Here is a 57,135-nt window from a genome sequence, read left to right as displayed (position 1 = left end):
CTCGTCGACGTGAGCGGCTCGATGGCGCCCTACGCCGACGCGCTGCTGCGGTTCGCCCATGCGGCGGTGCTCGCGGGCCGCACCGAGGTGTTCACCATCGGCACCCGGCTGACCCGGGCCACCCGCGAGCTCTCGCACCGGGACCCGGACCTGGCGATGGCGGCCCTGGCTGCGGCCGTGCCGGACTGGCGCGGCGGCACCCGGCTCGGCGAGCTGCTGCGCGAGTTCCTCAACCGCTGGGGGCAGCGCGGCATGGCGCGCGGCGCGGTCGTCGTCCTGCTCTCGGACGGCTGGGAGCGCGACGATCCGGAGCTGCTCGGCGCGCAGATGCGCCGCCTGCACGGGCTGGCGCACCAGGTGATCTGGGCCAACCCCCGCAAGGCCCGCCCCGGCTATGCGCCGCTGGCCGCCGGGATGGCGGCGGCCCTGCCGAGCGTGGACGTCTTCGTCGAGGGCCACAGCCTGGCGGCACTGGAGCGGCTGGCTGCGGTGGTGCGCGGGGCGGAGGCCGCCGAGGTCTCTGCGGCCCCGGGGAAAGGAGCGGAGCGTGCGTGAGATTCTGCCGGCGCTGGAGCGCTGGTATGCCGACCGGACGCCGTTCGGTCTGGCCACTGTCGTCTCGGTCAGCCGCAGCGCGCCGCGCGGACCCGGCGCCGCCATGGCCGTGGGGTCCGGCGACGAGGTCGTGGGCAGCGTCTCCGGGGGCTGTGTGGAAGGCGCGGTGTACGAACTGGCGCAGGAGGTGGTGGCGAGCGGCGAGGCGCGGCTCGCCACCTTCGGTTACAGCGACGAGGACGCGTTCGCGGTCGGCCTCACCTGCGGTGGCGAGATCACCGTGCTGGTGCGGCCCGTGACGCCCGGGACCGACCCGGCCTTCGGCGCGGTCGCCGCGTCCGTCGCCGCGGGCGAGCCGGTGACCGCGGCCACGGTGGTCGACGGGCCCGCCCCGCGCGGGGCCACGCTGGCCGTCTGGCCGGACACCGTGGCCGGGACACTCGGCGCGAGCGGCCTCGATGCCGCGGTCACGGCCGACGCGCGCGGCGAACTCGCCCTCGGCGCCTCGGTGCTCCGGCACTACGGGCCGCACGGGGAGCGCCGCGAGGACGCCGTCACGGTGTTCCTGCAGTCGTTCGCGCCACCGCCGCGCATGCTGGTCTTCGGCGCGATCGACTACGCGGCCGCGGTGGCCCGAGTCGGCGACTTCCTCGGCTACCGGGTCACCGTGTGCGACGCCCGCCCGGTCTTCGCCACGCCCAAGCGCTTCCCGGCCGGTGTCGAGGTCGTCGTCGAATGGCCGCACCGCTATCTCGGGAGCACCGAGACCGATGAGCGCACGGTGATCTGCGTCCTCACCCACGACCCGAAGTTCGACGTGCCGCTGCTCAAGGAGGCGCTGCGCCGGCCCGCCGCCTACATCGGGGCGATGGGCAGCCGCCGCACCCACGACGAGCGGCGCGAGCGGCTGATCGAGGCGGGTGTGACGGAGGCCGAACTGGCCCGGCTGCGCTCGCCGCTCGGGCTGGACCTCGGGGCGCGCACGCCCGAGGAGGTCGCCGTGTCCGTCGCCGCCGAGATCGTCGCCCTGCGCTGGGGCGGCAGCGGCGCGCCCCTGACCACGACCGCGGGGGCCATCCACCACCCCGCCGCTTTGTGAGTGCGAGGAGGAACCCATGGAGCTGCAGCACGAGTTCACGGTCCCCGTCCCGGTCGACGACGCCTGGCGCGCGCTCCTCGACATCGAGCGTGTCGCGCCCTGTCTGCCGGGCGCGGTGGTCGAGGAGTACGACGGCACCACTGTCACCGGTTCGGTGAAGGTGAAGGTCGGGCCGGTCACGGTGACCTACCGGGGCACCGCGGTGTTCGAGGAGAAGGACGACGCGGCCCACCGGATGGTGCTCGTGGCGAGCGGCCGGGAGACCCGCGGGCAGGGTACGGCCCGGGCGACGGTCACCGGCTCGCTGAGCGAGCGTGACGGGGGCACGGCCGTGTCGGTGCGGACCGATCTGGCGGTGACCGGGCGTCCCGCGCAGTTCGGCCGTGGGGTACTGGCGGAGGTGGGCGACCGGCTGGTGGGCCAGTTCGCGGCCTGCCTCGCGGAGCGGCTCGGCGAGCGGCCGCCACCGGCGGCCGACGAACAACCGGAGCTGCCCCCCGCGGACGACGACGCGGTGGAGCCGCTCGACCTCCTGCGCGCGGCCGGGGTGCCGGTCGCGAAGCGGGCGGCGGCCGCGGCTGCGGTGGGCGCCGCACTGGCGGTGGTGGCCACCTGTGTACGACACCGGAGACGTCCCCGGCCCGGCCACCGTCACCGGCCCCGGCACCGGTAGACACCCCACCCGACCCGCACGCCCCGGCCCCGACTCGGCCGGACCGGCTCAGTCGGCTTGTTCTGCCCCGGCCACCAGCGCGTGCAAGTGCTCGTCGTGCCAGCCGTCGGCGTGCAGCAGCGAGGAGCGCATGGTGCCCTCGAAGGCGTATCCGGCCTTCTCGGCGACCCGGCAGGAGGCCGTGTTGGCAACGGCGTGGCACAGCCGCAGCCGGTGCAGGCCCAGGTCGTCCAGGGCCCACCGGCCGAGCCGCCGGGACGCCTCCACGACGATGCCTCCGCCGCGCGCGGCCGGCAGCACCCAGTACATGACGTCGGCGCTGCCACCGGCCAGGTCGACGGCGTGGAGCCCGGTGAGCCCGAGCGGCGCGCCGCCGGGCCGGGCGATCGCCCACACGGCGCCGGTCTCGGCCCGCCACCGCTCGTGCATGCGCCCGATCCGGGCGCGGGCCTCGTCCCGGCTGCCGACGGAGAACAGGTTCCACTGCCGGATCGCCGGATCCTGCCCGCCTTCGAGCAGCGCGTCGGCGTCGGCGTCGTCGGTCCGCCAGGGCCGCAGCTCCAGGCCGCCCGGCAGGTCGAGGACCGGCTGCTCCTGCTCGGCCATGCGGCCCGCGGGGACGACGGCGGGTATGTCGAAGTCGTTGATCATCGGTGCATCGTCCCACGGGCCCGCTACCGCTGGGGCAGACGCCACAGGGTGACGTCGGTGAGCGCGCCGTCGGTGAGGGTCGCCGTGAGGTAGGTGCAGTGCGGCTGGCGGCGGCGGTCGGTCGGGGAGCCGGGGTTGAGCAGCCGCAGCCCGCCGGGGGCGACGGTGTCCCAGGGGATGTGGCTGTGGCCGAAGACCAGGACGTCGAGGTCGGGGAAGCGTGCGGCACAGCGGGCCTCGCGGCCCTGGGCGGGACCCGTCTCGTGCACCACGCCGAAGCGCAGGCCGTCCAGTTCGGCGTAGGCCACTTCGGGGAGGCGGGCCCGCAGGTCGGGGCCGTCGTTGTTGCCGTGGACGCCGATGAGCCGACGGCTGCGGCTCTCGAGCAGGTCGAGGGTGGCGGTATCGACCCAGTCACCTGCGTGGAACACGACGTCCGCGTGCGGGAGTTCGGCGAGCAGTTGGCCGGGGAGCCGTTTCGCGCGCTTGGGGAGGTGGGTGTCGGACATCAGGAGCAGACGCACGCCCTCAGCCTAGGGGCCCCGGACCGCCGCACACCTCGGGGACATCGCCCAGCTCCTTCACTCAGGCAAGACTGAACAGTTCAAGCTGGACAGTTTCATCTGTCCGTCCTACCCTGGCGGCATGGAGCACACCCCGGACTCCGCCGTCCGCGCCGCGCTGGACCTGCGCGTGGTCTTCAGCCGGCTGCGGCGTCGCATCCGCGAGGTCGCGCAGGACGCCGACCTCACGCCGTCCCAGGAGTCGGCGCTGTCCCTGGTCGGCAAGCACGGCGCGGCCACGGCCAGCGCCCTGGCCGCCGCAGAGGGAGTGCGGCCGCAGTCGATGGCGACCACGCTGGCCGCCCTGGACCGGCACGGCCTCATCCGGCGTGCCCCCGACCCCGACGACGGCCGCCGTCAACTGGTCACCCTCACCGAGTCCGGCCGGACCCGGGTCGAGGGCAACAGGCAGCTGCGCGAGGAGTGGCTGGCCCGCGCCTTCCAGGACCGCTACACCGAGGAGGAGCGGCAGACGGTCCTGACGGCGCTGGAGCTGCTGGAACGGCTCTCACGTCCGTGACGTCCGGACCCACCCGCCGGCCCGGGGCGTCCGCCGCCGCGGCGTTCCCGTACCGCGCCGATACGGCCGGGCCGCGCGGCCCGGCCCTCTTCATACCCGCCGGCCCGGCCCTGGCGCCGGCAACGATCCCGCCCGGCCGTCCCCTCGGCCGGCTCACCCCTCGAAAGGCCTGACCGCCTCATGTCGCTCACTACCCTCGACGCCCGTACCGCCCTCGTCGCGATCGACCTCCAGGCCGGCATCACGGGCATGCCCACCCAGCCGTACCCCGCCGCCGACGTCGTGTCCCGTACGGCGGAACTGGCCGACGCGTTCCGCTCCCGCGGCCTGCCCGTGGTCCTCGTCCGGGTCTCCTTCGCCCCCGACTGGGCGGACGCCGTCTCCGGCCGGACCGAGCAGCAGGCCCGCGGCCTGGCCTTCCCCGAGGGTTGGGACGTCATCGTCGACGAACTGTCCGGCCATCCGGGAGACATCCGCGTCACCAAGCACAACTGGAGCGCTTTCCACGGCACCGACCTGGACGTCCAGCTGCGCCGCCGCGGCATCACCCAGATCGTCCTCACCGGCATCTCCACCAGCATCGGCGTCGAGTCCACCGCCCGTGACGCCTACGCCCACGGCTACCACGTCACCCTCGCCACCGACGCGATGGCCGACAGCGACCCCGAGGCGCACGCGGGCAGCGTCGAGCGGATCTTCCCGCGGCTCGGCGAGAGCGGGACGACGGCGGACGTCCTGGAACTGCTGTCCAAGACCCACGCCTGACCGCCCGGCCCGGCCCCGGAGCGGCAGCGGGCGTTCACCCGGACATCCGCTCGCACCGGGGCCGGGTTGGCATGCGACCACGCGTGAACCGTGCCGTCACGCCAACGAGTGACGAATGGACGGGGCTTGGAGGGCAGCTACCGGTGATGGTCAGCGCCATCGCCCCGCGCGCAACCCCGGCCCGTACACCGAGGACCGCCCCACCTCACTGCCGCGGCAGCCGCTGCCCCGGACGCCTACGAGGTGATTTTCGACGAGGCCCCGGAGCTCTGTGGTCTGCGCCCCAACGGCAACTCTCCGGATCGGCCCGTCCCCTGCCCCCGTTCGTCACGGTGATGTCGCGCCGGTGCCGTGGGCGGTTCACGCGGTGGTGAGTGCAGGGCGTGGCGCGGGCCGGGGGCTCGGGCACGGGGAGTAGCGTCACCGGAGATGACCGAACTACCCGAATTGCCGGACACGCGAGAGATCGTCGCGCGGTACACGGCTCCCGCCCCGCGGCCGGGCCGGGCTCTGCTGCGCTGGGTGTCCACGACCGATCACAAGGTGATCGGGCGGCTCTACATGGTGACGGCGTTCTGCTTCTTCCTGCTGGCCGGGCTGCTGGCCCTCGCCATGCGCGCCGAACTGGCCCGGCCCGGCCTGCAGTTCCTGAGCGAGCAGGGCTACGACCAGTTCTTCACCATCCACGGCACCATCATGATGCTGCTGTTCGCGACGCCGATGTTCGCCGGCTTCACCAACGCCGTGATGCCGCTGCAGATCGGCGCGCCGGACGTGGCCTTCCCGCGGCTGAACGCGCTGTCGTACTGGATGTACCTGTTCGGCGGGCTGATGGTGGTGTCCGGGTTCCTGGTGCCGGGCGGGGCGGCCGCCTTCGGCTGGTTCGCGTACGCGCCGCTGAACAGTGCCTACTTCTCCCCCGGCGCGGGCGGTGACCTGTGGGTGATGGGCCTGGTGGTGGCCGGTGTGTCCACGACGCTCGGCGCGGTCAACTTCATCGCGACGATCATGTGCCTGCGCGCGCCGGGCATGACGATGTTCCGGATGCCGATCTTCACCTGGAACGTGCTGTTCACCTCGATCCTCGTGCTGCCCGCGTTCCCGGTGCTGACGGCGGCGCTGCTGGTGCTGGAGGCCGACCGGAAGTTCGGGGCACACGTCTTCGACGCGGCGAACGGGGGCGCGCTGCTGTGGCAGCACCTGTTCTGGTTCTTCGGGCATCCCGAGGTGTACATCGTCGCGCTTCCGTTCTTCGGGATCATCTCGGAGATCCTGCCGGTCTTCTCGCGCAAGCCGCTGTTCGGCTATCTGCCGATGGTCGGGGCGACGATCGCGATCACCATGCTGTCGGCGGTGGTGTGGGCGCACCACATGTTCGCGACGGGCGCGGTGCTGCTGCCGTTCTTCTCCGCGATGTCGTTCGTGATCGCCGTGCCCACGGGCATCAAGTTCTTCGCGTGGATCGGGACGATGGTGCACGGGTCCGTCTCGTTCGAGACACCGATGCTGTGGTCGCTGGGGTTCCTGGTGTCCTTCCTGCTGGGCGGACTGAGCGGGGTGCTGATCGCCTCGCCGCCGCTGGACTTCCACCTGACCGACTCGTACTTCATCGTGGCGCATCTGCACTATGTGCTGTTCGGCACGGTGGTGTTCGCGATGTTCGCCGGGTTCTACTTCTGGTGGCCGAAGCTCACCGGGAAGATGCTGGACGAGCGGCTCGGCAAGCTGCACTTCTGGCTGCTGTTCCCGGCCTTCCAGCTGACCTTCCTGGTGCAGCACTGGCTGGGCGAGGAAGGCATGCCGCGCCGGTACGCGGACTATCTGCCCGCGGACGGCTTCACGCTGCTCAACAGCATCTCGTCGCTGGGGGCGTTCCTGCTCGGCATCTCCACCCTGCCGTTCCTCTACAACGTCTGGCGCACCGCCGCCAAGGGGGAGAAGGTCACGCAGGACGATCCGTGGGGGTGGGGACGGGCCCTGGAGTGGGCGACGTCCTGTCCGCCGCCGCGCCACAACTTCCTGGCGCTGCCCCGGGTGCGCTCGGAGTCTCCGGCCTTCGACCTGCACCATCCGGAGGTCGAAGGCGTCGCCGAGCGGGAGGGACCGCGGTGAGGACGGAGGCGATCCTGTTCGGCGGGGTGGCGGTGTTCTTCGGCGGGTCCGCGGCCCTGTACGGGGTGTGGTCGGGGGACGAGACGGGCACGACCGCGCTGGTCGTGGCGTCCGGGATGGCGGCGCTGGTCGCGTTCTTCTGCCTGATCCAGTACCGGCGCCGGGGAGTGCGGGCCCAGGACCGTACGGACGCGGAGGTGGTGGACGGGGCCGGGCCGGTGGCGTTCTTCCCGGACGAGAGCGTGTGGCCCGTGGTGACCGCGCTCGGGTTCGCCGTGACGGCGACCGGTGTCGTCTTCGGGCTGTGGCTGTTCCTCATCGGTCTGGGTGTTCTGACCCGCGGCGTGTTCGGTCTGGTGTTCCAGTACGCGCGCCGGTGAGCGGTCTGCGCGGCGCGCCGGGCCGGAACCGCTCGACGGGTTCGTGGTCGTCGTCGTAGCCGCCGGTGACGCTCTGGCGGATCTCGCCGGTGGGCACACCCTCGGCGAGACGCTCGCACTCGGCCGCGGTCAGCGCCCGGCACAACCAGCGGGTCAGCACGAAGGCGAGGACGGGGGCAGCGACGAGGGCGACGCGCAGGATCCAGGTCAGGGCATTGACGGAGATGCGGAAGGTCTGGGCGATGATGTCGTTGCCGCCGGCCACCAGCAGCACGGCGTAGAAGACCGTGCCGGCCACGCCGAGGCCGGTGCGCACCGGGCGTTCGCGCGGCCGGTCGCACAGGTGCTGCTCCCGCTGCCACTCCCCCGTCAGGCGCTGTTCCACGAACGGATAGGCGTACAGCACGGTGAACAGCAGGCCGGGCAGGACGACGGCCGGGAGCAGCACGTTCCACATGAGCGTGTGTCCGGCGACGTCGGTCTCCCACGGCGGCACCATGCGCAGGGCCCCTTCCAGGAAGCCGACGTACCAGTCGGGCTGGGAGCCGGTGGAGACCACGTCGGGGCGGTAGGGGCCGTAGTTCCAGATCGGGTTGACCTGGGCGACGCCGGACAGCAGCACGAGCACGCCGGCGACGGTCAGGGAGAGGCCCGCGGACAGGGCGGTGAAGTGCGGGAAGAGCGGTTTGCCCAGGGCGTTGCCCTGGGTGCGGCCGGGGCCGCGCCACTGGGTGTGCTTGAGAGTGAAGACCAGCATCAGATGCACCGTCACCAGCGCGATGAGAGCGCCGGGGAGCAGCAGGATGTGCACCGGGTAGAGGCGGGTGACGATGTCGTGCCCGGGATACTGGCCGCCGAAGGCGAAGAAGGCCACGTACGTCCCCACCACCGGCAGGGAGAGCATGATGCCCTGGGCGATGCGCAGGCCCGTGCCGGAGAGCAGGTCGTCGGGGAGCGAGTAGCCGGCGAAACCCTCGGCGAGCGCGAGGACGAAGAGGGTCAGCCCGATGGTCCAGTTCAGCTCGCGGGGCCGGCGGAAGGCGCCGGTGAAGAAGATCCGCAGCATGTGCAGGCCGATCGCGGCGACGAACACCAGGGCGGCCCAGTGGTGGGCCTGCCGCATCAGCAGGCCCCCGCGCACGTCGAAGCTGATGCGCAGCGTGGAGTCGAAGGCCGCCGACATGAGGACGCCGCGCAGCGGGACGTAGGAGCCGTCGTAGACGACCTCGCGCATCTCCGGCTGGAAGAAGAACGTCAGCCACACCCCGGTCAGGATGAGCACGAGGAGGCTGTAGAGGGCGAGTTCGCCGAGCAGGAAGGACCAGTGCTCGGGGAACGCCTTGCGCAGCAGCGCCCCGCCCTCCATGACGGGCAGCCGGGCGTCCGCCGCGTCGGCGAGCCGCTCGGCGCGTCGGCCCGCCCGGCTCATGTGTCCTCCGTCGCCGCCGCCCGCTCCACGTCGGCCTCCACCTCGACGCGCGGCCGGCCCGTCTCCCGCGCGTAGTCGTTCACCGCGGTCTGCACGTCCCGCGCGAGGTCCCGCCAGGCGCGCAGGGCGGTCTCGTAGGTGCCCGACTGGGCGCCCGTCATGCCCTGCTCGGCGGGCGGCCCGTAGGTGTCGCGCAGTTCCTCGACCATGCGCTGGGCCGCGCCCGCCGCGCGCTGCTTCTCCACGAGTTCTTCGAAGGTGTGTGCCACGCCGACCGACCCTAGGCACCGGTGGCGTCCGCGCCGCTCCGACCTGCCGGGAGCGGCTGCGACCGGTACCCGAGTGGCGGTCAGCTTTCGAGGACGATGTCCGCCCACACCTGCTTGCCGCCGCTGACCGGCACGGTTCCCCAGGCCTGGGACACCGCCTCCACCAACAGGATGCCGCGGCCGCCGGTGGCCTCCCAGCCGATGTTGGTGGGCTTGACGGGGGTGCGCGGTGAGCCGTCGGCGACGGCGAGCCGCAGCCGGTGGTTGATCAGGGTGAGGTCGAGGCGGACCTGGCCGTCGGTGTGCACGAGGGCGTTGGTGACCAGTTCGGAGACGATCAGCAGGGCCGTGTCCATGGTGGCGGGCGACACGCCCCAGGTGCGCAGGGTGCGCCGGGTGAAGCGGCGGGCGTGCCGGGCGGCCTCCGGGACCCGCCACACGGTCCAGGTCTCGCGCAGCGGGCGCACGGCCATGCCGTCGTAGCGCACCAGCAGCAGGGCGACGTCGTCGCCGCGGTGCGCGTCGGAGAGCAACGCGTCGGCGACGAGGCCCAGATGGGCGGGGTCGGAGCCGGCCAGCTCGCGGCTGAGCCGCTCGAGGCCGATGTCGATGTCCGAGTCGGCGGACTCCACCAGCCCGTCGGTGGTCAGCGCGAGGACCGTGCCGGGCTGGAACCTGAGCAGGGTGATCGGGAACTCGGCCTGGCTGAGCACGCCGAGCGGCGGGCCGCCCTCGGCCAGGACGACCTCGGTCGAGCCGTCGGGGTGGCGGAGCACGGGCGGCAGATGGCCGGCGCGGACGCACCAGGCGGTGCCCTGCTCCATGTCGGCGTCGACGTAGCAGCAGGTGGCGAAGAGGTCGGTCTCCATCTCCAGCAGCAGCCGGTTGGCGAGGGCGACGACCACGTCCGGTGTGTGGCCCTCGGTCGCGTAGGCGCGCAGGGCGGTGCGCATCTGGCCCATGAGGGTGGCGGCGCCCGCGTTGTGGCCCTGGACGTCGCCGATGACGAAGGCCACGTGGTTGTCGGCGAGCGGGATCACGTCGTACCAGTCGCCGCCGACCTCCAGCCCCTCGGTGGTGGGCAGATAGCGGGCGACGGCGACCGCGCCGGGCAGCCGGGGCAGGCGGCGCGGCAGCAGGGTGCGCTGGAGCATGCCGACCAGTTCGTGCTCGGCGTCGAAGGCGTGGGCGCGCAGCAGGGCCTGGCCCGTCAGGCCCGCGCAGGCGGTGAGCAAGGCGCGTTCGTCGGGGCCGAAGTCGTGCGGCCGGTCCCAGCCGATCAGGCAGGCGCCGGCCATGCGGCCGCCGGCGGGCAGCGGCAGGACGGCGAGGCCGCCGGGCCCGACATCGGCGAGCGCGGGCTCCAGCGGGGTGCCGGCGGGCCAGATGCGGGCGCGGCCCTCGCGCAGGGCGGCGGCGAGGGTGGGCATGGCGCGCACGGGTGCGTCGGGCCATTCGGTGCGCCACTCGGAGCGCCACAGCTCGGGCCAGGCCTCGGGCTGGGGCGGGTCGAGGACGGTGACGACGAGCCGCTCGCTCTCCAGTTCGGCCAGGGCGATCCGGTCGGCCCGCAGGGGTTCGCGCAGGGCGGCGACCACGGCCCGCCCGACGTCCTTCACGGTGCCGGCCATGGCGAGGGAGGCGGCCAGGCGCTGCACCCGGGCCACGTCGGTGACGTCGGAGCGCAGGGTGGAGGCGTCCGCGACGGTGCCGTCGAGCCGGGCCGGGCGGCCCTCGCCGCCGGGCAGCAGCCGGCCACGCAGCCTGAGCCACTTCGGCGGTCCGGAGGGCTGCAGGATGCGGAAGTCCAGTTCGCGGTCGCCGATCGACATGTGGTCGGCCTCGACCACCGACATCAGGGCGGGCAGGTCCTCGGGCTCGGTCAGTGCGAGCAGTGTCTCCACCCGGCCGTCGAACTCGTCCCGGGCGATCCCGAACAGCCCGAGGATCGCGTCGCCGACCTCGACCCGGCCGGAGTCCATGGCCAGGCTGAAGGCGTCGGGCGGCAATTCTCCGCTGTCCGGTGCCGCACCGGCCGGTGCGGGTGCGGCGACCGCGTGGGCGACGAGCTCCAGACAGGCCCGGTCGTCGGTGCCGAAGCCGCCCGGGTGCTCGGTCGCGGCGACCAGTGCGCCAGTGCCGGCCGGGCCGAGGGGCAGGACGGCCACGGAGAAGTCCGCCGCCGGTGTCCGGCGCCCGTCGGGGCAGTCGGCCAGCTCGTCCGGGCCGAGCCAGGCCGTCCGGCCGGTGCGCCAGGCCTCGGCGACCGGGGAGCCGCCGGCCGCCGGATAGCCGTCCCGGAGGCCGTACAGGGTGCGCGGCAGTCCGGCCGATTCGGCCAGGAGGAGCGTCGAGGGATCGTCGCCGGGCACGTAGATGCCCACGAACGCCGCCCCGGCGAACACGAGGGCCTGCTCGAGAACCCGGCGCAGCCGGTCGGGAGAGACGGGTACGGCGAGCAGTGTTTCAAGGGCAAGTTCGGCACGCTCGGCTCTCGTTCTGCGCACCGCAGCGCCCTCAGTGGCCACTTCGCCATTACAGCGCGTATGAGCCGCCTGCGCAGCCCCTGTGAACGCCGTGGGCGCCGCGCACGCCCAGGAAGCTCGAACGCGGCCGAACACATCTTTACCTGTGCGTTCCGCACGGTGATCTCGTGACAGTCGTTACTGTCCGCGACCGGCTACTTCCTGCGAGTGTCTACCGCGTCACCGGAGGAGGGGGCACAAGGGGCATGGACAAGCGGTACGAGGTGTACGCACTCGCCGACCGGCACTTCTACGACACGCCCGACCGGCTCTCGGCGGACGGAAGCGAGCCGGCTCCGCTGTTCGCGACGGCGCGCCGCACGGTGCCGGACGGCTGGCACGCGGCGCGCACCGGAGACTGGCTGATGCTCACCCCGCTCGGCGAGGACGGCGCGCCGCAGCCGTCGCCGGCCCAGGGCTGGAAGATCCACTCCTCGGCGACCGCGGCGAACGCGGAGCGGATCGCCGCCACCGTCTGGGACTACTGCGTGCCGCGCCGTATCCCGTTCAAGTTCGTGCCGTCCCCGCATCTGCTGCACCTGCGCAACGCCAAGTACGCGGGCCGTGACACCAGCGGCAAGTTCGTCACCGTCTACCCGGACGGCGAGGAAGAGCTGCACCGGGTGCTGCGCGAGCTGGGCGCGCTGCTGGAGGGCTGCGAGGGGCCGTACATCCTGACCGACCTGCGCTGGGGCGAGGGTCCGCTCTACGTCCGCTACGGCGCCTTCGCGCGCCGGTACGTCGTCGACGAGCGCGGCTCGCTGGTCCCGGCGGTGACCGACGGCGAGGGACGCCTGGTCCCGGACCGCAGAGCGCCGTCCTTCCAGGTGCCGGACTGGACCACCCTGCCCGGCTTCCTGCTGCCGCATCTGGAGGCCCGCAACACCACGACGGTGGGCGACCTGCCGTACCGGATCGACAAGGCGCTGCACTTCTCCAACGGCGGCGGGGTGTACATCGGCACGGACACCCGGGACGGGCGCCGGGTGGTGCTGAAGGAGGGGCGTCCGCACGCGGGCCTGGCCGCCGACGGGGCGGACGCGGTGGCCCGGCTGGAGCGGGAGAAGGCAGCGCTGGAGCGGGTGGCCGGCACGGGCGTGGTGCCCGAGGTGCGGGACTGGTTCACGCTCGGCGACCACCGGTTCCTGGTGATGGACCATGTGGCGGGCCGCCCTCTCAATTCCTTCTTCGCCGAGCGGCATCCGCTGCTCACACCCGACCCGGATCCGGCGAAGGTGGACTCGTACACGGCGTGGGCGCTGCGCATCCACCGGGCCGTGGAGCGGGCGGTGGAGGCGGTGCACAGACGTGGGCTGGTCTTCAACGACCTGCACGTCTTCAACATCATGGTCGCCCCGGACGAGGAGACGGTGTGTCTCATCGACTTCGAGGCGGCGGCCCCCGCCGCGGAGAACGGCCGGCAGACGGTGGCCCACCCCGGCTTCTTCGCCCCGCCGGACCGCCGTGGCAAGGACGTCGACCGGTATGCGCTGGCCTGTCTGCGCCTCGCCCTGTTCCTGCCCGTGACCACGCTGTTCGTCGTGGACCGGGGCAAGGCGGCGCATCTGGCGGACGTGATCGCCGGGCAGTTCCCCCAGGTGCCGCGCGGCTTCCTGGACGAGGCCGTCGCCGAGATCACCCGGGACACGGTGACCGGGAAGGCCCGTCCCGCGTCCGCTCCCCTGGTGCTGCCGGGCGACTGGCCCTACAGCCGGGACTCGATGGTCAAGGCGATCCTCGCCTCCGCGACCCCGGAACGCGAGGACCGGCTCTTTCCCGGCGACATAGCCCAGTTCTCCGACGGCGGCGGCCTCGGGCTCGCGCACGGCGCGGCCGGGGTGCTGTACGCACTGGAGGCCTGCGGCGCCGGCCGCTACGACGAGGGCGAACGCTGGCTGCTGGACCACACCGCGCCGCCCCCGCCCGGCACCCCGCTCGGCCTGTACGACGGTCTCGCGGGCGTGGCTCTGGTCCTGGACCGGCTCGGCCACCGGCAGCGGGCGCTGGACCTGGTCGAGGGCATCCTGCGGGAGAACTGGCACAACCTCTCCTCCGACCTGCACGGCGGCCTCGCGGGACTCGGTCTGGTCCTCGGCCACTTGGCGGACTCCACCGGCGAGCCGGAGCTGCGCACGCATGCCGCCGAGGCCGCCGAGATCCTCGTACGGCGCCTGACCGAACCGGTTCCGGACCCGCCCCGGGGGCGGGCGGGACTGCTGCGGGGCGCGAGCGGACCCGCGCTGTTCCTGCTCCGGCGCTATGCACAGACCGGTGAGCCGCGGCTCGCGGCGGCGGCGGCCGAGGCGCTCCGGCGCGACCTGGCCCGCTGTGTCGTCCAGGAGGCGGGCGGCGGCCTGGAGGTGGACGAGGGATGGCGGACGCTGCCCTACCTCGGCGACGGCAGCGCGGGGATCGGGCTGGTCCTCGACGACTACCTGGCCCTGGCGGGCGAGGACGGCCGGAGGTTCGAGTCGCTCGCCCGGGCGGCGGACGACGGCCGGGAGTCGGCCCGCTTCGCCCACGCGGCGGGCGCCGCCACGGAGTTCGGGCAGGCCCGGGCGGGCATCGTCACCGCGGCCACCTCCCGCTTCTACGCACAGCCCGGCCTCTTCCAGGGCCGCGCCGGAATGATCCTGCACCTCGCCCGCAGCACCGCGCCCGGCGCCACCCGCGAGCGGCTGGAGCGGCAGATCGCGGGGCTCGGCTGGTTCGCGATGGCCTACCAGGGCCAACTCGCCTTCCCCGGGCACCAGATGATGCGGCTCTCCATGGACCTCTCCACCGGAACGGCAGGCTGCCTGCTCGCGCTCGCCTCGGCCCTCGGCGACGAGCACAGCGCGCACCTGCCCTTCCTCCCGCCGCCACCGGCGGCCCACACCCGCGGCTCCGCAATCTGACGGAGTCGTGACACAACCCCCGTCCCCAACAAAGGGAAAGGACATCACCATGGCACTTCTCGACCTGCAGATCCTCGACTCCGACGAGCACAACGGCGGCGGCGGCGCGAGCACGCTGAGCCTGCTCTCCTGCGTCTCGGCGGCGAGCATTCTGCTCTGCCTCTGACCCGGCCGGCGAGGCCACGGCTCCGGGCGTCCCTCTCCCCGTGCGGGAGGGGCGTCCGGAGCCTTCCCGTTCCCACCGACGCGAGGCACAGCCGATGACGCCCAGTCCCGACGCTCCCGACCAACTGCCGCGCGCCCTCCTGCGGCACGCCGGCGCCCACGCTGCCGCCCTGTGTGCCGTCAGTACGGCCGCCACGGCCGTCGCACTGCTGCTGCCCGCCGCACTCGGCCGGACCCTCGACCTCCTGCTCGCCCATGCGCCGGCCGCCCGCTGGGTGGCCTGCTGTGCGGGTCTGGTGCTGCTGCTCGCGGTGCTCGACGGGTGCGCGGGCGTGGTCACCGGCACGCTCGGCGCCCGGTCCACCGCCTGGCTGCGCGGCCGGGTCACCGGGCATGTGCTGGCCGTGGGCCCGCGCGCCGGCGCCCGGTTCGGAGCCGGCGACCTCGTGGCGCGGCTGGTCGGCAGCGCCGCGCAGGCCGGGACGGCGCCGGGCGCACTCGCCGCGCTGCTCGCCGCGCTCGCCGGGCCGGTCGGGGGTGTGGTGGCGCTCGGCCTCATCGACCCGTGGCTGGCCATCGTGTTCCTCGCCGGGGCGCCCGTTCTGGCACTGCTGCTGCGTGCCTTCGCCCGGGACGCCTCGGCGTGCGTGGCCGACTACCAGCATGTACAGGGGCGGATCGCCGACGCGCTCGCGGAGGCGGTGGGCGGCTCCCGCACCATCCGGGCCGCGGGCGTGGCGGACCGGGAGGCGGGCCGGATCCTTGCGCCGCTGCCCGAGCTGTCCCGCGCCGGGCACCGCATGTGGCAGGTCCAGGGACGGGCCGCGGCACAGGCGGTCACCGTGGCACCCCTGCTCAACCTGGGCGTGGTCGCGGTGGCCGGGCTGCTGCTGGTGCGGCACCGGATCACGGTGGGCGAGCTGCTGGCCGCCTCCCGGTACGCGGTCCTCGCGACGGGGGTCGGCGTGCTGGTCGGCCACCTGGCCGCGCTCGCCCGGGCCCGCGCGGCGACCGGACGGCTCGCCGAGGTGCTCTGCGAACCGGCGCCCGGGTTCGGCACCCGGCACCTGCCGCCCGGCCCGGGGCGGCTGGAGCTGCGGGGCGTGACCTCCCGCCGGGGCCGGCACACCGTCCTGGACGGCGTCGACCTGGTCGTACCCGGCGGTACGACCCTCGCCGTGGTCGGCCGCTCCGGCAGCGGCAAGTCCCTGCTCGCCCAGCTCGCCGGCCGGCTGGCCGACCCGGACGCGGGCGAGGTGCTCCTCGACGGGGTTCCGCTGCACGCGCTGGCCCATGCGGACCTGCGCCGCGCGGTCTCCTACGCGTTCGAACGCCCCGCCCTGCTGGGCACGACCGTCGAGGACACCATCGCGTTCGGGCTCACCCCGTCCACGCCCGACCGGGTCCGGTCGGCCGCGACCGCGGCCCGCGCCGACACCTTCGTGCGCCGGCTGCCCCACGGTTACGCCACACCGTGCTCGGCAGCGCCCTGCTCCGGCGGTGAGTCGCAACGCCTGGGTCTCGCCCGCGCCTTCGCCCACGGCGGCCGCCTCATGATCCTGGACGACGCCCTCTCCAGCCTCGACACGGTCACCGAGCACGAGATCACGGAGTCCCTGCTGGCCCCCGGCGCGGGCCCCACCCGTCTGCTGATCGCCCACCGCACGGCCACGGCGGCCCGCGCCGACGCGGTCGTCTGGCTGGACGGGGGCCGGGTACGGGCGACGGGCCCGCATGCCGAGCTGTGGCGGGACGCGGAGTACCGCGCGGTGTTCGGTGAGGGGGTCCACGCGTGAGGGCGGATCGCAGTCCCGGCCGGGAGAGGCCGTCGCCGACGTCCTGGCCGGGCCGCGGGAGGCCGTCGCCGACGTCCGTACGGAGCGGGGCGTGGCGGTTCCTGCGGGCGCGACGGCGGGTTCTGGTCCGGCTCGCAGTCTGGTCGGTCCTGGAGGCCGGGCAGACCTTCCTCGCGGGGTACGCGCTGGCGCGGGCACTCGACGCCGGGTTCCTCGCCGGCCACACCCGGGGCGGTCTGCTGTGGCTGGCGGCGGCCGGGCTCGCGGTGGCGGCCGGGGCGTACGGGACCGGGCGGGTGTACGGCGTGGTCGCCGCGCTGGTCGAGCCGGTCCGGGACCGCCTGGTGACGGCGGTGGTCGGGCGCGGGGTGCGGGAGGCGGACGCCGGGGCGCTGTCCGGGCTCACCCAGCAGGTGGAGATCGCCCGGGACACTCTCGCGGGCCTGGTGCTGGTCTCCCGCTCGTTCCTGTTCACGGCCGCGGGCGCACTGATCGGCCTGTTCTCGCTGGCCCCGCTGCTGCTGGCGGTCGTCGTGCCTCCGCTGCTGGCCGGGGTGTGCCTGTTCGCGGCCACCCTCAGGCCGCTGGCCCGCCGGCAGGAGACCTTCCTCGCCGCCGACGAGGCGCTCGCCGAGGACCTGGGCGCGGTGTGCCGGGGCCTGCGCGATGTCACCGCCGCCGGCGCCGAGGCGCAGGTGGCGGCCGGCACCGGGGAGCGGATCGAGGCGGAGCGGCGAGCCGCCCGGTCCCTCGCGCACTGGAGCGTGACCCGCGTGGCGGCCCTGGCGGTGGGCGGCGAGCTGCCCGTGGTCCTGCTCCTCGTCACCGCGCCCTGGCTGCTGGGCCACGGGGTGACCCCCGGTGCGCTGGTCGGCGCCCTCGCCTACGTCACCCAGTCACTGCTCCCCGCCCTCCAGAACCTCGTCCACGGCCTGGGCACCAGCGGCTCCCGCCTCACCGTGGTCCTGCGCCGCCTGACTGCGCCGGCGGCCCCGGGGACACCGGGCCCCGCCGGCCGCTCCGATCCGCCCCGCAGGACAGGGTCGCCACCCTCGCAGGACGGGCCGGACGACAAGCGGTGCGGCGGACCGCAGGACAAGCGATACGCCGGACCGCAGGACGGGCGGCACGACGGGCCGCACGAAGGCCGGTACGGGCCGCACGAACACCGGCACGCCGGACCGCACGACACGCCGGGCGGACACGACTCGCCCGGCGTGCCCGCCCGGCCGACGGCGTACGCCACGCCCGGACTTCACGCCCGGCGGACACCGCACGCCACGCCCGAACCGCACGGACAGCCGACGCCCCAGGCCGCACCAGAACTCCACGAGCGGCCGACGACCCACACCGCACCCGGCCTGCACACACACCCGACGCCGCACGCCACGCCCACGCCGCCCGGAGCCCCCGCCCCCGCGCTCAGCTTCGCCTCCGTCACCTTCGCCTACGGCCCCGCCAGCGAACCCGTCCTCGACGGGCTCGACCTCGCCGTGCCCGTGGGGGGCTCTCTCGCCGTCGTGGGCCCGAGCGGGATCGGGAAGTCGACCCTCACGGGGCTGGCCGCCGGGCTGCTGGAGCCCCGGGAGGGGACGATCCGGGTGTGCGGGCATGCCGTGCCCGGGCCGGAGGCGGCCGCGTCCCGGGTGCTGATCCCGCAGGAGGCGTACGTCCACAGCGGCACCCTCGCGGAGAACCTGGGCCTCTTCCGCCCCGGCCCGGTGCCGGAGGCCGAGCTGCTGGCCGCTGCCGAGGCGGTCGGGCTGACCCCGTTGCTGGAGGCGCTCGGCGGGCCTGCGGGCCGGGTCGACCCGGCCGTCCTGTCGGCGGGCGAGCGGCAGCTCATCGCACTGGGGCGGGCCTTTCTGTCCCCCGCGCCGCTCGCCCTGCTCGACGAGGCGACCTGTCACCTCGACCCGGCGGCCGAGGCCCGTGCCGAGCGGGCGTTCGCGGCCCGCCCCAACAGCACCCTGGTGGTCGTCGCGCACCGCATCAGCTCCGCCCGCCGCGCCGACCGCATCCTGGTCATGGACGGACCGCGCACCGCCTGCGGCACCCACGACGAGCTGCTGCGGACCTCGTCCCTGTACCGGGACCTGGTCGGAGGCTGGACGGTACGGCCGCCCGCACGGGTGCGGTGATCACACCCACCCCTCGCCCCGCGATATCCGTATGGCGTCGATGCGGTTGCGTGCCCCGGTCTTCCGGGTGATCGCCGCCATGTAGTTGCGGACGGTGCCGTGGGACAGGTGCAGGCTCCCGGCGATCTCCGAGACGGACGCCCCGGCGGCGGCCAGCGACAGCACGCTCAGCTCGCGTCTGGTCAACGGCATCTGCGCCGCCTTGAGGAAGCCGAAACCCAGCGATGCATCGACGAAACGTTCCCTCTCGGCGACGCAGCGGATGGCGCGCACCAGCCCGTCCGGCGAACCCGCCTTGTCGACGAAGCCGAGCGCGCCCGCCTCGGCCGCCCGCTTGAGCAGTCCGGGCCGACCGGCACTGGCCAGCACCACGAGTGCCGGAGGCCGGCCTGCGGTCCCGGGCGGGCACAGATCACCGAGCGGCGGCACGCCGTGGCCGTCGCCGTACTCCAGGTCCGCCGCGCACACGTCCGGTCGCGAGGAGCGCATCTTCGAGGACGCGCCCCGCCACGGTGTGTCCTCCACCTGCAGACCGGGCGACCGGCGCAGCCATTCGGCCAGAACCGATCGCACCAGACACGCGTCGTGGACCAGAAGTACCCGGATCACTGCCCGCCCCTCCAGTTGGCCGTACATCGACCTGCATCGCCGTGCTCTCGTCCTCAGGTGCTCAGCGCGTGCCCCATTCTTGGGCAATGTCACCGCCCGCGGGCGCGGAGAACCGGCCATCAAGATGCGCGGGGGCGCACGCAGGGCGCCCGTACGCCGCCCTGCGCTTCGGCCCGGGGTGCATGGGCAGGGCCCGGCGGGGTATCCGCAGGAGCGCCGGGTCCACCGCGCTCCCTTGCAGGTCAGTCACCCCCGAGCACACACGGGAGGCGTTCGCCGTGCGTGGCGCGCCCCCGCGAGGGAGCCTTGATCCGGGGATGCGACGCGCGGCCGTACGAGGAGGTGGTCGGCGTGTCCGACGCGCCAGGGCCTGTGCAGGCACCGGCGGCCTCCAGGGCGCCGGTCGGCAGGCCGGTGCTGTCGCTCGCGCTGGCCGCGATGGTCGAGGACGTGGGCGCGCACTCCGGGGCGGTGTACCTGCTCCGGCCCGACGAACCGGTCCTGGAGATGGCGGTGACGGCGGGCCTGCCACGCGCGTTCGCGGCGCCGTGGGAGCGGGTCGGGCTCAGTGCACCGATCCCGGTGGCGGACGCGGTGCGGGGGCGGCAGGTGGTGTGGGTGGGGAGCGAGGAGGAGATGGCGCGCCGCTACCCGCGGATCGCGGTGGTGCTGCCGTTCCCGTTCGCGCTGGCCGCGCTGCCGGTGGCGACGGCGGACCGCGTCTACGGCGCCATATTCGTGACCTGGCCCGGAGCGCATCCGCCGGAACTGTCCGACTGGGAGCACGATGTTCTGACGTCCGGCTGTGAGCGGCTGGCCATGCGGATGGCGCGGGCCGACGAGGAGAACCGTCCGCTGGGCCCCGAGCCCGATGTCCTGGGGGCGCCGGGCGTCGCGGGCACGCTGGGGTCGGTGGAGGCGGTACGGCTGGTGGCCCGGCTGCCGTACGGGCTGGTGTCGCTGGATCTGCACGGCCGGATGTCCTTCGTCAACCCGGCGGCGGCCGAGCTGCTCGGCAGGCCCGTCGGGGAGTTGCTGGGCACGCTGCCGTGGGTGTCGGTGCCGTGGCTGAACGATCCGATGTACGAGGACCGCTACCGGGCCTCGCTGATCAGCCAGCAGGTCGTGTCGTTCGTGGCGCTGCGGCCGCCGGGCGAGTGGCTGTCGTTCCGGCTGTATCCGAGCACGTCCGGGCTGAGCGTGCGGATCAGCCGGGCCCGGGCGGTGGCGGAGATGACCGCGGGCAGGCGGTACCCGGGCCCCGGGCCCTCCCGGCTGGTGTCCATCTCGCAGGTGCTGAGCCTGGCCGGCGCGCTGACCGAGGCGGTGGGGGTGCAGGACGTGGTGCAGCTGGTCGCGGACGAGGTCGCGCCGTCGGTCGGCAGTCAGGCGCTGGTGGTCCTCGGTTCCCAGGGCGGCCGGCTGCATGTGCTGGGGCATCGCGGATACCGGGATCCGCGCGCCGTGTCGGCGCTCGACGGGCTGCCGCTGAGCGAGCGCACCCCGGGCACCCACGTCCTCACCAGCGGGGTGCCGGCGTTCTTCGACTCGCGCGAGCAGCTGGAGCGGCTGTACCCGGACCGGCAGGAGACCCCGGACGGCTTCGCCGCCTGGGCGTATCTGCCGCTGATCGCGTCGGGACGGCCGGTGGGGACGTGTGTGCTGGCCTACGCCGATCGGCATGTCTTCCCCGCCGACGAACGGGCGGTGCTCAACAGCCTCGGCGGCCTGATCGCGCAGGCGCTGGAGCGCGCCCTGCTCTACGACGCCGAACACCGTCTGGCGCAGGGGCTGCAGGAGTCGCTGCTGCCGCACTCGCTGGCGCGGTTGCCCGGCATCGAGGCGGCCGCCCGCTATCTGCCGGCCACCCAGGGCATGGAGATCGGCGGCGACTTTTACGACCTGGTGCCGGCCCGGCCGCTGGCCGCGGCGGTGATCGGGGACGTCCAGGGGCACAACGTGACGGCGGCGGCGCTGATGGGACAGATCCGCACCGGGGTGCGGGCGTACACCACGGTGGGGCAGGCGCCCGAGGAGGTGATGGGCAGCACCAACCGGCTGCTCATCGACCTCGGCGCCGAGCTGTTCGCCAGCTGCCTGTACCTGCGGCTGGACCCGGCGCGCGGACGGGCGGTGATGGCACGGGCCGGGCATCCCCCGCCGCTGCTCAGACGCCCGGACGGTCGGGTACGGGTACTGGACCTGGCCGGCGGCCCGCTGCTGGGGATCGACGCGGCGGCGGTCTACCCGACGACCGAGGTGTCCCTGGCCCCCGGCTCGGTCCTCGCCCTGTACACGGACGGTCTTGTGGAGTCGCCGGGCATGGACATCGAGGACTCCCTGGTCGACCTGGGGGCGCTGTTCGCCGAGATCGGCCACCAGCCCCTGGAGCAGCTGGCCGACGAACTGGTACGGCACAGCGTGGCGGCGCGGGAGCGGGTGGACGACATGGCGGTGCTGCTGCTGCGGGCGTCGGACGCCGTCTGAGCCGTGCGGCAGCACGCGGACGGTCCGGCCCTCCCGCCGGAGAGCCGGACCGTCTTTGCCGACCGGAACCGCCGTGGGCCGGTCAGGATGTCACGAGGCGGACCGGCGAGCGCCCGGGTCCCGCCAGGGGCGGATCAGTTGCTCCCGGTGAGGGAGGACGACCCGTCACCGGTGCCCGCACCGGACTGGTCGCCGGAACCGGTACCCGCGCCGGACTGGTCCCCGGTACCCGCGCCGGACTGGTCCCCGGCACCCGCGCCGGACTGGTCCCCGGCACCCGCGCCGGACTGGTCCCCGGCACCCGCGCCGGACTGGTCGCCGGCACCCGCGCCGCTCTGGTCCCCGGCCGAGGCGGACGGGTCGGCGGAGCCGCCGATCTGGTTGCCGCCCGCCTGGTCACCGGCACCGGACTGGTCGCCGGCCGAGGCCGAGGGGTCGGCGGAGCCGCTCTGGTCGCCGGCGCCCGCCTGGCCGCCCGCGCCGTTGCCGCCGTCGCCGAGGGTGGCGCCGGTGGCCTGCAGGGCGGCGGTGACCGGCTGGAAGAAGGTCTCGCCGCCGTTCTTGCAGTCGCCGCTGCCGCCGGAGGTGAGCCCGACCGCGCCGCCCTCCTGGGTGAACAGGGAGCCGCCGCTGTCGCCGGCCTCGGCGCAGACGTTGGTCTGGATCAGGCCGTTGACGGTGTCGACGCCGCCCGGGTTCGTCTCGCTCTGGAAGTTGACGGTGGCGTCGAGGCCGGTGACCTGGCCGTTGTGCAGACCGGTGGTCGAGCCCATGCGGAACACGGTCTCGCCGACGGTCGCGTCCGCGGCCTGGGTGATGTTCACGGTCTGGCCGTTGCCGACGTTGACCTCGCTCGGCGCCTGCGTGGTGGCGTCGTTGTACTTCACGAGGGAGAAGTCGTTGCCCGGGAACTTGGCCTGGTCGACGGTGGCGACGGGCTGCCCGTTCTGGGAGTCGGACCAGTCCTTGGCGGCCACGCCGCAGTGACCGGCCGTCAGGAACGCGGGGCTGCCGTCGGAGGCCTTGACGTTGAAGCCCAGGGAGCAGCGCACGTTGCCGCCCTGCACCTGGGAGAAGATGGCGTCGCCGCCCGAGACGAAGGTCTTGAAGGAACCGGAGGACTTCTTCAGGGTCGCCATGCCCGGGCCGAGGCTCCGCACGGTCGACTGGAGCTTGTCCCACTTGGCGCCGGTGACGCTGGAGTCGGCGGTGACCACGACCTTGTCGGTGCGCGGGTCGACGGCCCAGGCGGTGCCCGGGATGGTCGCCCGGGTCTTCAGGGTGTGGGCGGCGTCCTTGAGTTCGGCGGTGCTGTTCTCGACCTGGCGGACCACCGCGCCGGCCTTCTTCGCCTGGACGAGCACGTTGCTGTCGCCGTTGACGACGTTGACGACCAACTGCTTCTTGCCGCTGTCGTAATAGGAGCCGGCGACGGCGTCGCCGAGCGCCTTCTGGAGCTGCGCGGCGAGATCCGAGGCGTCCGAGGCCTTCAGGGTCTTTGCGGTGCCGGTGGCGCCCGAGGCGTCGTTCTTGCCCTGGGACGCGTTGGCGTTGGGCAGCAGGAGAGCCGCCGCTCCGAGCGCCGCGACACCGCCCACCGCTATCGCGGCCTTGCGCTTGGGCATTCGCTTGTGACTCAACTTCTCGACCTCCTGGGGACGGGGGGTCTGCCTCTGTCGGGCAGTTGTTGGGGGGCGCCTGGATGGCTGTAGGTACGGGCGGGTCACACGGTGCGTTCAATTCCGCTTGCCAACTTCCCTCCCGTGGCCGGGAATCGGCCACGCACCGTGTGTCGTGTCGCCCGGCCGGGAAGAATCGCCCATATGACGATGACCACCGCTGAAGCCGACAAGATCCTCTCCGACCGCTTCGCCCCCTGGGTCCTCGACCTCGGGCTGTCCGTCGAGGCCGTGGCCGAGGACCGCGCGGTCCTGCGCCTTCCCTGGTCGGACCGCCTGGCCCGGGAGGGCGGAGGGCTGTCGGGGCAGGCGCTGATGGCGGCTGCCGACACGGCGACGGTGATCGCGGTCTCGGCCGCGCGGGGGTGCTTCGTGCCGATGACGACCGTGCAGCAGTCGACGTCGTTCCAGCGGGCGGTGACCGGTTCGGATGTCTTGATCGAAGTGGTCCTGACCAAGCTGGGCCGACGGATGGCCTTCGCGGACATCACGCTGAGCGACGCCGGTTCGGGCGCGGTCGCCGCGCGCGCGAGCACGGTCTATGCACTCATGAGCTGACACGCTCAGCTACTGATCGGTAGCGGTCCGTTCCGAACACGTACCGGAATCCCTGCTTCAGGGAATCTGCACATTGAATACTCAACCAAGTCACCGACGCCTCCGGTTCTGCACATCCGCGCGCCCCCCGGCACGCCTTTGGCGCGGAGTGCCGGATTCGCCGCCCGACGGACAAGAGCACGGTTGCGCCGATGCCGTGCACCATGTGAAGGAGTCGCCGACATGCCGTGCGCGCACCTGCACGGATGGCTCCCCGCGGAAGCGAAGTTCCCTGGTGAGAGGCCTGGTTGATTGGAAGCGCGCCCCTCGTGCGTGCTTTGATCCATCGCATCGCAGGGCTCCCCCCGGGCCTCCGGAGACGGAGACCCGGCGCCCGCGGTGCGCGGCCGTCCGTCTGTCCCCAGAGGGGGCCGCTTTCCCCCTTGTGAAATATCCATACGAAGGGAAGTTCCACCATGAACTCCACCCCCCAGGTTGAGACCGTCGAGATCTCGGACGCCGAGCTGGACAACGTCTCCGGTGGTCTGTCCGTCAACGCCCTGAACACCGTGACCGGTGCCGTGAACGGCCTCGCCCCGGTTTCCGGCCTGGTGGACACCGCCGTCGGCACCGTCGAGGGTGTCACCGGCCTGAACGTGGCCCCGGTTTCCGGCCTGGTCGCCGGTCTCTGACCGCACCTCGGTGCAACCGAAGTCCCGGAGCCGCCCCCCGGCTCCGGGACTCTCGGGTGCCTTCGGGCACCCGAACCCTGTCGTAGCGAAGTCTCTCCACGGGTGAGGGAAGTTCCGTGCAGTTCCGCCAACAGGCCCTCGCCAAGCTCCAGTCGCCGGAGGAGCTGGACCTTCCGGTGCGCCTCGCCCGCCCCCAGGGCTGGCTCGCGCTCGGCGTCACCGTCGTCGTCATGGCGGCGGCCTCCGTGTGGGCGGTGACCGGTTCGGTCGCCTCCACGGTCGGCGCGCAGGCCATCCTCACCCACGGGCAGGGCAGCTATCTGCTGCAGAGCCCCGTGGCCGGCCAGGTCACCGCCGTACTCGCCAAGCAGGGCGAGCGGCTTCCCGCGAACGCGCCCGTCCTCAAGGTGCACACGCCTCAGGGCGATTCGGTGGTCCGCACCGTCGCCGCGGGCCGCGTCACCGCGCTCGCCGCCACCATCGGGCAGATCATCCAGACCGGCGCCGATGTGGCCGCCGTCGAGAAGGTCGCGCACGCCTCCGACCCGCTGTACGCCACCGTGTACGTCCCCGCCGAGAATGCGGCGGCCGTCCCGGCGCACGCCGCGGTGGACCTGACCGTGTCGTCGGTGCCCACCCAGCAGTACGGCGTGCTGCACGGGCACGTGAAGTCGGTGGACCGCACCGCGCAGTCGGCCCAGTCCATCGCCGCGTTCCTCGGCGACAGCCAGCTCGGCGAGCAGTTCACCAGGAAGGGCCGCCCGGTGGCCGTACTGGTCGCACTGGACAGGTCCGCGTCCACGAAGAGCGGCTACCGGTGGTCGTCCGCGGACGGGCCGCCGTACCGGCTCGACTCCATGACCCTCGCCTCCGGTTCGATCCGGCTGGCCGACCAGCGCCCCGTCGATTGGCTTCTGCCGTGAGCACCACCGAGGAAACCCGCGGCCGCAGACGTGCCGCCCCGGCCCGGCGCCCGGTCCCCAAGCCCAGTGGCGGCACGGTCCGGACCCCGACCGTCCTCCAGATGGAGGCCGTCGAGTGCGGCGCCGCCTCCCTCGCGATGGTGCTGGGCCACTACGGCCGGCACGTCCCGCTGGAGGAGCTGCGCATCGCCTGCGGTGTCTCCCGCGACGGGTCGCGCGCCAGCAACCTGCTGAAGGCGGCCCGCAGCTACGGCCTGACCGCCAAGGGCATGCAGATGGACCTGGCGGCCCTCGCCGAGGTCGCGGCACCGGCCATCCTGTTCTGGGAGTTCAACCACTACGTCGTCTACGACGGCATGGGCCGCCGCTTCGGCCGGCGCGGGGTGTACATCAACGACCCCGCCAAGGGCCGCCGGTTCGTGCCCATGGAGGAGTTCGACGGCAGCTTCACCGGTGTCGTGCTGGTGCTGGAGCCGGGCGACGGCTTCACCAAGGGCGGCCGCAGGCCCGGTGTGCTCGGCGCGATGCCGGCCCGGCTGCGCGGCACCGCGGGCACCCTGCCCGCCGCGGTCCTGGCCAGCCTGCTGCTGGTGGCGGTGGGCGCGGCGGTGCCCGCACTCAGCCGCACCTACATCGACATGTTCCTCATCGGCGGGCAGACCTCGCTGCTGGGCGTGCTGTTCGCGTCGATGGCCACCTGCGTGCTGCTCACCCTGGTGCTGACCTGGCTGCAGCAGGCCAATCTGCTGCACGGCCGGATCATCTCCTCCACCCTCTCCAGCGCCCGCTTCCTGCGCCATCTGCTGCGCCTGCCGGTCACGTTCTTCTCCCAGCGCAGCCCGGCCGACCTCGTGCAGCGGCTGCAGTCCAACGACCAGGTCGCCGAGACACTGGCCCGCGACCTCGCGGCGGCCGGCGTGGACGCGATCGTGGTCGTGCTGTACGCCCTGCTCCTGTACACCTACGACCCGCAGCTGACCTTCGTCGGCATCGGCGTGGCCCTGCTGAACGTGGTGGCCATGCGGCTGGTCGTACGGCTGCGCGCGACCCGTACGGCGAAGCTGCGGGCGGACACGGCACGGCTCACCAACACCTCCTACACCGGCCTTCAGCTGATCGAGACGATGAAGGCGACCGGCGGCGAGGACGGCTACTTCCGCAAGTGGGCCGGGCAGCACGCCACCACGCTGGAGGAGCAGCAGCGGCTCGGCGTGCCGAGCGCCTGGCTCGGCGTGGTCGCACCGACGCTCGCCACGCTCAACAGCGCGCTGATCCTGTGGATCGGCGGAATGCGGGCGGTCGAGGGGCACATCTCGGTGGGTCTGCTGGTCGCCTTCCAGGCGCTGGTCACCCGCTTCACCGCCCCGCTGACCCGGCTCAACGGCGTGGCGGGCCGGATCCAGGACTTCGCGGCGGACGTGGCACGGCTCAAGGACGTGGAGAACTTCCAGGCCGACCCGCTCTACGCGCGCGCCGGTGGGGGCGATTCCACGCGCCGGCTGCAGGGCCACGTCGAGCTGGAGAACGTCACGTTCGGCTACAGCCCGCTGGACCAGCCGCTGCTGACCGGATTCGACCTGACCGTGGGGCCGGGCCGGCAGGTGGCGCTGGTCGGTGGCTCGGGCAGCGGCAAGTCCACCGTCTCCCGGCTGATCTCGGGACTGTACTCGCCCTGGGACGGGGTGATCCGCATCGACGGGCGCCGGCTGGAGGACATCGCGCGCGGTGCGCTCGCCTCCTCCGTCTCCTTCGTCGACCAGGACGTGTTCCTCTTCGAGGGCTCGGTCCGCGACAACGTGGCGCTGTGGGATCCCTCGATCCCGGACGAGGCCGTGGTGGAGGCGCTGCGGGACGCGGCCCTGTACGACGTGGTCATGCGCCGGCCGGGCGGCATCCACAGCAAGGTGGAACAGGACGGCCGGAACTTCTCCGGCGGGCAGCGCCAGCGCCTGGAGATCGCCCGGGCGCTGGTGCGGCGGCCCAGCATCCTCGTCCTGGACGAGGTGACCAGCGCGCTGGACGCGGAGACGGAGCTGGTCGTGATGGACAACCTGCGCCGGCGCGGCTGCGCCTGCGTGGTGATCGCCCACCGGCTCAGCACGGTCCGGGACAGCGACGAGATCGTGGTGCTCCAGCACGGCACGGTCGTCGAGCGCGGCCGGCACGAGGAGCTGGTGGCGCACGGCGGCGCGTACGCCGCGCTGGTCAGGGAGCGGTGAGATGACGACTGTTCAGGAGGGGTTCGAAGGCGACCTCGTCCTCGGTGCGCTCGGCTCGCTGGGCACGCGGGTCGACTGCGCGGGGTCCAACCGCCTGGACCTGGAGGGTCCGCAGGTGCTGTGGCTGGTCGCGGCAGGCGCCCTGGACCTGTTCGCGGTGGACGCCGCCCAGCAGGGCCACTGGCACCATCTGGGCCGGCTGGAGGCGGGTTCGCTGCTGCTCGGCCCCGTCGCGGGACCCCAGCACACCCTGGTGGCCCGCCCGGTCCGCGACTGTGTGGTCCACCGGGTCAACCTGCGCGAGCTGTACCAGCCCGCCCACACGCAGACCTGGTCGTACGACGAGTACGGCAACCCCCAGTACGTGCCGCCCGCTTCGAGCCCGCTGGAGTACGCCCTCGCGCTGGGCGTCGGCCGCGGTCTGTCGGTCCTCTTCCAGGCGCCGTTGGCCGAGGACCGGGCCGCGGCGCCGGCGGACGACGACGTGTTCTGGATGCAGGTGCCGCCGGGCAGCGTGCAGTACGGCTCCCTGTACGGCGCGGAGGCGGCCGCCGACCTGCTGATGGATCCGGCGCTGTGGCAGAGCCTGGTCGACCAGCAGTACCGGCTGCTGACCGCGCTGGACCGGTGGATCGAGCAGCTGGAGCGCAGCCACGAGACCCGTACGGCCGCCGGGATCAAGGCCGGTGAGGCGGTCCGCGCCCAGGCCGACCGGACGCTGCTCGCCTCCATCGGCAAGCGCTCGGCCCGCCGGACGACGGCCGCCGACGCCGACGCCTCCTACGCGGCCTGCAAGCTGGTCGCCGAGGCCGCCGGGATCACGCTGGCCGAGCCCGCCCAGAACGGCACCGAGAGCGAGCGCCTCGATCCGGTCGAGCGGGTGGCGCTGGCCTCCCGGGTGCGCACCCGTGCCGTGCGGCTCGACGGCCGGTGGTGGCGGGAGAACGTCGGCCCGCTGGTCGGGCAGCGGGCGCTGTCCGGCGCGCCGGTCGCCCTGCTGTGGCGACGCGGCGGCTATGTGGCCGTGCAGCCGACGACCGGACGCGAGACCCCGGTCGAGAAGGCGAACGCCGAGGAGTTCGAGCCGCGCGCGGTGATGTTCTACCGGCCGCTGCCCGAACGGCGGCTCGGGCCGCTCGGGCTGCTGCGGTTCAGCCTCGGCGGCACGCGTGGCGACCTGCTGAACCTGATGATCGCCGGGCTGGTCACCGTGGCGATCGGCGCGCTGGTGCCGGTCGCCACGGGCAAGGTGCTCGGCGAGTACGTGCCCAGGGCCCAGACGGGCCTGATCGTCCAGGTCTGTCTGGCGGTGATGATCAGCGCCGTCGTGTCGGCCGCGTTCACGCTGCTGGAGAACCTGACCATCCTGCGTCTGGAGGGCCGTATCGAGTCGGCGCTCCAGCCCGCCGTGTGGGACCGGCTGCTCAGGCTCCCGACCCGGTTCTTCACCCAGCGCTCGACCGGTGAACTCGCCAGTGCCGCCATGGGCATCAGCGCGATCCGGCGGCTGCTTGCGGGTGTCGGCCCGGTGGTCGCGCAGTCGGTGACCGTCGGCGCGATGAACCTCGGCCTGCTCCTGTGGTACAGCGTGCCGATGGCGCTCGCGGCGATCGGCATGCTCGTCGTCATCGCGGCGGTGTTCCTCGGGCTCGGGCTGTGGCAGGTGCGCTGGCAGCGCCGCCTCGTGGTGCTCGGCAACAAGCTGAACAACCAGGCGTTCCAGACCCTGCGGGGCCTTCCCAAGCTGCGGGTGGCGGCCGCGGAGAACTACGCGTACGCCGCGTGGGCCCGGGAGTTCGCGCGCAGCCGTGAGCTGCAGCAGAAGGTCGGCCGGATCAAGAACCTCAGCTCGGTGCTGGGCGCGGTCTATCTGCCGGTGTGCACGCTGGTGATGTTCATGCTGCTGGCCGGTCCGGCGAAGGGCGCGATGTCGGCGGCGGCCTTCCTCACCTTCAACACGTCGGTGACGATGGTGCTGACCTCGGTCACCCAGCTCACCGGATCGTTCGTGTCGGCGGTGGCGGCGCTGCCGCTGTTCGAGGAGATCAGGCCGGTCCTGGACGCCACGCCCGAGGTACGCACGGCGAGCACCCGTCCGGGCCCGCTGTCCGGTGCGGTGGAGGCCCGGCGGCTCTCCTTCCGCTACGCCGACGACGGGCCGCTCGTCCTGGACGACGTGTCTTTCAGTGTGCGTCCGGGCGAGTTCGTGGCGGTCGTCGGGCCCAGCGGCTGCGGCAAGTCCACCCTGCTGCGCCTGCTCATCGGCTTCGACAAGCCGGTCTCGGGCAGCGTCCTGTACGACGGGCAGGATCTGGCGGCCCTCGACCAGTCGGCCGTGCGCCGCCAGTGCGGGGTCGTCCTCCAGCACGCGCAGCCCTTCACCGGCTCGATCCTGGACGTCATCTGCGGCACCGAGCCGTACACGCCCGAGGAGGCGATGGCGGCGGCCGAGATGGCGGGCCTGGCGGAGGACATCCAGCGCATGCCGATGGGCCTGCACACGATCGTCGCGGGCAACGGCGCGATCTCCGGCGGCCAGCGACAGCGCCTGATGATCGCCCAGGCGCTGATCCGGCGCCCTCGCATCCTGTTCTTCGACGAGGCGACCAGTGCGCTCGACAACGACACGCAGCGCATCGTCATCGAGAGCACCCGCAAGCTGAACGCCACGCGGATCGTCATCGCCCACCGGCTGTCGACGGTGCTGGACGCGGACCGGGTCGTCGTGATGGAGGACGGCCGGATCATCCAGCAGGGCTCGCCCGCACAGCTGCTGGCCGACACCGGCGGCCGCCTGCACGAGCTGGTGCGGCGGCAGCTGGCGTAGGTGCGGGTCAGTCCAGGCCGGGCACGGGGGCGCCCGAGGGCACTCCGGCCTCGACGTACCCGTCGTAGAACTCCTTCCAGGGCGTGCTCGGGCCGGCGTGCGGGCCCTGGAAGCGCTCGCCGCGGGCCTTGGCGTCGAGGGCGGACAGGCACACCTCCCAGCCGGCGCCATTGCGGGCTGCGGTGTTCTCGGCGTCGAGGACGTCGGTGAGCGTGAAGCGGGTCCGCCCCTCGCCCGCCTCCTCCAGGTCGAAGTGGAGTTCGTCGCCGCCCCACGCGAAGGACAGGTGCCGGGGCGGGTCGACGGCGAGGACCCGGCCGGTGAACTCCGGGGTGCCCGGCTCGCCGAAGAAGCGGATGGGGGCGTCCGCGCGCAGTTCCATCTCGACCTGGAAGGGGAACCACCCCGCCAGCTCGGCCGGGTCGGTCACGAAGTGCCAGACCCGGTCGATGGGGTGGGCGTAGGTGCGGCTGAAGCGGACGGCGGGGCGGCCGTCGTCGAGGGTCAGATAGGTGCCGGTGAGGTCGACGGACATGGCGCTCGGTCCTTCGTGGTGGGGGCTCAGGTGTCGTCCGGCGTCTCGCCCGTCCCGTCGAGGCGGCGGCCCAGGGCGTCGAGGCTGCGGTTCCACCGTGCGCGGTACGGCGCCAGCCAAGCGTCGAGGGCGGCGATCGGGGCCGGGTCGAGGGCGTAGACGCGGCGCTGCGCGTCCTGCCGGACCCGCACCAGACCCGCCTCGCGCAGCACCCTCAGGTGCTTGGAGGTGCTCGGCTGGCTCAGCCCGCATGCCTCCACGATCTCCCCGACGGGCCGGGGCCGCTCCAGGAGCAGCGCGACGATGGCCCGCCGGTGGGGATCGGCGAGGGCGCCCCAGAGCGCGGCGTCGGACATGGAGGCAATATGCCTCTTCAGTTATATGCCTGTCAAGGAATAGAAGAGCCCCGAGAAACGAAACGTTGCCGTTTCGCTCCGACTGGTCTAGCCTCGAAGCGTACGAAACAGTTTCGTTTACGAGCTGCCCGTGCGCACCGCCTCCCTGCTTCGAACGACTTCCCTGGAGTAGTTCCCGATGGCCCAGAAGACCCTGACCGACGGCGTCCCCGAGGTCGCCGTCGAGGCGCCGCCCGCCGCCTCCCCCAAGCGCTGGTGGATCCTCGCGATCATCGCCGTCGCCCAGCTGATGGTGGTGCTGGACGCCACGATCGTGAACATCGCCCTGCCCTCCGCCCAGGCCGACCTCGGCTTCTCCGACGGCAGCCGGCAGTGGATCGTGACCGCCTATGCGCTGGCCTTCGCGTCCCTGCTGCTGCTCGGCGGCCGCATCGCCGACCTGTTCGGCCGCAAGCCCGCCTTCCTCGTCGGCGTCGTCGGCTTCGCCGCGGCCTCCGCGCTCGGCGGCGCGGCGAACGGCTTCACCATGCTGGTCGTCGCGCGCGCCCTGCAGGGCGCCTTCGGCGCACTGCTCGCCCCCGCCGCACTGTCGCTGCTCAACACCACGTTCACCGACGCCCGCGAGCGGGCCCGCGCGTTCAGCGTGTACGGCGCGATCGCCGGCGCCGGCGGTGCGGTGGGTCTGCTGCTCGGCGGTGTGCTGACGGACGCGCTCGACTGGCGCTGGACCCTGTACGTCAACGTGGCCATCGCGGTCGTCGCCTTCGCCGGCGGCTGGGTGCTCCTGAGCAGCCACCGTGACGCGGCGGACGCCAAGCTCGACGTGCCGGGCACGGTCCTGGTCGCCACCGGTCTGTTCTCGCTGGTCTACGGCTTCTCCAACGCCGAGACGCACGACTGGGGTTCGCCGCTGACCTGGGGCTTCCTGGTCGCGGGCGGCCTGCTGCTGGCGGCGTTCGCGTGGTGGCAGACCCGGGCCGCCCACCCGCTGCTGCCGCTGCGCATCCTGCTCGACCGAGACCGCGGCGCCTCGTTCCTCGCCGTGCTGATCACCGGCGCGGGAATGTTCGGCGTCTTCCTCTTCCTGACCTACTACCTCCAGCTCAACCTCGGCTTCAGCCCCACGAAGACGGGTGTGGCCTTCCTCCCGATGGTCGGCGCGCTGATGGTGACCGCCCAGCTCGGCACCACCGTCCTGCTCCCCCGGATCGGCCCCAAGGCGGTCATCCCGCTCGGCTTCGCGATCGCCACGGCCGGCATGGCCTGGCTGACCGGCATCGGCCTCGGCTCCCACTACCTGAGCGCGGTGCTGCCGCAGCTGATCGTGATCGGCGTGGGTCTCGGCATGGTGATGCCGCCGGCGATGCAGCTGGCCACCGGCGGGGTCGCGGCCGAGGACGCGGGTGTCGCCTCGGCGACCGTCAACGCCATGCAGCAGGTGGGCGGTTCGATCGGCACGGCCCTGCTGAACACCCTCGCCGCGAGCGCCGCCACCGACTACCTGGCGGACCACGACCCCACGAGCAAGGTGGCACAGGCCCAGGCGACGATCGAGAGCTACACCACCGCCTTCTGGTGGTCGGCGAGCTTCTTCGCCGCGGGCACGGTCATCGCGTTCCTGCTCTACCGGCGCGGGGTGCCGCGCCAGGACGCCTCGACCGCACCGGTCGTCCACATGTAGCCGCCGCGTGCACGACGAAGGGGCCGCCGTCCACAGGGAGACGGCGGCCCCTTCAGCTGTCGTGCCGGAGGACGACACGACGGAGGACTAAACCAATTGTTTTTCGCCGCTCCCCGGGACGGGCCCCCCACGGGCCTGCCCGGGGAGCGGCTGTGTGCCCGGGAACGGGAGGGCGGCCCCACTCCGCCCACCAGTCCCGGTGCGAGATCGCGGATCCCCGCTCCAGGGGGCCGCACTCCCCAGTTGCGGACCTGATCCGGCGCTACGGTGATCCTGCGATCCCGGTCTCAGAACGCGAAGACGCTGCTGTCCAGAGCGTCCTTCACGCAGGTGTTGCCGAAGGTGCGCTCGTAGGAGACGCGCTTGCCCTGCCAGACCCCCTGCACCGTGACCACGACGGGGTCGTACAGCTTGGTGCACCACACGTCGGCACGGGGCTTGAGGGCCGCGAAGTCGCCGCCGACGCCGCGCAGTTCCGCGCAGGCCTGGGCTGCGGCCGGGTGGGTGCCGGAGGCCGTCGGGGCGCAGTTCAGGGTGACGGCGCGCTCCGGAGTTGCCGTGACCGCGTTGTCGCCGTGGCCGGTGGTGAGCACCAGCGACGAAGGGGCGTAGAGCGACGACGGGGCGGCGTCCGATGCAGCGGCGGCGGCCCCGATCAGGGGTCCGCAGACGGAGGTGGCCGTGAGGCCGAGGATCGCTGCCCAGCGCGCGGGGCTCCGCATTGTATGCATCCTTCCGCTCGAAAAGACGGGTGCCCACTCCGGCTCGGTCGACGCCGGAGCGGCGAGCGCCACTCTGCCGAGTCCGCCTCCGAAACACACATCCCACCCACAGCTTTCAGTAACCTTGCGTGTTGAAGCAGTGGCGTGAAGTCACAGAATTCGAGCAGTTCGACCGCCGAACTGAGCGGTTCTTGATCGCCGAGAGCGTTCCCATGGCCGAAAACGACCGCCTCGTTAATAGGCCTGAAACATTCCGCCTTCATCCCTCAGCGAACCCCTTCACGACCTCTTCACCACTCCTTGCGTTCATGGAGGTCGCAGAGTAATGCTCATTACATGATTACAACCGAGCAGAAAGAGAAGCTGCGCGGCTGGTTCGCCGGCCGACTGCCCGACGATCTCTTCGAGGAACTGGCCGAGGTGACCGCGGACCGCGAGGAGATCACCGTGATCGGGCGCGTCCCCGAGCCACGGCTCGCCGAGGGGGCCTCGGACGCCGAGCGGGAGGCCGCCGTCAAGGCGCGGATCCAGGAGTTCCGGGAGCGCACCCGCGACACCCGCATCGAAGTGGCCCGCGAGGCCGAGCACCTGTTCCGCCGGAAGGTGTCGTGGGGCGTGGTGTGCGGCGCTCAGCGCGCCCTGTTCACACACGTCGCGGCGCCGGTGATGACCAGGCTGCGGCAGCCCGAGCGGCAGGTTCTGGACACCCTCATCGCCGGCGGCGTCGCACGCAGCCGCAGTGACGCCCTCGCCTGGTGCGTGCGCCTGGTCCAGCGCCACACCGACGACTGGCTGAGCGAGCTGCGCGAGTCCCTGGAGCACGTCCAGCGGGTCCGGGCACAGGGACCGGACGCCGAGGAGGTCGCCGATTCCGCCGGCGACGACGACGCGGACGACTGAATCGTCCTCGGACAGGGGTCTTCGCCGGCGCCGCACCCGGTTCTCGCTGTCCGTCGACGAGGTCGCCGTGACCTCGGCGAGCATGGTGTTTCCTGCTCGATGCCATCGCCTTCACCGGTCGCTTCGACCCGTCGTACGCCGCGGGGTTCACCTCCCCGGCGGACGCGGCGGCGCCCTCGCCGCTCGGCCCTCGTCCACCGGCGCGGCCCTGATCGTGCGCGTCCGGGGGCGCCTGTGCACCGCCGCGGCCGACCCGTATCGTCGGCCTGCAGCGCACCCAGGGACGAGCGGCGGGAGGGCCGAATGGCCAAGCACTGGGCGGACTTCCAGTACGAGATCTATCTGAACGGGATGTCGGGTGCCGTGCCTCGGCTGCCCACCGACCTGACCCGGCTGGAGGAACTGGCCGAACACCGGCTGGGGCCGGGCCCGGTGGGATATGTGGCGGGCAGCGCGGGCGACGGCAGCACGGCCCGCGCCAACCGGGCCGCCCTCGCCCGGCGCCGGATCGTGCCGCGCATGCTCAGGGACGTGCACGAGCGCGACCTGTCGGTGGAGGTGCTGGGCCGCGCCCTGCAGGCGCCGCTGGCGCTGGCTCCGGTGGGCACCATATCGATCATGCATCCGGACGCCGAGTCCGCAGTCGCCCGGGCGGCCGCCGCGCGGGGCGTGCCGTTCACCCTGTCCTCCGCCTCCAGCACACCGATGGAGCAGGTGGCGGAGGCGATGGGGGACGGGGAGCGGTGGTTCCAGCTGTACTGGGGCAAGGACCGCGAGGTGACCCGGAGCTTCCTGGCCCGCGCGAAGGCCGCCGGGTTCACGGTGCTGGTCGTCACGCTGGACACGCCGATACTGGCGTGGCGGCCCCGCGATCTGGACCAGGCGTATCTGCCGTTCCTGCACGGGGTGGGCACCGCCAACTACTTCACCGACCCGGCCTTCCGGGCCGGCCTGGCCAAGCCCGTGCACGAGGATCCGAACGCCGCGGTGATGCACTTCCTCGGCCTGTTCGGGGACGCGAGCCACACCTGGCCGGACCTCGCCTTCCTGCGGGAGCACTGGGACGGGCCGATCGTCCTCAAGGGCGTTCTGCACCCGGACGACGCCCGGCTCGCCGCGGACGCGGGGATGGACGGCGTGGTGGTCTCCAACCACGGGGGCCGGCAGGTGGCCGGCTCGGTCGCGGCGGCCGACGCGCTGCCCCGCGTCGCGGCCGCGGTCGGTGACCGGCTTGCCGTGCTGTTCGACAGCGGGGTGCGCACCGGGGACGACGTGTTCAAGGCGCTCGCCCTCGGCGCGCGGGCCGTACTGCTCGGACGCCCGTACGTCTACGGGCTCGGACTGGACGGACAGGCGGGCGTCGAGCACGTGATCCGCTGTCTGCTGGCGGAGTTCGACCTCACCCTCGCCCTGGCCGGACACGCCACGCCCGGCACGGTCACCGCGGACGACCTCGACGAGACGGGCGTGTGAGGTCCTGCCGCCGTACCGGTGCAGGAGCCCTCGCGGACGATGGTCCCGTTCGCAAGGGCTCCTGCTCGGTCGTCCTCCGCCGGGCTAGGCGCCCTTCACGGGCACTCCGGCCGGATGTGCGGGGGGCCGGTCGCTGCCGGCTATCGACAGGGAGCCCGAGCCGGCCGACGGCCCGTCGGTCAGCCAGCGCTGCCCGGCGGAACGGTCGCGCACCTTGACGACGATGTCTGCTCCCGTCTCCTCGCCGGCCGGGGCGAGGGCGAGGCTCTCGTCCCAGCGGGGCAGCAACTCGCCCCGCACGGTGAGGTCGTAGCGCACGTCGTCCTTCCGCTGCGCGCCGGCGGCGGAGCAGGTGCCGAGGATGACCACGCCGGCGTCGGCGTGGGAGTCCAGGCACAGACCGGAGCCGGCGCCGTTGCGCAGCAGTCCGTCGGCGTCGTACGTCCACTGCTGTGTGGGCGCGGCGGAGCAGGCGGCGAGGACCGCGTCCGCGCCGACGGCCGGCTTGCCCTTGATGTCCAGGCACAGGTCGGCGGCGGCGTTGTGCAGCCGGGTCGGCCGGCCGGCCGAGGGCAGGCGCGCCGTTCCGGGCGCCGTGGCGGAGGCGGGCGGTGACGGGGCGTCGGTGCCGCCCGCAGCGCCCTTGGAGGCGACCGGGTCGGTGCCGTCGCCGCCGTCCGGCCAGAGGCTGATCACCAGGACGGTCGCGAGCAGCCCGGCCGAGGCGACGCCGACGCCGGTGAGCAGCGTCCTGGACGACCAGCCGGCCCGGTCGGCCCCGCGGGCGCGATGTGCGGGCGCCGGGATCCCGTCGGGCCCCCCGGACGCCGCGCCGCCCCGCCGGCGACCGCCGGGCACCTGGATACGGGCCAGCAGCCCGGGCTTTCCGCCACCGCGCCGGCGTCCGCCACCGCGGGAGGTGCTGCGGGTGCGGGCGGGGCCCGGGCCGCGGCGGCCGGGCCGGGAGTCGAGGTACCGGCGGGCGCCCCAGCCGAGGACCGCTTCGGCGAGCAGCACGCCGGCCCCCGCCTCCATCTGCCCCAGTTGCTCGGCGGCGTACCGGCAGTACGGACAGGCGTCGAGATGCTGCCGGACGTCGGGCAACAGGGGGCCGCCCCGGCGGATCGGCCCGTCGAGAAGACGGTTGTAGTGGCGGCATTCGGTACTCGGCGCAAGTTCCCGGTGGGCGCGGACGCAGCCTTCCCGGAAATTCTCGCGGGCCTGTTCGAGTGCGACCCCTGCGCTGTCGACGTCCATGCCGAGCAGCCCCGCGGGGATGTTTATCGGCTCTGCCTCGACCTCGGCATGCCACAGCAACGCCTGTTCGAGCCGGGGAAGGCTGTGGAATGAACGTTCGGACAGTGCACGGTTTTCCGGTATCAGGGACTTCGCGGTGCGCATACCGCGGCCCCCGGCAGGTTTCTGGAGACCGGGCAGCACGGCGGCTATTCGGTCCGTCGCCGCCCAGTTCAGGACCGTGTCCCGCACTGCCACGAGCAGGCGGGGCCGCAGCGCGTCGGCTCCTTCACCGAACGCGAGCCGGTCGAGAACCTGGTGGAAGGCGGTGGCAGTGACCATGTGGGCGAGAGGCCCGGGTGCGGCCAGACAGATGACCGCGTAGTCCTGCACCGGCTGCCAGTGCCGGGCCATCAGCAGTGCGGCGGACCGGGCGGCCTCCGCGTCGGAGCCGGCGCGCAGGGGCGCGGCGACGGACTCGTCGGACTCTCCGGGATCGCTGCCGGGAGGTGGATAGGGCGGACAAGGGGGGTGGGGGGTGGGCACGGAGCGGATTCCTTTGATGCGTGTGGTGCGTCGGTGCGAACCTTCGGGCCGCGTGCGCGGGGAGCGGAAATTCACCGGCACCGTGTCGGTCCGGTTCCCCAACTGCCGAAAGAACACCGGCCGTTATCCCCCGCACGAGTGTTTCAACCCTTGCACAACTTCCACACACGCAACAAGGCGCGCGTAGGACATCAGCCGGTTTGAAAGAAAGTCAGAAATCCGGCGCAGGGCCAGGTCCGGTACGCGGGTTTCCGGCATTGTCCGCGCCCCGTGTGAAGGGCGCGCACGCACCGGTGGATCGCGCGCGCTCCCGGGTCGCGCGCCCCGGGAGTGGGATTCCGGCCCTTCTCGGAAGGCCCGCGCAGAACGGCGGCTCTCCTGCGCGAAGCCGGCCGCCGGCCCGTTCCTCCCGCCCCCGGCCGGCGGCCCCGGCGGCTTCCCCCGCCGGCCGGGCGGTGTCAGATCTGCCAGGAGCGGAGCCGGTCGGCCGCGCCGTACACGTCGGTCTTGCCGGAGATCAGGTCGCGGGCGAGGTCGACGAGGGCGCCGTAGGGCGGGTCGATGCCGGCGCCGCTGGTGAACATGTAGGCCACGGCGGTGGCGCAGGCGAAGCGGGCGTTGGCCGCGGGCAGCGGCTTGAGGACGGCCAGGGTGTGCAGCAGGGCCGCGGCCCGCCAGGCGGGGTCGGAGTCCACACCGAGCCGGGGCGGGTCGACACGATGCCGGGCGACGGCGGCGACCAGCGCGGAGAAGTCGTCGACCGTGGGCTGGTCGGGCAGGACCTCCTCGTGGCGCTGGAGCAGCCACGGGACGTCGATATGGATGACGGAAGGCATCGTTCAGGCGGCCTCGCCCTTGACGGGCGGCTCGTCGTCCGGGAACGCGGCCGCGAACTCCGCGGCATGCGCGGTGAAGAAGCTCCGGAAGGCCTCGGCGCCCTCCTGCAGCGCCCGGTGCCGGGCGATGTCGGCGGCGGCGGCCTCGCGCACGAGCGCCTTCATCGACGTACCGCGCTCCTTGGCGATCTGGCGCAGGTCCTCAAGTTCGCGTTCGCTGAACTCCACGTTGAGAGCTGGCATGCCCTCACGGTACCGCGAAGGTACTTACCCGTAAATACAACCAGGTCAAGCCACCTCTCCAGCGGTACCTGCGGGGCACGAGAGCCAGGTCCGATTTCCGCCGGTCGCCGGGCGGCGGGAGCAGCAGACTCGACAGCGGACCCGCAGACCCGAGGGGCCGGCACAGACCAAGCGCCCCGCAGACCCGGCGGATCCGGCGGACCCGCACGGATCCAGCGGACCCGCAGCGACCCGCCCGGCCGCAGAGACCACCCAGGAGGACCCGATGACCACGCACACCGTCCACACCACCTGCGCGAGCCCGCTCGGAGAACTGCTGCTGACCGGTGAGCGGTCGGACGGCCTCACTCTCGTCTCACTGTCGCTTCCGGGGCAACGCGGCGCGCCCGCGGTGCGGGCGCAGGACCGGGACGACCGGGCGTTCGCCGAGGTGCGCCGTCAGCTCGACGCGTACTTCGCCGGCCGTCTCACCCGCTTTTGCCTCCCGCTCGCCGTCACCGGCACACCGTTCCAGCGGCAGGTGTGGCAGGCCCTGGAGGACATCCCCTACGGCGCCACGACCAGCTACGGCGACCTTGCCGCGCGGCTGGGCGTGCCCCGGGAGGGGATCCGCGGAGTGGGAAGCGCCCTCGGCGCCAACCCTCTGCTGCTGGTGCGTCCCTGCCACCGGGTGATCGGCGCGGACGGCTCGATGCGCGGGTACGCAGGCGGCGTGCAGCGCAAGGTGTGGCTGCTCACCCATGAGGGCGCGCTGCAGCCGACGCTCGTATGAGAGAGGCAGGAGCCATGGAACTGACCCGGGCCGAGGCCGGCCGGCGCGCCGCCCGCACCGACTGGACCTCGCTCGCGGCCGGGCTGGACGAGCTCGGCGGCGCGCCCACCGGCCCCTTGCTGACGCCCCACGAGTGCGCCGGGCTGGCCGCCCTCTACGACGAGCCGGACCTGTTCCGCACCACGGTCGACCTGGCCCGGCACCGGTTCGGGTCGGGTGCGTACCGCTACTTCACGCACGACCTGCCCGCCCCCGTGGCCGCACTGCGCGCCGCTCTCTACCCGCACCTGCTGCCCGTCGCCCGGGACTGGGCGGCCCGTCTGGGCCGCCCGGCGCCCTGGCCGGACTCCCTCCGGGCGTGGCTGGAGCGCTGTCACGCGGCCGGTCAGGACCGGTCGGCGCAGATCCTGCTCAGCTACGGCCCGGGCGACTGGAACGCCCTGCACCGGGACGTGTTCGGCGAGCTGGTCTTCCCGCTCCAGGTGGTGATCGCCCTGGACGCGTACGGCACGGACTACACCGGTGGCGAGTTCCTGATGGTGGAACAGCGGCCCCGGGCCCAGTCGCGCGGGACCTCGCACATGCTGCGCCAGGGGCACGGTCTGGTGTTCACGACGCGGGACCGGCCGGTCCGGTCACGTCGCGGCTGGTCGGCCGGGGCGATGCGGCACGGGGTGAGCACCGTGCGGTCCGGGCGGCGGCGCACACTGGGACTGGTGTTCCACGACGCCGCCTGAAGCGGCGGGGCACCTACGGCCTCCGGCATCCGATCACCAGACGCGCCGCCGCAGATCCATCAGATATCAGCACAAAACGTGTCTTATTTCCTACATGCACACACCTTCGCGGCGTACCCTGCTTCGAGCCCCGATCGCTGCTGCCGGTGCGGGACTCCTGGCTGCCTGCACCGACTCCGGCTCCCATGCCCCCTCCGGCCCCGAGGGCGCGGCGGCCGCGGGGAGGGACTTCGTTCCGCCGGGGCCCAAGGGATATGTCGACCCGTCGGGTCCGGAGGTCCGTGCCGTCGAGCGCGGACGCGGCAGCGGTCCGGTGCGCATGCTCAGGTTGACCGCCGCCGAGTCCACGCTGGACCTGGGCGGGCGGCACGTGCGGACCTGGGCCTACCACGAGATGCTGCCCGGGCCGCTGGTCCGCGTCACCGCCGGTGACGTCCTCAGCCTCACCCTCACCAACCGGCTGCCGACCACCACCACGCTCCACTCCCACGGCGTACGCCTGCGCTGCGACATGGACGGCGCTCCGGGCCTGACCCAGCAGGCCATCGATCCGGGGGCCGACTTCACCTACCGGTTCACCGTCCAGCATCCGGGGACGTACCTGCTCCACTCGCACGTCGGAATGCAGCCGGACCGCGGCCTGTACGCGCCCCTCATCGTCGACGACCCCAGGGAGCCGCTCAAGTACGACAAGGAATGGATCCTCGTCCTGGACGACTGGCTCGACGGCATCGACGGCTCCACCCCGGACGCCGTGCTCGCCCAGCTCAAGCCGGGCATGGAGGCGGGCGGCATGGCCATGGGCCCCGAGAGCGGCCGCTCCGCCGCCAACCGGACGGCGAGCCCGCAGGTGATGCACTCCCACAAGTCGAGCGGCCCGTCCCGCGTGCTGCACGGCTCGCACAGCCGCATGCTCCACGGGGAGGCCGGCAGCGTCAACTACCCCCTGTACCTGATCAACGGCCGGGTGGCCACCCACCCCTCGGAGTTCAGGTGCAAGCCCGGCGAGCGCATCCGGCTGCGCATCATCAACGCCGGCTCCGAGACGGCCTTCCGGGTCGCACTGGGCGGCCACGCCATGACCGTCACGCACACCGACGGCTATCCCGTGGAACACACGGAGACCGACGCCCTCCTGATCGGGATGGCCGAGCGCTACGACGTCCTCGTCACCGCCAAGGACGGCGTCTTCCCCTTCGTCGCACTGGCCGAGGGCAAGAACGGCCAGGCCCTTGCGATCCTGCGCACCGGCAAGGGAAGAAACGCTCCACCTGCCAACGTCCGCCCGGACGAACTGGAGGGGAAGATCGTGCCCGCCCGCCGGCTCGTGCCGCACGACTCGGTGGCCCTGGACGACCGCGAGCCCGACCGCGAGATGCGCATCAGGCTCACCGGCAACATGAAGCACTACAGCTGGGGCATCGACCACAAGACCTACGACGTCCGCGAGCGCCACCCGGTGCGCGCGGGCGAGCGGGTACGGCTCACCCTCGTCAACGCCACCGACATGTGGCATCCGCTGCACCTGCACGGCCACACCTTCGCGCTGACCGGTCTGGACGCGGTGGGGGCGCGCAAGGACACCGCGATCATCCTCCCCCACCACAAGATCGTCGCGGAGTTCGACGCCGACAACCCCGGCCTGTGGATGCTCCACTGCCACAACCAGTACCACTCGGAGAGCGGCATGATGACGGTCCTCGGGTACCGCAAGTGACGGCCGTGAAGGACTGAGGTCAAGGTGAAACTGAGGTCAAGGTGAAGGAGTAGCGAGAGCCCGGTGGCCGGTGGAGCGGGCACCGGGCCGGAACCTGCCGAGGGCCGGGACCCGGGCTCATCGGTGCCGCCGCCTCCGGGCGGGTGATCCGGGCGGTGCGCCGGCGACCCGGAACCCGCCCGGCCCTCGGGTGCACCCGCCCGGGACCAGGTCCGTGAGCGGGCGGCGCCCGTTTCCCTGGCGGTGCGGGGCGCGTGCCGGCATCGGCCGGCGTGGACGCGCTCCGGCCCTGCCTCGCCGGTGGTGGCGTTGCCGGCGAGGCGGGGAAGGGGGAGCGGTAGCGTTGCGGCATGACGTCAGGGCCGTCGCGGTTTCCGCCGTATCCGATTCGTGGCGTGCGCGTGCTGCACCAGAAGCAGAACTGCGCACCGCACTTCGCCGAGATCGTGGTGGATTTCGAACCCGCCGCCGAGGGCTTCGCGTTCGCCGTGGCCGCGGGCCTGACGGTGGACTACGACCCCGCCGCGGATCTGCCGCGGTTCTTCGCCGCGGCCGCCGCCGGAATCGAGGAGCAGCTGAGCCTGCCCGAGCACGGTGTCGTGGTGGCCACCAGGGTGGTGCTGCGGCGGGCCCACGCCATGACACACGGGTCCCACGAACTGGCCTTCAGGATCGCGGGCGCTCTCGCCGCCCGCAAAGCCTTGGAGCACAAGGCAGCGCCACCCGGCTGAAGGGCCGTACGGCGCCGGGCCCTTCGGGTCCGGCTTCCGGGACGTTCGGTGGTGTGCGCCTCGGCGAAAGTCCGCGAACGGCTTCCCGGACGGGCACCGAAGGGCGCGCTCAGACGTCGAGCCTGCTGATCCGTACCGCTCCCTGGGCCTCGCCCGGGTGGGCGCTGGTGAGCGTGAGCCGTACCCGCGAGCCGCGCACCGCGTCGAAGGCGATCACCGTGGGGCTGTCCGAGGCGGTGGCCCAGTCCGTGCGCGCGCCCGTCACCGGCACGTACCCGCGCCCGTCCCACACCGCCACCTCGGCCCGGGCGGGAAGGGCGTGCGTGCCGTCGGCGGTGAACGAGACCGCCACCCGGTCGAAGGTGCGGGTGCGCCCGAAGTCGACCGACACCCAGTCGCTCGGCCGGGCGCCGCCGAAGGCCGGGAGGAGGGCCGTGGCCGACTTGGCGAAGGCGTTCGACCAGCCGGTGGCCGGGTCGCCGTCGAGCATCGCGGCCGGCAGGGTGTCCTCGCGTCCCGAGTAGCTGGCGTCCGCGCGAGGGTGGTCGGGGGCGGCCACAAGGCCGGGGCCGAAGGCGGGCGCGGTGGTGGTCGCGGCGGAGCGTGCCGGTGTGGTGCGCACGCTCACCGTGCCCGTGCGCAGCCCGTCCACCCGTGCCGTGACCTTCAGGGTGCCCGCATCCGTGCCGGACCGGACGATCGCCAGCGCCTTGCCGTGGAACGCGGTCCTCGTACTGGCCTGGTAGCGCTCGGCGCTCTCCTCGCGGCCGTTGTCGACCCCGGCCAGGGAGCCGCCGCTCACGTCGAAGGCGATGAGGTGGTCGGCACCGGGTACGACCACGCCGTGCGCGTCCACGATCTCGGCGGTCACGAAGACCAGTGAACGGCCGTCGGCGGCAAGGGACTTCCGGTCGGCGGTGAGCCGTGCGGCGTGCGGGTCGCCCGCGGTGCGCAGGACGTCGGTGACGACCACCCTGCCGTCCCGCCGGGCCACGGCCTTCAGCTCGCCGGCCCGGTAGGGCACCCTCCAGGTCAGGTGCAGCTTGCCCGCGCTGCCGTTGGGACTGGTGTAACTGCCCGGGTGGGGCCCGTCGGTGAAGGTCTTGTCGTCGCCGGTGGCCTCGGTGGTCTCCAGATAGCTGCGGCCGTCGGTGGTCGTCTTGACGTCGAACTCCCGCACCCCCAGGGACTCTCCGTTCAGGAACAGCTCGACGGACGGTACTGTGGCGTACGCCCAGACCTCGACCGTGTCGCCCTCCTCGTGGTTCCAGCTCATCGGCAGCAGATGGACCATCGGCTCGGTGGTCCACTGGCTCCTGAACAGGTGGTACATGTCCTTCGGGAACCCGGCCGTGTCGACCGCGCCGAAGAAGGACGACTTCACCGGAAAGACGTCGTACGGGGTGGGCTCGCCGATGTAGTCGATGCCCGACCACAGGAACTGCCCGGCGAACCATCTGCGGTCCCGGTCCTTCTTGTGGCCGTACTCGCCGCTCATCGTCCAGGAGGCGAGGTTGTTGTCGTAGGAGGAGGTCTCGCGCCGGCCCGGTGTGTGGTTCTCGCCGGTGTTCAGGTGCTCCGGCTCCTGGTACGAGCCACGGGTCGAGGTCTCCGAGGAGGACTCGGACTCGAACAGGAACAGATGGGGGTACCTGGCGTGCAGGGCGTCGACCGACTTGGCCGTGTTGTAGTTCAGGCCGAGGCCGTCGAGCTTGGCGAGCATGCGGTCGGCCGGGGAACCGGTCGCGGGTACGCCGTGGTACTTGTTCGAGCCGATGACCACCGGGCGGGTGTCGTCGGCGGCCTTGATCGCCCCGATGATCCGGTCGGCCATGGCGAGCCCGGCGGTCGAGGTGGAGTCGGGGATCTCGTTGCCGATGGACCACAGGACGACGGCCGGCGAGTTGCGGGCGGCCAGCACCATCTCCGTGGCGTCCTTCTCGCACCACTCGTCGAAGAACCGTCCGTAGTCGTACCTGGTCTTGCCGGTCCTCCAGCAGTCGAAGGCCTCCACCATCATCACGATGCCCAGTTCCTCGCAGACCTGGATCATCTGCGGTGAGGGCGGGTTGTGCGAGGTGCGGAAGGCGTTGACGCCCATCGACTTCATGATCGTCATCTGCCGGCGCACCGCGTCGATGCTGACCGCCGCGCCGAGGGCGCCCTGGTCGTGGTGCAGGTCCACCCCCTTGATCTTGGTGGGGGTGCCGTTGAGCGAGAAGCCCTCGTCCGGGTCGAAGCGGTAGGTGCGGATGCCGAAGGGGGTGCGGTGGGTGTCGACGGTGCGGTCCCCGACGCGGAGTTCGGTGTGCAGGACGTAGCGGTGGCCGGGGGTGGTGACGTCCCACAGGCGTGGCTCGGGGACGGTCAGTTCGTGGGTCTCGGTGGCCTGCCCGGACACGGCGACCGTGGTGGCGGTCCGGGCTACCGTGCGGCCGTCGGGGCCGGTGATCCTGGAGCGGACCAGGACGTCGGTGCCGGTGCCGGACTCGTCGAGCACGGTGGTCGCCACCCGCACGACGGCCCGCCCGGCGTCGACCCGTGGCGTGGTGACGTACGTGCCCCAGCGGGCGACGTGCACGGGGTCGGTGATCACCAGGCGGGTGTCGCGGTAGATGCCGCTGCCCGAGTACCAGCGGCTACTCGGAAGCTGGTTGCGGACCTTGACCGCGAGCACGTTCGGTGTGCTGCCGTCGGTGTGCACCAGACCGGTGAGGTCGAGGGCGAAGCCGGTGTAGCCGTAGGGGTGGCGGCCGGCCTCGGTGCCGTTGCAGTAGACGTACGAGTCCATGTAGACGCCGTCGAACTCCACCGAGATCCGCCGGCCGGCGTACCCGGGCGGCAGGGTGAAGGCCAGCCGGTACCAGCCGAGGCCGCCCGGGAAGAAGCCGGTGCCGCTGGTGGTGCCGTGGTCCGTCGTGGGGGTCTGCTCGATGCTCCAGTCGTGCGGGACGGCGACCTCGCGCCAGGCGGAGTCGTCGTACCCCGGCTCGGCGGCCCGTGCGTAGGCGCCGGCCGGGTCGCTGATGTCGCCCGGGTCGGCCAGCGCGAAGCGCCAGCCGTCCCGCAGCGGGACGATCCGGCGTCCTGCCGCGGGCGGTCCGGCGGCCAGGGCCGCGGCGCCGGCGGCGCTGTCCAGGAGCGCTCCGGCCGCCGGTGCTGCTGTGGCTGCGACCAGAACCGATCTGCGCGTGACCGTCATGACGACTCTCCCTCATCAGGGCTCAGAAGTACTCACAACTGATCGTGACCAAACAGATTCTGACGGCCTGCCACACACGATCGTCAAGGGTGCGGAAGGGCACCGCTTCCCCGTGTGCCCCATCGGCCGGTTTTCCCCCTTGACCGTGTCCGCCCGGCGGACCCCGCCCTCGGGGGTTGCGGTTCGCGGAGGTCTCCGACGCACTACGCTGGGACGGAAGTGGTGCCACCTGTTCACTGTGAGTGTGCGCTTGGGAGCGGCGACGATGAGCCGGGTCTATCCGTTCGACGATGCGGCGACGGCCCGGGCTGTCATCGACGACGACGGAACGCTGGTGGAGTGGAACGAAGGCGCGCGGCGCCTGCTGGGCCACCCGGCCGACTGCGTCGTGGGCCGCCCCGCGGCCCGGCTGCTCGCCAGGGACGGCGCCGCCGTACCCGCGGGTGCGCGCTGGGAGGGGACGGTCGCCTTGCGCCACCGGGACGGCCGTACGGTCTCCGTGTGGCTGCTGGCCCACCACCGGCCGACCGGCGACGGCCGCGGCGGCGACTGGCTCGTGGTCACCCCGCTGACCGGCCGGGACCCGTCGGCCGCCGACGATCCGCTCGAACGGGCCGGCCTGATCCAGTCGCCGTGCGCCGTGGCCGTGTACGACGAGACACTGCGCCTGCGCCGGATGAACGAGGCGATGGCCGAGGTGCTGGCCCTGCCCGAGGAGCACCTGCGCGGCCTCAGGATCTCGGAGATCGGCGGCAAGCCGCAGAGCGAGGAGCTGGAGCAGAGCATGCTCCAGGTGCTCGGCACCGGCCGGCCGCTGGACGTCCAGACGTTCATGCGCAGCGGCGACGACGAGCGGGAGTACGCCTGGCTGGCCCGGATGGCACCGGTCACCGACGCCGAGGGCCGGGTGCGCGGCGTGTGCCTGGCCGCACACGACGTCTCCGACAACTACCGGGCCCGGCAGCGGATGCAGCTGGTGAACGAGGCGAGCGTGCGCATCGGCTCCACCCTCGACGTCACGCTCACGGCACAGGAGTTGGCGGACGTGTGCGTACCCGCGCTCGCCGACTTCGTCACCATCGACCTGCTGGACCCGGAGGAGTACGGCGGCGAGCCCCCGGCCCGCCTCACCGCCCCGGTGAACCTGCGCCGGGTCGCCCAGCAGTCCGTCCTCAGCGGGATTCCGGAGGCGGTGACCGAGCCCGGGCAGGTCGAGGTGTACCCGGCCCTCTCGCCGCAGGCCGACTCGCTGGTCGCCGGCCGCACCATCCGGGCCACGGTGGCCAGGGGCGACCTGGCCACATGGCTGACCTGGAGCGCCGCGCGCGGCCAGCGGGTGCGGGACTTCGGCATCCACGCGTCGATGTCGGTGCCGATCAGGGCGCGCGGGCTGACCCTCGGCGTCGCGGTGCTCACCCGCCACCGGCGTCCGGACCCGTTCACCGACGACGACATGCTGCTCGCCGAGGAGGTCACCGCCCGCGCCGCGGTCTGCATCGACAACGCCCGCCGCTACTCCCGCGAGCGCGACACCGCCCTCGCCCTGCAGCGCAGCCTGCTGCCCCGCACGCTCCCGCGCACAGCCGCCCTGGACGCCTCCTCGCGCTATCTGCCGGCGGCCCGGGCCGGGGTGGGCGGCGACTGGTTCGACGTGATCCCGCTGTCCGGGCTGCGGGTCGCGATGGTGGTCGGGGACGTCGTCGGCCACGGCGTCCAGGCCTCGGCCACCATGGGCCGGCTGCGCACCGCCGTCCGCACCCTCGCCGACATCGACCTGGCCCCGGACGAGCTGCTCACCCATCTCGACGACCTGGTGGTGCGGCTCTCGCAGGAGTCCGGCGGCGACGGCAGCCCCGGCGAGGTCGGCGCCACCTGTCTGTACGCCGTCTACGACCCGGTGTCACAGCGCTGCGCCCTGGCCCGGGCCGGGCATCCGCCGCCCGTGGTGCTGGAGCCGGGCGGCGAGCCCCGCCAGCTGGACCTGCCCGCCGGTCCCCCGCTCGGCCTGGGCGGGCTGCCCTTCGAGTCCGCCGAGGTGGAGCTGCCCGAGGGCACCGTTCTCGCCCTGTACACGGACGGTCTGATGGTGTCCCCGGAGCGGGCCGGGGGCGCCGCCCGGGCACTGCTGTACCAGGCGCTCGCCGGGGACCCGGACTCCCTGGACGAGACCTGCGACCGCGTCCTGCACGCCCTGTTGCCGGCCGCCGGGACGGCCGACGACGTTGCGCTGCTGCTGGCCCGCACCCGCGGGCTGGCCGCCTCCCAGGTGGCCACCTGGGACATCCCCGCCGACCCGGCGCTGGTGGGGCCGATCCGCAGACAGGTCGGGGACCGGCTGGAACGCTGGTCACTGAGCGGGATCACGTTCACGGCGGAGCTGGTGGTGAGCGAGCTGGTCACCAACGCGATCCGGTACGGCTCCCACCCGATGCGGCTGCGGCTGATCCACGACGCGGCCACGCTGATCGTCGAGGTGTCCGACACCAGCCACACCGCTCCGCACCTGAGGCGCGCCAAGATCTTCGACGAGGGTGGCCGCGGGCTGCTGCTGGTCGCCCAGCTCACCCAGCGCTGGGGCAGCAGGCACACCACGGAGGGCAAGACGATCTGGGCGGAGCTGGGGCTGCTGGAGCCGGAGGAGGATCAGTAGCCCCGCAGCCAGGGCCGTACCTGTTTGCGGGCCTCGTGGAGCCTGGACTTCAGGGTGCCGAGGGGGATCCCGATGCGCTCGGCGACCTCGGCGTACTCCAGCTGGTAGATGTCCCGGTAGACCAGGGGCGCCACCAGGTGCGGGGCCTCGCGCTCCAGCCGGTCCAGGGCCTCCAGCAGATCGATGCGGGAGCCCGCGATCACGCTGGTGGTGCGCGGGTCGACGTGCTCGGCGGGCTGGACGGCCACGGGCTGTTCGGCGGCCCGCCGCTTCAGCTCGCGGTACTTCTGCCGACAGCAGTTGGCGACGACGGTGTACAGCCAGGTGCTGAAGCGGCTGCGGCCCTCGAAGGCGGAGATGTGCCGGGCCACCTGGAACAGCACGTCCTGGGCGGCCTCCTCGGCGTCCTCCCTGCAGGGCAGGAAGCGCCCGCAGCGGCGCACCACCTCGGGCCACAGCTCGGCCAGCAGCCGGTCCAGGGCCGCTCGGTCACCCGCCGCGGCGCGCCGGGCAAGGTCCTCGGCCGTCGGCACGTCCTGCACGTCAGGGTCCCCCTCGGAGTCGATCTCAGGCCAGGCATGATAGTCCTATGCACTCCCTGGAGCGGATCGGCCGCTACCGCCTCGAACGACGTCTGGGCTCCGGCGCCTTCGCCACGGTGTGGCTCGCCCACGACGACGAGCTGCAGGCTCCCGTGGCGGTGAAGGTCCTCGCCGAGAACTGGGCGCACCGGCTCGACATCCGGGAGCGCTTCCTGTCCGAGGCGCGGCTGCTGCGCCGGGCCGGTTCGAGCCGGGTGGTGCAGGTCTACGACATCGGTGAACTGCCCGACGGCAGGCCGTACTTCGTGATGGAGTACGCCGACGGCGGCACCCTCGCCGACCTGCTGGCGGGCGGCCCGCTGCCGGTGCCCCAGGCGCTGTTGCTGACCGCGCAGGCCGCGCGGAGCGCCGCCGCGCTGCACGAGGCGGGCATCGTGCACCGCGACATCAAGCCGACCAACGTGCTGCTGCACACCGCCCCGGACGGCGAACGGCGGGTGCTGCTGGCCGACCTGGGGCTGGCCAAGAGCCTCGCCCAGGCCTCGGTGCTCACCCTGGCGGCCGGCTCGGCGGGATACCAGCCGCCGGAGCAGGCCGAGCCCGGGGAGGGCATCGACGCACGCGCCGACGTCTACAGCCTGGGCGCGGTCGGCTACGAACTGGTGACCGCGACCGTGCCCGGACCGCCTGGGAAGGTCGTACCGCCCAGGCAGCTGCGGCCGGACCTCGGCGAGGACGTCGAGCGGGCGCTGCTGCGCGCCCTGGAGCCGGACCGGGAGCGGCGCTGGCCCGGGGCGCAGGCGTTCGCGGCCGAGCTGGACCGGCTGGCGGCGGCCTCCGGCCCCGTGCGCCGGGGCAGTCGGCTCGACTCCGTCCGGGGGCGGCTCAACGTGGTGACGCTGTCCCTGGCCGCGGTGCTCGCCGCGGTGGCGGCCGCCGCCGGCGTGACCCTGATGCTCCACCGGCCCGGCGACGACACGGTGAAGGTGAAGGACGCCACCGGCCGGGTCACCGTCGAGGTGCCCGCCGGCTGGGCCCGTGAGGTGCGCGACTCCGGCTGGGACCCGCACGTGATCGGACTTCCGGCGGGACACGAGCCGGGCCTGGTGGTCGCCGACGACATCGCGAAGTGGTCCGACCTGAGCGTCACGGTCGACGGCGTGTTCGTCGGCGTCGGCGAGCACGGCGACGTCGGGGCCCGGGTGGCAGCCGTCTCCCATGCCGGCTGCCACTACGCGGGCAGCCGGACCTTCACCGGTACCGGCTGGCAGGGCACCGTCCGCACGTGGACCGGCTGCCCGGACGACGCCTCCCTCACGGAGTCGGCCGTGCGTCCCGCGAGCGGCCCGGCGAAGCCGCAGGTGTACGTCCAAGTGCGCGAGCGCGACGGAGCCACCGCGACCCAGGGCATCCTCCGCTCGCTCCGGGTCACCTGACGGATCACTCCGGGTCACCTGACCGACAGAACCGGCCGATAGTAAAGATTCAGCCAAAGCGGAGCACTGTCCGCCGAAAGGGCGCACAGTGCGCGAACTTTTCCCGCGGTGCGGGCATCGGAACGTGGTGACGGCGCAGCGAGCGCCGAAGGCACGCCCGAAGGGCGTGTCGTGATCATCCAGGAGTGTGGAGAGCCATGGCGCACCTGTCCCGGCCCTTGCAGCGCGGGGCCCTGCTCGCGAGCGCGATCGCCGTACTGGGTCTGCTGACCGCCTGCGGCAACGACCATGCGGGTGCTGGTCCGCGGTCGGTGTCCGGCACCGCCGCGCCGGCGACCGGCACCGGTTCGGCCTCGCCCTCGTCCTCGGCGCCCGGGTCCGCCACGGACACGTCCGCGGCCACCGGCACCGCGTCCGCCCACCCGAAGCCGGCCACCCCCTCGGCCACCGGCGCCTCCTCGGGCGGCACCGGCACGAAGGCCGGCAGCACCGGCAGCCGGTGCCACACCTCCGATCTGCGGGCCTCCGTCGGCCGCAACAACCCGGGCGCCGGCCAGGAGAACTTCCCCCTCGTACTCACCAACAAGTCCGCCCGGACCTGCACGCTGCGCGGCTTTCCCGGCGCCGCCTTCGTGAACGCCTCCGGCAGCCAACTCGGCCCGGACCCCAAGCGTGAGTCGGGCTCCGCGGCCGCGGTCACGCTCAAGCCGGGACAGAGCGCCTGGGCCGGCTTGACCTTCTCCAACCCGGAGGTCAGCGGTGCCACCACAGGAACGCCCAGCGCGCTGCTCATCACCCCGCCGGACGAGCGCGACTCCCTGAAGGTCGCGTGGACGGGCGGGACGGTCCCGGTGTCCGGGAACTCCTCCTCCGTCTTCCTGTCGGTGTTCAGCCCCGGAACCGGCGCCTGACCGAAGCCCCCGGCCAACCCCGCTGTCCGCATCCGGACAGCGGGGTTCGTCATGAGCGCGCCACAAGTGTCACAGGACGGCAACACGTCCCGGCAGCCGCGATCTTTCCGCGCCCGGCCCTCATCGAACCCGTCGACCTCACAGCAACAAGGCTCCGCAGCGAGCCATGACGACGGAATCGGGGAAGACGATGAGCGGCATCTCACGCAGGCGTGTGCTGACGGCGGGGGCGGCGGCCGGTGCCCTGGGAGCCCTGTCCGCGTGCTCCTCCGGCACCGGCCTGTCCGTAGGCGCTGACGAGCCGGGGAAGTCCAAGGGCACCGAGCAGGCCCGGCCGGGCAAGCCCATCGGCGACGGCTCCACCTCCGACACCGGCCCCCAGCCGCACCAGCCGAAGCCGGCCCGGCTGAAGCCGGGCCAGAAGCCCCCGCAGTTCGTGGTGTTCTCCTGGGACGGCGCCGGCGAGCTGAGCAACCAGCTGTTCTCCCGGTTCCGCAAGGTCGCGTCCGACCACGGCGCCAAGATGACCTTCTTCCTCAGCGGCATATACACGCTGCCGGAGGCCAAGAAGAGCCTCTACCGCCCGCCGCAGCACCCCGTCGGCGCGTCCGCGATCGGCTACCTCGCCGACCGGCACATCCACGCCACGATCCAGCAGGTGCGGGCCGCCTGGCTGGAGGGGCACGAGATAGGCACCCACTTCAACGGGCACTTCTGCGGAGCGACCGGCGTGCGCAACTGGTCGTCGGCCGAGTGGCGCAGCGAGATCGAGCAGGCCATCGACTTCGTCACGAAGTGGAAGACGAACACCGGCTTCACCGACCTCGACCCGCTGCCCTTCGACTACCGCAAGGAGCTGACCGGCGGCCGCACGCCTTGTCTGGAGGGCCAGACGAACCTGCTGCCCACCGCGGCCGCGCTCGGCTGGAAGTACGACGCCAGCTCCCCCGGCGGACTGCAGATCTGGCCGGGCAAGGTGCAGGGCGGCCGGATCTGGGACTTTCCGCTGCAGTCCATACCGTTCTCCGGTCACTCCTTCCAAGTGCTCTCGATGGACTACAACATGATGTTCAACCAGTCCGGCGGAAACCCTCTGGGCGACAGCTCCAAGTACGACGTCTGGCGCACGCAGGCCCGGGACACCTATCTGGCCGGCTTTCAGCGCGCGTACGAGAGCAACCGCGCCCCCTTCTTCATCGGCAACCACTTCGAGCGCTGGAACGGCGGCATCTACATGGACGCCGTCGAGGAGGCGATAGGCCGGATGGCGGACCACGACGACGTGCGGTTCGTGTCCTTCAAGCAGCTCGTGGCCTGGCTGGAGGCGCAGGACCCGGCGGCTCTGCGCAAGCTGCGCACCCTGGCGCCGGGTCAGACCCCGACGGGCGGCTGGGAGGAGTTCCTGGGAGCGGCGGGCACCACGTCCTCGTAGGCCGCCGCCCGCGCGCGGTCGTCCCCCGTGCGAGTGGGGGCACCGCCGTCCCGGCCGGGGCTCAGCGGCGGCGGCCCCGGGTGCCGCCACCGTAGCCGCCTCCGTCGTACCCGCCGCCGTCCTGGTCGCAGTAGTACGGGTGGTCCGTGCACAAGGCGGAGCCGGTGGAGGCGGTCGGCGCAGGGCTGGACGCCGAGGAGGCGGGCGTCGGGGACGGGGACGGGGACGCCGAGGCCTTGGAGGTGGCCTTCGACGACGGGGACGGCGACGGCAGCGGGGCGGTGCCGCTCTCGCCGCCCCAGCCGACGACCTCCATCTGGAGGTCGGGCTTGGCGGTGTCGACGCTCCAGCGCTGGGCGGTGGTCACCGTGCGGTTCTTGAGGACGAGGGCGCCGGAGCCGTCGGTGGCGGCGGGGGTCAGCGCCAGGTCCTGGTCCGAGCGGGGTACGAGGGCGCCCTGGAGGGTGAAGTCGTAGCGGATGTCTTTGGCGGCCTTCCCGGTGACCGAGCAGGGCGACAGCCGCACCGAGAAGCCGAGGCCGGAGTCCAGGCACAGGTCGGGGGCGGAGGAGGTGCGCATCAGCCCGTCGGTCTCGTACGTCCACTGCTGGCTCGCCGCCGCGGAGCAGGCGGTGAGTTCGGTCTCGGCTCCTTGGACGGCCCTCCCGCCGACGACACCCACGCACAGGCCCGAGGCGAGGTTGTGCAGCCGACCGTGCAGCGCGCCCTGGGACCTGCCGTTCGCCGTGGCCCAGGACGGGCTCCGTGTCGAGGAGCCCTTGCCGGGGGCGGGCGAGGCCGTGTCGCCGGGGGCCGGTGCCCGGTCGTCGTCCGGGCCGAGCACCGACCACAGGACCAGCGGGAGGGCGACGAGGCCGGTGACGGTGACGACGGCCAGGGCGAGGGTGCGACGTCGGGCACGGCGGGCGGCCCGGTGTGCGGAACGGCGTGAGGGGCCGGGCGTGGCGGCGGCGGCCCGGGGAGCGGCCGGAGCCGGCGCGGGCGCGAGGGTGGTGAAGGCCTCGCCGCCCGGGGGTGCAACGGGCGGCGCCGCCGGTGGCGGTGGCGGTGGCGCGGCGGTGGTCTCCTCGCTGGGAGCCGTCCTGGATTCCAGGTAGGCGCGGGCACCCCAGCCGAGGACCCCCTCGGCCAGTGCGAGGCCGAGTCCCCCGTTGAACCGGGCCAGCTGGTCGGCGGTCTGCCGGCAGTGGCGGCAGCCGGCCAGGTGCTGCTGGAGGTCCGGGTCGATGTCGGTGCCGCCGCGCCGGAAGGTCACGTCGAGCATGCGCTGGTAGCGCAGGCACTCGGCCTCGGGAGCGAGTTCGCGATGGGCCTGGAGGCACTCCTCGCGCAGCCGTTCCCGCGCCCGGCGCAGTTCGATGCGGGTGTCCTCCTGGTCCATACCCAGCAGCGCGGCGAAGAGGGCGAGGGGCTCGGCCTCGACCTCCGCGTGCCACAGCACGGCCCGGGAGGACTGGGGCAGCCGCTGGAACGCGCGGGACAGCAGCCGCCGGCCGGAGGGCGGCAGCATGCGGGCCGACGCGCGCTCGCCGGTGGCGGCGTCCGGGCGCAGGGCGGGGTGGAGCTGCTCCTGGCGGCCGTCGCCGTCCCACTCGGCCGCGATCCGGCGGATGGTGACCAGCAGGTGCGGCCGCCATGCCGCGGACGGGCCCGCCTGCCGGAGCGACTCGCCGAACAGCCGGGTGAAGGCGGCCGTGGTGAGCATGCCGGCGGCGTGGGGCCCGTCGGTGCACAGCCGGGCGTAGGCGAAGGCCGCTTCCCAGTGCCGGTCGAGGAGTTCACCGACCGGATGGAGCGCGGGCGTCGTTCCCGTCCACTTCTTCAGTTCGGCACTCAGTTGCGCGTCCGAGACATCGAACCGGGGTGCGGTGGGGTGGGAATCCGACGAGCCTGCGTCATGCACGGCTGTATTTCCTCCAGACACAACACGAGAATTAGTCCATACCAAGAGGTACGGGCCGGGATTCGGCACCTCGAACGTCCGCCTGGGCAGCCCTTTTGAAGCGTGAGGGGCGTACGGGAGTGACCTGACACATGCAGCAGAAATGTAATTGTCTGCACGCCGACAGCGCACACTTTTGCACAGGCGGGCGGGAAGGAACAAGAGAACTTCCACTATCGAACATTGCCCGCGACCGCCAGCCTTTTTGACTTCCTGTCAATGAAAGCCTTTGGCCGTGCATTACCGGCGTTCATCCGTCCGATATGCACCCGGCGGGACTCCGAAGGAGGCCGGAAGACCCGGCTGAAGCGGGAGGGGCCCGGGAATCCGGACGCCACCGCCAGCCGCTCCACGGTCAGGCCGGGCAAGCGGTGTGAAGGACGCGCGGCACGCGGGGGTGCGGGCTGCGGGGTGCACGGTGTGAAGGGCGCGCGGCACACGGGGTGCGGGGTGCGGGGTGCGGGGTGCGGGGTGCGGGGTGCGGGGTGCGGGGTGCGGGCGGAGTGTGCGGCGCGGGCCGGCGGGCACCGGCGAGCATCCGCCCGCCGGTCCGTGCGGCACGGAGTTCGCGCCGCACGGGCCCGCGGGGAGCCGTCAGTGGCCGCTGATGGCGTGCGGGGTGTACGGCTGCTCCAGCTGCTCGATCTCCTGCTCGCTCAGCAGGAGATCCACCGCCGCCACCGCGTCCCGGAGGTGGTGCGGCGCGGCCGCCCCGACGATCGGCGCGGCCACCGTGTCCCGGTGGAGCAGCCAGGCGAGGGCGACCTGGGCTCGCGGGACACCGCGCTCGCCGGCGATGCGGGTGACGGCCTCGACGACGGAGCGGTCGCTCTCCTGGTAGAGGCGGCCGCCGAAGTCGTCGTTCGCGCTGCGCTCGGTGACCGTGCCCCAGTCGCGGGTGAGCCGGCCGCGGGCGAGCGGGCTCCACGGCAGCGTGCTCACGCCCTGGTCGGCGCAGAGCGGCAGCATCTCGCGCTCCTCCTCGCGGTAGAGCAGGTTGTAGTGGTTCTGCATGGAGACGAACTTGGTCCAGCCGTGCCGCTCGGCCGTGTACTGGGCCTTGGAGAACTCCCAGGCGTACATCGAACTCGCCCCGATGTAGCGCACCTTGCCCGCCTTGACGAGGTCGTGCAGCGCCTCCATCGTCTCCTCGACCGGTGTGCTGTGGTCGTAGCGGTGGATCTGGTAGAGGTCCACGTAGTCGGTGCCGAGGCGGCGCAGGCTGTGGTCGATCTCGGACAGGACGGCCTTGCGGGAGAGCCCCGCCCCGTTCGGGCCGGGCCGCATCCGGCCGTTCACCTTGGTGGCGAGCACGATCTCGTCGCGGTCGGCGAAGTCGCGCAGGGCCTTGCCGACGATCTCCTCGCTCGTGCCGTCGGAGTAGACGTTGGCGGTGTCGAAGAAGTTGATGCCCGCTTCCAGCGCCTGCCTGATGAGCGGGCGCGACGCCTCCTCGTCGAGCGTCCACTCGTGCCGTCCGCGGTCGGGCAGGCCGTAGGTCATGCAGCCCAGACAGATCCGCGACACGTCCAGGCCCGTCGAACCGAGCTTCACGTACTGCATCGTTGCTGCTCCTGCCTTCAGGGGCGGTGGTCATGGTGGAGCGTACGGGGTGCTCCGGCGCCGACTTGACTGCGGCGAGGGCGGACGATTGGATCCTGAACGTGCCGAGCCGCACGGCGGGGCACCCAGAGGTGCGCCCAGCCGGTGTCGGAGACACGCTCCCAGCCCGGCCCCAGTCGCCAGGACGGCCTCGCCGGTCCGAGGCGGGGCCGTACCCGCGATCGATGGAACGAACGTGCCCACCAAGGGTGATTCCCGCATGTCAGGTCCCGGGGCGCGCATCGGTGCGCTGCTGCTCGCCCTGTCCGTCGTCCTGCCCGCGCTGACGGGCTGCGATTCCGGCGGCTCCGGCGGCTCCGGCGGCTCCGGCGGCTCCGGCGGCTCCGGCGACAAGGCGTCCTCGAAGCCGGCCGCGGTCCGACTGCCGCCGCGCCACGC

46 protein-coding genes (2 of these 46 running past the window's edge) are annotated in these 57,135 nt (G+C 73.0%); 29 read left to right on the top strand and 17 right to left on the bottom strand.

Annotation, left to right across the window (positions count from 1 at the left end; all coding sequences use genetic code 11):
• The 3 genes in view from ACFZCP_RS36515 to ACFZCP_RS36505 are tightly spaced (at most 16 nt apart) and all read left to right on the top strand, a layout consistent with a single transcriptional unit that may run on beyond the window.
• Positions 1-555: the 3' end of a VWA domain-containing protein gene (locus tag ACFZCP_RS36515; RefSeq protein ID WP_391437039.1), read on the top strand. The gene continues 657 nt to the left of window position 1, outside the view; only the last 555 of its 1,212 coding nucleotides appear in the window; its start codon lies beyond the left edge, outside the window; the stop codon is at positions 553-555.
• Positions 548-1,654, top strand: coding sequence for an XdhC family protein (locus tag ACFZCP_RS36510; protein ID WP_391437035.1), 1,107 nt, complete (start codon positions 548-550; stop codon positions 1,652-1,654). The genes ACFZCP_RS36515 and ACFZCP_RS36510 overlap by 8 nt, the downstream gene beginning before the upstream one ends.
• A gap of 16 nt (positions 1,655-1,670) precedes the next feature.
• Positions 1,671-2,327, top strand: a complete 657-nt coding sequence (locus ACFZCP_RS36505) for an SRPBCC domain-containing protein (RefSeq protein ID WP_391437031.1) — start codon at positions 1,671-1,673, stop codon at positions 2,325-2,327.
• 48 nt (positions 2,328-2,375) lie between these two features.
• On the opposite strand, the gene ACFZCP_RS36500 is transcribed toward ACFZCP_RS36505, so the two are convergent.
• The gene (locus ACFZCP_RS36500; RefSeq protein WP_391437028.1) at positions 2,376-2,978 is read right to left on the bottom strand and encodes a GNAT family N-acetyltransferase; all 603 of its coding nucleotides are present in this window, start codon (positions 2,976-2,978) and stop codon (positions 2,376-2,378) included.
• A 23-nt stretch (positions 2,979-3,001) separates the two neighbouring features.
• Positions 3,002-3,502: a YfcE family phosphodiesterase gene (locus ACFZCP_RS36495; protein WP_391437023.1), complete on the bottom strand. Its 501-nt coding sequence runs from the start codon at positions 3,500-3,502 to the stop codon at positions 3,002-3,004.
• A gap of 121 nt (positions 3,503-3,623) precedes the next feature.
• Between ACFZCP_RS36495 and ACFZCP_RS36490 the strand changes: the two genes are divergently transcribed.
• From ACFZCP_RS36490 to ACFZCP_RS36475, 4 genes are all read left to right on the top strand, one after another.
• Positions 3,624-4,061, top strand: coding sequence for a MarR family transcriptional regulator (locus ACFZCP_RS36490; RefSeq protein ID WP_391437019.1), 438 nt, complete (start codon positions 3,624-3,626; stop codon positions 4,059-4,061).
• A gap of 180 nt (positions 4,062-4,241) precedes the next feature.
• Complete coding sequence (locus tag ACFZCP_RS36485; protein ID WP_391437013.1) at positions 4,242-4,826, top strand: hydrolase; 585 nt, start codon at positions 4,242-4,244, stop codon at positions 4,824-4,826.
• A 429-nt stretch (positions 4,827-5,255) separates the two neighbouring features.
• Positions 5,256-6,938, top strand: coding sequence for a cytochrome c oxidase subunit I (gene ctaD / locus ACFZCP_RS36480; protein ID WP_391437008.1), 1,683 nt, complete (start codon positions 5,256-5,258; stop codon positions 6,936-6,938).
• Positions 6,935-7,318: a cytochrome c oxidase subunit 4 gene (locus ACFZCP_RS36475; protein ID WP_391437003.1), complete on the top strand. Its 384-nt coding sequence runs from the start codon at positions 6,935-6,937 to the stop codon at positions 7,316-7,318. The genes ctaD and ACFZCP_RS36475 overlap by 4 nt, the downstream gene beginning before the upstream one ends.
• Here ACFZCP_RS36475 and ACFZCP_RS36470 read toward each other — a convergent pair.
• From ACFZCP_RS36470 to ACFZCP_RS36460, 3 genes are all read right to left on the bottom strand, one after another.
• Positions 7,254-8,747 (bottom strand): cytochrome b N-terminal domain-containing protein, encoded by a 1,494-nt coding sequence (locus tag ACFZCP_RS36470; protein ID WP_391437000.1) that lies wholly within the window; start codon positions 8,745-8,747, stop codon positions 7,254-7,256. The two genes, ACFZCP_RS36475 and ACFZCP_RS36470, sit on opposite strands and share 65 nt — an antisense overlap.
• The gene (locus ACFZCP_RS36465; protein ID WP_391436997.1) at positions 8,744-9,016 is read right to left on the bottom strand and encodes a hypothetical protein; all 273 of its coding nucleotides are present in this window, start codon (positions 9,014-9,016) and stop codon (positions 8,744-8,746) included. The genes ACFZCP_RS36470 and ACFZCP_RS36465 overlap by 4 nt, the downstream gene beginning before the upstream one ends.
• 80 nt (positions 9,017-9,096) lie before the next feature.
• Positions 9,097-11,544 (bottom strand): SpoIIE family protein phosphatase, encoded by a 2,448-nt coding sequence (locus ACFZCP_RS36460; protein ID WP_391436994.1) that lies wholly within the window; start codon positions 11,542-11,544, stop codon positions 9,097-9,099.
• A 203-nt stretch (positions 11,545-11,747) separates the two neighbouring features.
• Here ACFZCP_RS36460 and lanKC point away from each other — a divergent pair, with 203 nt between their 5' ends.
• From lanKC to ACFZCP_RS36440, 4 genes are all read left to right on the top strand, one after another.
• Positions 11,748-14,438 (top strand): class III lanthionine synthetase LanKC, encoded by a 2,691-nt coding sequence (lanKC, locus tag ACFZCP_RS36455; protein ID WP_391436990.1) that lies wholly within the window; start codon positions 11,748-11,750, stop codon positions 14,436-14,438.
• 49 nt (positions 14,439-14,487) lie between these two features.
• Complete coding sequence (locus ACFZCP_RS36450) at positions 14,488-14,604, top strand: SapB/AmfS family lanthipeptide (RefSeq protein WP_361121843.1); 117 nt, start codon at positions 14,488-14,490, stop codon at positions 14,602-14,604.
• A gap of 94 nt (positions 14,605-14,698) precedes the next feature.
• Positions 14,699-16,399, top strand: a complete 1,701-nt coding sequence (locus ACFZCP_RS36445) for an ATP-binding cassette domain-containing protein (RefSeq protein WP_391436983.1) — start codon at positions 14,699-14,701, stop codon at positions 16,397-16,399.
• On the top strand, positions 16,396-18,540 hold the full coding sequence (locus tag ACFZCP_RS36440; protein WP_391436980.1) for an ATP-binding cassette domain-containing protein: 2,145 nt from the start codon (positions 16,396-16,398) through the stop codon (positions 18,538-18,540). The genes ACFZCP_RS36445 and ACFZCP_RS36440 overlap by 4 nt, the downstream gene beginning before the upstream one ends.
• Here the strand turns inward: ACFZCP_RS36440 and ACFZCP_RS36435 are convergent, their stop codons facing one another.
• A complete protein-coding gene (locus ACFZCP_RS36435; RefSeq protein WP_391436973.1) occupies positions 18,541-19,149 on the bottom strand; it encodes a LuxR C-terminal-related transcriptional regulator in 609 nt (202 codons plus the stop codon).
• A 342-nt stretch (positions 19,150-19,491) separates the two neighbouring features.
• Between ACFZCP_RS36435 and ACFZCP_RS36430 the strand changes: the two genes are divergently transcribed.
• Positions 19,492-21,636: a SpoIIE family protein phosphatase gene (locus ACFZCP_RS36430; RefSeq protein WP_391437130.1), complete on the top strand. Its 2,145-nt coding sequence runs from the start codon at positions 19,492-19,494 to the stop codon at positions 21,634-21,636.
• A gap of 134 nt (positions 21,637-21,770) precedes the next feature.
• Here ACFZCP_RS36430 and ACFZCP_RS36425 read toward each other — a convergent pair whose 3' ends face one another.
• The gene (locus ACFZCP_RS36425) at positions 21,771-23,261 is read right to left on the bottom strand and encodes an alpha-lytic protease prodomain-containing protein (protein WP_391437125.1); all 1,491 of its coding nucleotides are present in this window, start codon (positions 23,259-23,261) and stop codon (positions 21,771-21,773) included.
• A 198-nt stretch (positions 23,262-23,459) separates the two neighbouring features.
• Here ACFZCP_RS36425 and ACFZCP_RS36420 point away from each other — a divergent pair, with 198 nt between their 5' ends.
• The 5 genes from ACFZCP_RS36420 to ACFZCP_RS36400 all read left to right on the top strand — a co-directional run bounded on the left by ACFZCP_RS36420 (position 23,460) and on the right by ACFZCP_RS36400 (position 30,513).
• The gene (locus tag ACFZCP_RS36420; RefSeq protein WP_391436969.1) at positions 23,460-23,873 is read left to right on the top strand and encodes a hotdog domain-containing protein; all 414 of its coding nucleotides are present in this window, start codon (positions 23,460-23,462) and stop codon (positions 23,871-23,873) included.
• A 455-nt stretch (positions 23,874-24,328) separates the two neighbouring features.
• Positions 24,329-24,544 (top strand): hypothetical protein, encoded by a 216-nt coding sequence (locus ACFZCP_RS36415; RefSeq protein ID WP_073890947.1) that lies wholly within the window; start codon positions 24,329-24,331, stop codon positions 24,542-24,544.
• A gap of 116 nt (positions 24,545-24,660) precedes the next feature.
• Positions 24,661-25,467, top strand: coding sequence for an HlyD family efflux transporter periplasmic adaptor subunit (locus ACFZCP_RS36410; protein ID WP_391436963.1), 807 nt, complete (start codon positions 24,661-24,663; stop codon positions 25,465-25,467).
• Entirely contained in the window at positions 25,464-27,686 is a 2,223-nt protein-coding gene (locus ACFZCP_RS36405; protein WP_391436959.1) for an NHLP family bacteriocin export ABC transporter peptidase/permease/ATPase subunit, read from the top strand. The genes ACFZCP_RS36410 and ACFZCP_RS36405 overlap by 4 nt, the downstream gene beginning before the upstream one ends.
• 1 nt (position 27,687) lies before the next feature.
• A complete protein-coding gene (locus tag ACFZCP_RS36400; protein ID WP_391436952.1) occupies positions 27,688-30,513 on the top strand; it encodes an NHLP bacteriocin export ABC transporter permease/ATPase subunit in 2,826 nt (941 codons plus the stop codon).
• A gap of 7 nt (positions 30,514-30,520) precedes the next feature.
• On the opposite strand, the gene ACFZCP_RS36395 is transcribed toward ACFZCP_RS36400, so the two are convergent.
• The gene (locus tag ACFZCP_RS36395) at positions 30,521-31,048 is read right to left on the bottom strand and encodes an SRPBCC domain-containing protein (protein WP_391436949.1); all 528 of its coding nucleotides are present in this window, start codon (positions 31,046-31,048) and stop codon (positions 30,521-30,523) included.
• A gap of 26 nt (positions 31,049-31,074) precedes the next feature.
• Positions 31,075-31,404 (bottom strand): metalloregulator ArsR/SmtB family transcription factor, encoded by a 330-nt coding sequence (locus ACFZCP_RS36390; protein ID WP_391436944.1) that lies wholly within the window; start codon positions 31,402-31,404, stop codon positions 31,075-31,077.
• A 178-nt stretch (positions 31,405-31,582) separates the two neighbouring features.
• On the opposite strand from ACFZCP_RS36390, the gene ACFZCP_RS36385 reads away from it, so the two are divergent.
• The gene (locus ACFZCP_RS36385; RefSeq protein WP_391436938.1) at positions 31,583-33,085 is read left to right on the top strand and encodes a DHA2 family efflux MFS transporter permease subunit; all 1,503 of its coding nucleotides are present in this window, start codon (positions 31,583-31,585) and stop codon (positions 33,083-33,085) included.
• Positions 33,086-33,372: 287 nt separating this feature from the next.
• Here the strand turns inward: ACFZCP_RS36385 and ACFZCP_RS36380 are convergent, their stop codons facing one another.
• Complete coding sequence (locus ACFZCP_RS36380) at positions 33,373-33,807, bottom strand: SSI family serine proteinase inhibitor (RefSeq protein WP_391436933.1); 435 nt, start codon at positions 33,805-33,807, stop codon at positions 33,373-33,375.
• Between the two features lie 336 nt (positions 33,808-34,143).
• Here ACFZCP_RS36380 and ACFZCP_RS36375 point away from each other — a divergent pair, with 336 nt between their 5' ends.
• Positions 34,144-34,707, top strand: coding sequence for a hypothetical protein (locus ACFZCP_RS36375; protein WP_391436928.1), 564 nt, complete (start codon positions 34,144-34,146; stop codon positions 34,705-34,707).
• Between the two features lie 303 nt (positions 34,708-35,010).
• The gene (locus tag ACFZCP_RS36370; RefSeq protein ID WP_391436924.1) at positions 35,011-36,180 is read left to right on the top strand and encodes an alpha-hydroxy-acid oxidizing protein; all 1,170 of its coding nucleotides are present in this window, start codon (positions 35,011-35,013) and stop codon (positions 36,178-36,180) included.
• Between the two features lie 84 nt (positions 36,181-36,264).
• Here the strand turns inward: ACFZCP_RS36370 and ACFZCP_RS36365 are convergent, their stop codons facing one another.
• The 3 genes from ACFZCP_RS36365 to ACFZCP_RS36355 form a co-directional block, all read right to left on the bottom strand.
• A complete protein-coding gene (locus ACFZCP_RS36365; RefSeq protein ID WP_391436921.1) occupies positions 36,265-37,962 on the bottom strand; it encodes a ricin-type beta-trefoil lectin domain protein in 1,698 nt (565 codons plus the stop codon).
• A 458-nt stretch (positions 37,963-38,420) separates the two neighbouring features.
• Entirely contained in the window at positions 38,421-38,798 is a 378-nt protein-coding gene (locus tag ACFZCP_RS36360) for a toxin Doc (RefSeq protein ID WP_362690396.1), read from the bottom strand.
• A gap of 3 nt (positions 38,799-38,801) precedes the next feature.
• On the bottom strand, positions 38,802-39,041 hold the full coding sequence (locus ACFZCP_RS36355) for a hypothetical protein (protein ID WP_362690399.1): 240 nt from the start codon (positions 39,039-39,041) through the stop codon (positions 38,802-38,804).
• Between the two features lie 265 nt (positions 39,042-39,306).
• On the opposite strand from ACFZCP_RS36355, the gene ACFZCP_RS36350 reads away from it, so the two are divergent.
• From ACFZCP_RS36350 to ACFZCP_RS36335, 4 genes are all read left to right on the top strand, one after another.
• The gene (locus ACFZCP_RS36350) at positions 39,307-39,813 is read left to right on the top strand and encodes a methylated-DNA--[protein]-cysteine S-methyltransferase (RefSeq protein ID WP_391436912.1); all 507 of its coding nucleotides are present in this window, start codon (positions 39,307-39,309) and stop codon (positions 39,811-39,813) included.
• Positions 39,814-39,827: 14 nt separating this feature from the next.
• A complete protein-coding gene (locus ACFZCP_RS36345; RefSeq protein WP_391436908.1) occupies positions 39,828-40,550 on the top strand; it encodes a 2OG-Fe(II) oxygenase in 723 nt (240 codons plus the stop codon).
• A 94-nt stretch (positions 40,551-40,644) separates the two neighbouring features.
• Positions 40,645-42,267, top strand: coding sequence for a multicopper oxidase domain-containing protein (locus tag ACFZCP_RS36340; protein WP_391436903.1), 1,623 nt, complete (start codon positions 40,645-40,647; stop codon positions 42,265-42,267).
• Positions 42,268-42,662: 395 nt separating this feature from the next.
• Positions 42,663-42,998, top strand: a complete 336-nt coding sequence (locus tag ACFZCP_RS36335) for a hypothetical protein (protein WP_391436898.1) — start codon at positions 42,663-42,665, stop codon at positions 42,996-42,998.
• 109 nt (positions 42,999-43,107) lie between these two features.
• On the opposite strand, the gene ACFZCP_RS36330 is transcribed toward ACFZCP_RS36335, so the two are convergent.
• Positions 43,108-46,200, bottom strand: coding sequence for a glycoside hydrolase family 2 TIM barrel-domain containing protein (locus ACFZCP_RS36330; RefSeq protein WP_391436894.1), 3,093 nt, complete (start codon positions 46,198-46,200; stop codon positions 43,108-43,110).
• Between the two features lie 265 nt (positions 46,201-46,465).
• Here ACFZCP_RS36330 and ACFZCP_RS36325 point away from each other — a divergent pair, with 265 nt between their 5' ends.
• Entirely contained in the window at positions 46,466-48,850 is a 2,385-nt protein-coding gene (locus tag ACFZCP_RS36325; RefSeq protein ID WP_391436889.1) for a SpoIIE family protein phosphatase, read from the top strand.
• Here the strand turns inward: ACFZCP_RS36325 and ACFZCP_RS36320 are convergent.
• Positions 48,844-49,392, bottom strand: coding sequence for an RNA polymerase sigma factor (locus ACFZCP_RS36320; RefSeq protein ID WP_362690420.1), 549 nt, complete (start codon positions 49,390-49,392; stop codon positions 48,844-48,846). The two genes, ACFZCP_RS36325 and ACFZCP_RS36320, sit on opposite strands and share 7 nt — an antisense overlap.
• A 47-nt stretch (positions 49,393-49,439) precedes the next feature.
• On the opposite strand from ACFZCP_RS36320, the gene ACFZCP_RS36315 reads away from it, so the two are divergent.
• The 3 genes from ACFZCP_RS36315 (at position 49,440) to ACFZCP_RS36305 (ending at position 53,171) form a co-directional block, all read left to right on the top strand.
• Positions 49,440-50,828: a protein kinase gene (locus ACFZCP_RS36315; RefSeq protein ID WP_391436884.1), complete on the top strand. Its 1,389-nt coding sequence runs from the start codon at positions 49,440-49,442 to the stop codon at positions 50,826-50,828.
• A gap of 197 nt (positions 50,829-51,025) precedes the next feature.
• The gene (locus ACFZCP_RS36310) at positions 51,026-51,739 is read left to right on the top strand and encodes a DUF4232 domain-containing protein (protein WP_391436879.1); all 714 of its coding nucleotides are present in this window, start codon (positions 51,026-51,028) and stop codon (positions 51,737-51,739) included.
• A 166-nt stretch (positions 51,740-51,905) separates the two neighbouring features.
• A complete protein-coding gene (locus ACFZCP_RS36305; RefSeq protein ID WP_391436874.1) occupies positions 51,906-53,171 on the top strand; it encodes a hypothetical protein in 1,266 nt (421 codons plus the stop codon).
• Positions 53,172-53,232: 61 nt separating this feature from the next.
• Here the strand turns inward: ACFZCP_RS36305 and ACFZCP_RS36300 are convergent, their stop codons facing one another.
• Both ACFZCP_RS36300 and ACFZCP_RS36295 read right to left on the bottom strand, forming a co-directional pair.
• Positions 53,233-55,095, bottom strand: a complete 1,863-nt coding sequence (locus ACFZCP_RS36300) for a ricin-type beta-trefoil lectin domain protein (protein WP_391436871.1) — start codon at positions 55,093-55,095, stop codon at positions 53,233-53,235.
• A gap of 633 nt (positions 55,096-55,728) precedes the next feature.
• The gene (locus ACFZCP_RS36295) at positions 55,729-56,697 is read right to left on the bottom strand and encodes an aldo/keto reductase (protein ID WP_391436866.1); all 969 of its coding nucleotides are present in this window, start codon (positions 56,695-56,697) and stop codon (positions 55,729-55,731) included.
• 259 nt (positions 56,698-56,956) lie between these two features.
• Here ACFZCP_RS36295 and ACFZCP_RS36290 point away from each other — a divergent pair, with 259 nt between their 5' ends.
• Positions 56,957-57,135, top strand: partial view of an endo alpha-1,4 polygalactosaminidase gene (locus ACFZCP_RS36290; RefSeq protein WP_391436863.1) — the 5' portion only. Its footprint extends 685 nt past the window's final position; 179 of the gene's 864 nt are visible here — the first part of the coding sequence; its start codon is at positions 56,957-56,959; its stop codon lies beyond the right edge, outside the window.

The sequence above is a fragment of the Streptomyces sp. NPDC007971 genome (genome assembly GCF_042958635.1).
In the GTDB taxonomy this organism is placed as follows: Bacteria; Actinomycetota; Actinomycetes; order Streptomycetales; family Streptomycetaceae; genus Streptomyces.
This window is presented reverse-complemented; position numbering and strand designations above follow the sequence as displayed.

What these genes read in the sequence shown, in the direction of transcription:
- ACFZCP_RS36470 (WP_391437000.1), bottom strand. Translation starts at nt 8,747, where the DNA reads ATGAGCCGGGCGGGCCGACGCGCCGAGCGGCTCGCCGACGCGGCGGAC.
- ACFZCP_RS36420 (WP_391436969.1), top strand. Translation starts at nt 23,460, where the DNA reads ATGACGATGACCACCGCTGAAGCCGACAAGATCCTCTCCGACCGCTTC.
- ACFZCP_RS36330 (WP_391436894.1), bottom strand. Translation starts at nt 46,200, where the DNA reads ATGACGGTCACGCGCAGATCGGTTCTGGTCGCAGCCACAGCAGCACCG.
- ACFZCP_RS36310 (WP_391436879.1), top strand. Translation starts at nt 51,026, where the DNA reads ATGGCGCACCTGTCCCGGCCCTTGCAGCGCGGGGCCCTGCTCGCGAGC.
- ACFZCP_RS36315 (WP_391436884.1), top strand. Translation starts at nt 49,440, where the DNA reads ATGCACTCCCTGGAGCGGATCGGCCGCTACCGCCTCGAACGACGTCTG.
- ACFZCP_RS36380 (WP_391436933.1), bottom strand. Translation starts at nt 33,807, where the DNA reads ATGCGGAGCCCCGCGCGCTGGGCAGCGATCCTCGGCCTCACGGCCACC.
- ACFZCP_RS36400 (WP_391436952.1), top strand. Translation starts at nt 27,688, where the DNA reads ATGACGACTGTTCAGGAGGGGTTCGAAGGCGACCTCGTCCTCGGTGCG.
- ACFZCP_RS36450 (WP_361121843.1), top strand. Translation starts at nt 14,488, where the DNA reads ATGGCACTTCTCGACCTGCAGATCCTCGACTCCGACGAGCACAACGGC.
- ACFZCP_RS36295 (WP_391436866.1), bottom strand. Translation starts at nt 56,697, where the DNA reads ATGCAGTACGTGAAGCTCGGTTCGACGGGCCTGGACGTGTCGCGGATC.
- ACFZCP_RS36425 (WP_391437125.1), bottom strand. Translation starts at nt 23,261, where the DNA reads ATGCCCAAGCGCAAGGCCGCGATAGCGGTGGGCGGTGTCGCGGCGCTC.
- ACFZCP_RS36355 (WP_362690399.1), bottom strand. Translation starts at nt 39,041, where the DNA reads ATGCCAGCTCTCAACGTGGAGTTCAGCGAACGCGAACTTGAGGACCTG.
- ACFZCP_RS36375 (WP_391436928.1), top strand. Translation starts at nt 34,144, where the DNA reads ATGATTACAACCGAGCAGAAAGAGAAGCTGCGCGGCTGGTTCGCCGGC.
- ACFZCP_RS36385 (WP_391436938.1), top strand. Translation starts at nt 31,583, where the DNA reads ATGGCCCAGAAGACCCTGACCGACGGCGTCCCCGAGGTCGCCGTCGAG.
- ACFZCP_RS36415 (WP_073890947.1), top strand. Translation starts at nt 24,329, where the DNA reads ATGAACTCCACCCCCCAGGTTGAGACCGTCGAGATCTCGGACGCCGAG.
- ACFZCP_RS36370 (WP_391436924.1), top strand. Translation starts at nt 35,011, where the DNA reads ATGGCCAAGCACTGGGCGGACTTCCAGTACGAGATCTATCTGAACGGG.
- ACFZCP_RS36490 (WP_391437019.1), top strand. Translation starts at nt 3,624, where the DNA reads ATGGAGCACACCCCGGACTCCGCCGTCCGCGCCGCGCTGGACCTGCGC.
- ctaD (WP_391437008.1), top strand. Translation starts at nt 5,256, where the DNA reads ATGACCGAACTACCCGAATTGCCGGACACGCGAGAGATCGTCGCGCGG.
- ACFZCP_RS36500 (WP_391437028.1), bottom strand. Translation starts at nt 2,978, where the DNA reads ATGATCAACGACTTCGACATACCCGCCGTCGTCCCCGCGGGCCGCATG.
- ACFZCP_RS36360 (WP_362690396.1), bottom strand. Translation starts at nt 38,798, where the DNA reads ATGCCTTCCGTCATCCATATCGACGTCCCGTGGCTGCTCCAGCGCCAC.
- ACFZCP_RS36350 (WP_391436912.1), top strand. Translation starts at nt 39,307, where the DNA reads ATGACCACGCACACCGTCCACACCACCTGCGCGAGCCCGCTCGGAGAA.
- ACFZCP_RS36390 (WP_391436944.1), bottom strand. Translation starts at nt 31,404, where the DNA reads ATGTCCGACGCCGCGCTCTGGGGCGCCCTCGCCGATCCCCACCGGCGG.
- lanKC (WP_391436990.1), top strand. Translation starts at nt 11,748, where the DNA reads ATGGACAAGCGGTACGAGGTGTACGCACTCGCCGACCGGCACTTCTAC.
- ACFZCP_RS36445 (WP_391436983.1), top strand. Translation starts at nt 14,699, where the DNA reads ATGACGCCCAGTCCCGACGCTCCCGACCAACTGCCGCGCGCCCTCCTG.
- ACFZCP_RS36340 (WP_391436903.1), top strand. Translation starts at nt 40,645, where the DNA reads ATGCACACACCTTCGCGGCGTACCCTGCTTCGAGCCCCGATCGCTGCT.
- ACFZCP_RS36325 (WP_391436889.1), top strand. Translation starts at nt 46,466, where the DNA reads ATGAGCCGGGTCTATCCGTTCGACGATGCGGCGACGGCCCGGGCTGTC.
- ACFZCP_RS36505 (WP_391437031.1), top strand. Translation starts at nt 1,671, where the DNA reads ATGGAGCTGCAGCACGAGTTCACGGTCCCCGTCCCGGTCGACGACGCC.
- ACFZCP_RS36305 (WP_391436874.1), top strand. Translation starts at nt 51,906, where the DNA reads ATGACGACGGAATCGGGGAAGACGATGAGCGGCATCTCACGCAGGCGT.
- ACFZCP_RS36395 (WP_391436949.1), bottom strand. Translation starts at nt 31,048, where the DNA reads ATGTCCGTCGACCTCACCGGCACCTATCTGACCCTCGACGACGGCCGC.
- ACFZCP_RS36485 (WP_391437013.1), top strand. Translation starts at nt 4,242, where the DNA reads ATGTCGCTCACTACCCTCGACGCCCGTACCGCCCTCGTCGCGATCGAC.
- ACFZCP_RS36345 (WP_391436908.1), top strand. Translation starts at nt 39,828, where the DNA reads ATGGAACTGACCCGGGCCGAGGCCGGCCGGCGCGCCGCCCGCACCGAC.